This window comes from Planctomycetia bacterium, assembly GCA_021413845.1.
In the GTDB taxonomy this organism is placed as follows: Bacteria; Planctomycetota; Planctomycetia; order Pirellulales; family PNKZ01; genus PNKZ01.
Genome location: JAIOPP010000012.1, coordinates 1 through 53362 on the forward strand (window position 1 = coordinate 1; position 53362 = coordinate 53362).

The window sequence follows — 53362 nt, forward strand, 5'->3', positions numbered from 1 at the left end:
CGCGGGCAAGATCATGATGTACACGGCCGGGTGCGAGTAGAACCAGAACAAGTGCTGCCAGAGGAGCGGCTGTCCGCCGCCGGCGCCGGCCGCGGTGCCGTTGACGATCAACCCTTCCGGGATGAAGAAGCCGGTGCCGAGCGTCCGGTCGAGCACTTGCATAAACAGAGCGGCCGTGAGCACCGGCAGCGCGAAGGCTTGCAACACGGCGGTGATGAACATGGCCCAGATGGTCATCGGCATCCGGAACATCGTCATGCCCGGCGCACGCATCTGAATGATCGTGGTCATGTAGTTCACGGAGCCCATCATCGACGACACGCCGACGAAGAGCACGGCCGCGAGCCAAAGGGTTTGGCCGTTGTGGCTGCCCGGCGCGGCGCTGGCAACGGATGAGAGGGGCGTGTATGAAGTCCAGCCGGCGGACGAGGCGCCTCCTTCGACGAAGAAGCTGGCGATCATCAGCATGAACGACGGCCACATGAACCAGTAGCTCAACATGTTGAGCACCGGCACGGCCATGTCGTCGGCCCCGATCATGAGCGGAATCAAGAAGTTGCCGAAGGCCCCGGCGAGGATCGGGATGATGACGAAGAAGATCATCACCGAGGCGTGCATCGTGACGAGCATCGTGTAGAACTCGGGCGAGATCTGGCCCCCTTCGCCGGAGAAGAGCATCTTGCCGATCACCGGCATCTCGGTCCACGGCCAAGCCAATTGCCAACGGACGGCCAGCGCCAATAACCCGCCGACGAGCATCCAGAGCAACGTCGAAAAGAGAAACTGAATCCCGATGACCTTATGGTCGAGCGAGAAGACGTAGGTCTTAATGAAGCTCGGGTGCGCGTGAGCGGCGGCATGCGCGTCGTCGTGGGCGTGCGATCCGGCGACTGTAGTGCTCATATTCTTCTTTCGGAAACTTCTAGTGGAGTCTGATTCTTGCGGTGCGGAAACGAAATGGAGGAACGAGTACGTGCCCGACTATTCCGCATCTTCTTTTTTCGACGGCGGCATCGCCGTCGTGTTTTGCGTCTTCTCGAGTTCGGCGAGCCATTGATCGTATTCGGCGCGCGACTCGATCTTGAGCCGCCCCTTCATCTTGTAGTGGCCCCAGCCGCAAAGCTCGGCGCACACCAAGTCGTATTCTCCGACCCGTGTGCCCGTGAACCAAACGGGAATCGTCGTGCCGGGCACCGCGTCTTGCTTGACGCGCAAGTGCGGTAGGAAGAAGTCGTGCAGCACGTCGGCGCTTTCGAGCTTCACCATCACCAACTCATCGACCGGCAAGTGCAGCTCGTTGACGTGGTACAGGTCGTCGCGCGTGCCGATGATGCCGTCTTTGCCCGGGTAGCGGAGCCGCCACTCGAACTGCCGGCCGGTTACTTCGACCGTATACGGCATGTTGGGCTTATTGAGCTTCACGGCGGCCCACGCGTTCATCTGATAAATCGCGATGAAGAGCAACGTGGCGGCGGGCAGGATCGTCCAGATGATTTCCAGATTGTGGCTGCCGTGCGTGAACTTCACCGGCGAGGTGTTGGTCGCGCGATCGTAGCGCCAGAGAAACCAGAACAACAACACTTCGGTGACGAGGAACACGACGCCCGTCAGGCCGAGAATGAAGTTGAATAAGTGATCGATCTGGTAACCGTGCGCGGAAACGTCGCGCGGCAGCCAGTAATTATTGAACGGTGCCCAAACGAATAGGCCGATGCCGAAGATCGGGACCGTCAAAAACAGCAAACTCCAAAATTTACCCACCGTCGTCCTCCGCGAACCGCGAGGTTCGCCGCTATCGCTCTGATTTAAATCGTTGTCTTGTGTGTGCGTCGTGTCGTGTCGCTATTCGCCGCCGGCCAGTTTCGCATTCCCGGCCGACGCGTTTGCCGTAGCCGGCGTCGGCGGAAGGTGCGAAGCGTGACCATGCCCGTCCGCTGCATGTGCCTTGTGTCCGTCGCTTCCGTGCGGCGGGTTGCCGTTTTCGTCGTAGAACGGCAACGTCAGCACGTAGTCGACGAGTTGCCAGATTTCTTGGTCGGTCAGTTTCGCAGGTTGCCCCGGCGACGGCGGACCGGCTCCCGGCATTTCCGTGCCGTTGATTCCTACGAAGATGCGGCGATAGATGTCGAGCGGCGCACGGCCGAAGCGAATTCGATTGAGCCGCAAGTTGCGCGGGAACTGTTGCATCTCCGGCAAGAGCCAGCTGTTGCGAATGTTCGTCAGCGATTGCGCCTCGACCTTGTTTCCCTTGGCAAGCGCCGCCGCAATTTCCTCGCTCTTCAACTTGAACTTTTTGTCTTTGTTCCAGAAGTCGTAGAGAGGCTCCGATCGCTTTCGGCCGTCGCCGATGCCGGTCGTGCCGTGGCAGGTAAAGCATTGGCCTTTCTGGCCGGCGAACAGCGCTTCTCCCGCCTTCAGCCAAGCGTCTTGATCGGTGCCCGGCGTGTAGGCACCACCGGGAGCGACGATCTTCGTTTCCGCTTCCGCCCAGGTGTCGACGACATCCTTCAGCGCGGTCTTCACGAGCACCGCGCGATTCGGCGGCAAGAGCTTCTCGTCGCCGAAGATCTTATCCTTCAAGGCTTGCTCCGCTTCGCCGCGGATCGAAAGGTATTTCACGTATTCGATCAGCGCGTCGATTTCGTCCGGCGCGAGCAACCGGAAGCTCGGCATCGCCGTATCGGGAATGCCGTCGACGAGAATACGGGTCAGGTCCGCGTGCGTCGGCTTGGCCGAGCGTTCCGTCGCTTTGAACTTAAAGATCCCTTGGCGGTAATCGCGCGGGTAGGGATTGAGGAAGAGCGCCGTCGGGCCGGCGCCGTCGCCGGTCGTGCCGTGGCAATGCACGCAGTGTTGACGGTAGAGCCCCTTCTGCAAGACCGAGTAAGACTCGATCTGCATGTTCAAGTCTTCGAGCGATCCCTTGGCAGCTCCGACTTCCGCCTCGGCTTTAAGCTTCGCTTCGTCCGTTGCCGGAGCGGCCGCAAACTTCTTCGCAGCGGGCTCGAGCGTATCGGTGAGCTTCTTTTGCAGCTCCGTCCGATTCTTGACGAGTGCTTCGAGATCGGCCGCTTGGACGTCGGCTCGCAAGCCGCCGACCGGGCCCGACGCCAGCCGGATCTTCTTCAAGTTGAGTCCGCTCTCGCGAAACACGAACGGCCGATCGGGAGTGCCGAAAATCGCATCGAGCGCCGAGGCGATGTAATCGCGTCCCGGAATCATCAACGTCTCTTTCCGCTTCTTCTGTTCTTCATCGTCGGTCGAGAGGACGATGAATTGATCGCGGTCGGAGTTTTGATTATTGAGATGGAAGCTCGGCGAACTATTGCCGGGCTTCTCGCAGCCGACCAGCAACGACAACCCCAAGGCCGAGAAGCCGAGGCTGAGGCGAAGTAGGCAGGCACCGCTGAATGAAAAGTTACGCATTACGAATACCGTGTTATCAGGGGCAGTTGCGGTCGGAAACTCACCGTCGCAACACGCCGTTCGAACTCACCGCAAAACTTCCGACCAACGTCCGATCCATTATTTATTTGCCGAACATCTCGCACTGACGACCAATGCTGCGATTACTGCAACGCCCCTTGCGGAACCTCGACGTCCATCGCCACCGTTTCGCCGTCTTTCGGGATCGTGACCTTGAATCGGCCCCGATTCGACCACTCGGGCTTGGCTTTCAAGCCGTTGCCGGTGGCCGTCCCCTTTTCATGCCACACTTGAAACTCAAGCTCGACGCCGGCCGGTAGCTTCTCGATCGCGAACGTGCCGTCTTTGCCGGTCACGGCGAAGTAGGGATCTGGCCGAACGACGTGATAGGCCTTCATCCAGGGATGAATGGCGCAGGATACCTCGTAAGGAGTCGTGAGCGGATTCTTAAAGCCGGCGTATTCATAGCGGCCGGTCTTGGCCGCGAGCAACACGTTGTACGAAGGATTGCCGCGACCCGGCGAGCCGTTTGAGTTGTGTCCCGTCGTGTCCGAGTTGAGGATCACGAACTTATCTTTGATCGATGACGCGAAGACATGGTGAATGAACCGGCATTCCGTTTGATCGAAGACGGCTTCCTTCTGCGGAGCCGAATCGTAGTCGGGAGTAACGCGCGGCGCTTCAACCAAGAAGATCAAAACGTCGGCCAAACCTTTGGTTGCAGGGTCGACGCGAATCGATTCGTCTTTCACCTGAATTTTACACATCGGATCTTTTCCGCCCATGGCGATGTCAGCCATGTTTGGAGCCGCCGCTGCGAACTTAAACGAACCCTTGAGCGTTCCCCAGCCCGAGCCTCCTCCTCCGCCTGCCGCCGCCCCGCCGCCGGCCGCTTCGCTTTTGCGCATCAGCGCGACCGTCTCCAGGTTCGGCGACGGATCGCTGCTGGTGCTTTTATTGCAGCCGCCGCAGAATACCGCGACGAGCCCGAGGGCTGCGAGAAGCGAAAGAGGTTGAGTCTTCTTCATGATTCGGCGTCTGGATTCGCTGAGGGTTCGGAAACTGTGCGTTTGGCACGACGAGCTCGCGGCGGCGTTCGCCGAGAACCGATCGTGGTGAGTATTACTTAAAAAGCTTCGGGTCGACCGAGATCTCGCCGAGGTCTTGATCGGCGCTGAGCGTGACGGTGAATCGCCCCTTCGCCCATTCAGGCTTGGCAACTAAGAAGCCGGCTCGTTCGTGCCAAACTTGGATCTCAAGCTCGGTGCCGGTCGGCAAGTCTTTCAGTGCGAAGCTGCCGTCGGCACCGCTCACGGCGACATACGGATTGTCGCGGACGATGACGAACGCCTTCATCCAAGGATGGATGCTGCACGACAGTTCTTGCGGCAGAAGCTTCACGCCGGAAACCGGAATTTCTTGTTCGCTGTTGGGAGTCAGCAAAGGGTTGACCCCTGCAAAAGCGAAGTTGCTGTTATGGCTGACCGGGTCGGAGTTCTTGAAGACGAGCTTTTGCTTCCCGGACCAGAGCCCGACCATGTGAGGGTGAAACTGGCCCCCTTTGTTGTCGATCGCGACCGTCGGGGCGAGCGCTTTCTCGGCCGCGGGCGTGGCGGCGACATCGGCCGTGCGGACGTAGACGGCGATGTTCGCAATTCCCTTCGAGGTCGGATCGACGACGAGGTTTTGCAGCGTGAGCTTCTGGCCGGGGAAGTCGCTCTCGGCCTTGCCGTCGGTGATCGGAGTCGGAGCAGGCACATCGCCCGTCAGAACGAACTTCCCTTTCAGATCGGCGGCGTCGACCGAGGTCGCAGCGAAAGCGAACGAAGCGAGCAGGGCGAAACGGAGCGTGCGAAGCATCGTGATTCTCCAAACTTTCGACACGCCGGTCGTGGCGTTCGAATAGCGATTAACGGAAATGGACGGGCAATCCATGCCGAACGGTGTGGCGGAGCGAGGCGAGCCGCAACTACGAGCCACGGCCATGCAACGGCGTTCGTCGACAGCCGAGCGGCTGCAAGCGAAGTCGTCGGCGAGGCTGTGACGTTGATTGCGGAGTGAGCGATTCATCTTAAAACGGACCTGCGATTCATCGATCTTCGTAACGAAACGAAAAACTACGGCTTCGGACTCGAACTTCCACCGGGAATGCCGGAGCTAGGCGGAGTGGGAGTCGAGGGAGTAGGTGTTGCTGGAGACGGTGTCGATGGGGTCGACGGCGTTGGAGCCGGCGACGAACCGGATGGTGTTCCCGGCGACGACGTTCCCGGGGATGGTGTCGAACCAGTGCCCGGCGGCGTCGGAGTAGACGGTACCGGAGTCGATGGTTTCGACGGAGTCGGCGTCGGTGTCGTCGGCGTGCTTGGTGTCGACGGAGTTGGTGTCGTGCTCGGCGTAGCAGGCGTGGTCGACGGGCCGGTGCTCGGTGTCGTACCGGTCGGTGTAGCGCCGGTCGGTGTTGGTGTACCAGGAGTTGTTGCGGCACCTGGAGTCGTCGGGCTTCCCGGCGGCGGGGTCGAGGCTTTCACCATAGCCGCGACCGACGTCTTCTTCTTCATCACGTTATCGTAGTTGAGCAACAGATCGACGACGGCGTTGACCTGCTCTTCGCTCGTACCCTTATACAGGTGCTGAGCGACCGTCTGCCCATACGGGAAGTTCACCGGCATACCGGTGTACGGCAGGATGCGGCCCGGGTTGGCGATCCAATCGCGCAGGAATTCCGGACGGAGCCGGGCGTTGACCACGGCCAAGTTCGGCGCTTGAGCGGCCAGCGCACCGAGCGGCGCGAAGTCTCCCACGCGATGGCACTTGATGCAGAAACCCTGATCGGTAATCAATTTGAACGCGTCGTTCAAACGCTTGTCGTCGGCTGCGCCGGCCGTCGAAGCGTCGGTCGCTCCGCCGCCGTTGGCGCCTGAAACCGTCTTTTGGTATTCGGCATCTTTAGCGGCGACGTAATCGGTCCGGGTCCGCTCGTCGAACTCGTACGGGAACTCGACGTTGTCGAGAGCCGCGAAGTGGTTCACGATCGCTTCCGACTCGGCACTCGTCAGATGGAACTTCGGCATGCGCAGAATCGCCGATGGTCGGATCAGGTGCGGATCGAGGAGGAAGTCGTGCAACCAGCGAGGTTGTACCTTCTTCCCTTCGCCCATCAACGGCGGCGGCCCGAAGCCCCAGACGTCGGATGCTTTGACGTTCGGGTTCGCTTTCTTTTCCAGTGCCAGCGCGACCGGATGCAGATAGTTGGCGAAGATGCCGCCCCGTTGCGGGAGTCGCTTGTCGGCGCTAGGCGGATTCAGTTTCTCATCAATCGCGATATCGGTGCCGCCGGAGAGCCACGTCTGCCCGTCGACCAACGTCGGCGACCAGAGCTTGAAGTACATTGTCGGCTCTTCTTCGTCTTCCTTCGGTTGCGGCAAGCCTTGGATATGGGCATGGCCCAAGCCGCGACGATCGACTTCCTTCGACTTGCGGATCTGATCCGGAGTGTAGTGCGGAATCAAGAACGGATATTCGGCCGCGAGCGGCGGAGCGGTGATCTTGCCCGGCTTATACTCGATCTCCCAACGCTCTTGTTGCAGCGTATGGCAACCGGCGCAGTTGAACTTCTCCAGCACGCTTACCCCTTCGAGCACCGCTTGCTGCCGCGGGCTCGGACGGTAAACGTATTTCGCCGGCGGCGGCTCGGCGACGAGCCCGAGCACGAACGTCATGATCGATTCGCGCTGCGCGTCGTCGAGGTTGAACTGCGGCATGCGCAGCCGATCGATGTACGATTTGTTTTCGGTCTTCTTGTAGTCGTAGCTGCGCGGCTCGCGGAGCTTCTGCCAGATAAACCCTTCGCGCTGGTGATGGCCGAGGGCTTCCATGTAGAAACCCTTGTCCAGGCGTTGCTCGGCGGTGAGCCCGTCTTTCGGCGGGCCGCTCGGCGCTGCGCCGTGGCCTCCATGACCGTGGCCGCCGTCTTTTTCGCTCAGATAAGCGAGGATCTGCTCGAAGGCCAGCTTCGATGGTTCTTTGCGACCCCAATCGGCGAGGCCCGTTCCGATCGACTTCGCATCTTCGAAGCCCGGGATGTCGTGACAGCCGGCGCAACCGAGCCGGCCGATCGACTTCTTACCGAGATAGTTCAGTTTCTTGTCGTTGCTCCAAGCTTCGCCGGCTTCGACGATCAACAGGCGCTCGTCCCCCTTGATCTGCGACTTACGCTCGGCCGGGATGCCGGTTTTGAGATACGCTTCCGTGTCCGACTTTGTGAACGCGCCGCCCAAATAGAGGCGGAGCAAATCATCGATGTCCTTCTCTTTGCCGTTGAGCGAGGGAACGGCTTCCGGCTTCCACGGTGCCTTGTCCGACGGGCGGTTCTTATCGGCGAGCAAGAACGCGGCGATATCGGCGGCCGGATCGGTCGTCGAAGTCGTCGGTGCGGCGGCCCCGGCAACGGTCGTACTGGTCGTGATCGGGTCGAGCAGCAAGTTCGGCATCACGGTGCGGGCATGGTACAGGTTCGGCTGCTTAAGCCACGAGTAGAGCCACTTCGCGCCGCGCTCGTCGGTGAGCTTCGCACCGATGCCGCTCAGGTCGGGACCTTGCGTCTGGTGGATGCCCGGGAATTCCGCATGGCTATGGCAAGCCAAGCAGCCGCGCGTTTGGAAAGTCTGCTTGCCGCGCTCGGCGCTGGCGGCTTCGATCGTCTTACCGTCGGCGGCGGTTTTCGGCGCGTCGACGTACTTGAACGGCTGGCTCTCGTCGAGCAGGTAGCGGCTCACGGCCAACACTTCGATCGGCTCGAAGCGCTCGGCATCGACAAGGCCCGGGCTCTTCTCCATCACCGGATGTCCGGACTTATCCAGAACCGGTTCTCCCTTTTCATTCAGCTTCTCGACGTCGGTCAAGTGGCTATAGAGCCCGAAGAACTTCGGCATCTTCGTCGATGGCCGGAAGTTTCGCGGATCTTTGATCCAGCTGTTGAGGAAGGCGAGATCGTTTTTCGCGGCGACATACCGCAAGCTCGGCCCGACCTTCGGGTACTTGCCCGGCATTTCATCGTCGGCCCCGAGGATGCCCGCTACGGAATACGTTTCCGGGCCGAGCGTCGGCGGCGTCTTGCCGTCGGCCCCGCCTTTCGCATCGGCGACGATCAACTCGGCCAGCAGCTTGCGTTCCGACGTCAGATCCGGATTCTGCATCACGCGGGTAGCCAGAGCCGCGATGCGACTCAAGCTGCCCGGTCCCGGCGCCACTTGTAGTTTCGGATCGGCCAACACTTGCGCGGCGGCTGCGAAGTAGTTCGGCTCGGCCCGTAGGTCCGGCCCGCGGCGCTTCTTCGGGCCGTCGTAGCCGTTGATTTCGTGGCAGCCGAAGCAGCCGACGTTTTCGATTGTCTCATAACCGGCAATGAGCTTCGGAGCCGGCGGCTGCGGGAACTTCTCGCTCGGCTTGAGCTCCGTCACGTCGTGATGGCACTTCAAACAGTTGGCTTCTTGAAACCGCGTCGGCAACATCGGGTAAATCCAGTGATGGTTGTTGAACCATCCCTGTTCACGTTGCCATTGGGCCGCTTGGTTCGGATCGTTCGGCGTGTGCGAGGCCCACTTGAAGGCGGTCGCATTCCCCTGCCCTTCGTGGCAGATCGAGCAACCGAAGTCGCCGATCTTGTGCGGGCTCATCGAACCGACGAACAGATCCAACCGAGGATGGCTGGCATAAGGGTGCGGCAGCCCGCGCCGAATCGTCAGCTCCAGCGGCTTGCCCCATTCGGGAACCGACTTCAAGAGATAGTTTTCAGCCATCTCTTGGTCGAGGATTTTCACCGTGCCGACTCTCGTAATAACGTCGCCACCCTTAAGCCCTGCTCGAATCGCAGCGCCGCCGGGAAACACCGCTTCGACGGTCACATCGTCGGCAGTGAGCAAACCGGCCGACGAGAGTTGCATGCCGTAAATGCTTTGCAACCGATCGTTGAGAGGCTTCGCATAGTCGGCGGAGTCTAAGCCTGCTTTCGGCGTTTCGAGCGCGACCTTCTCCTCATGTGCGGTTTCATATGCCGGGTCGACGGCCGAGCCCGGGGCCGTCTTCTCGATCCCTTGATGGCAGGTCACGCAGCGGTCGAAGCGGGCGACGTTGCGGAAGTTGTTGTTCCAGGTCAGATCCGGCAACCAAACTTGCGCCGGCTTCAACGGGCCGCCGAACGCATCGACGACCGGCATTTCCAAGAACGTTCGGCCGAGGTTCGGAGCCTTTTCTTTGATCGCGGTGTTCAAACGCTCGACGTCGCCGTTGTGCTTGTCGAGTTCCTTCTTCGCATCGACTTCCCGAGCCTTGAGCGCGGTAAGTTGGTTGAAGAGCGCGAGGCGGTGCGTCTTGTTCGCTTGATAGGTGGGAGTGAGTTTTTCTTCGACTCCCGTGCGGGCCGCGTCGACTTTCTTCTGAATCTTGTCCAGCTCTTCCGGCGATTTCCCTTCGTCGACGCCGATCGCGAGCATGCTCATGTCGACGTCGAGATCTGCCTTCGTGAATTTCAACTGCCGTTGCGATTCGTTTTCGACGAAGCTCGCCTTGTCGATCAACCGCTGCATCGAGGCGAGCAGCACGTTGCGTTTGTCGGCGACCTTCTCCATCGCGGCGCCGAGCTTCTCTTCGAAGGCCTTGCGATCGGCGGCCGTTTCCGGCGTCGGCTTAGGTGCGACGGCGATCGCCTTTGCTTCCTGTTCCGCTTCGAGCAGCTTCGCGTAGTCGGCTTCGATCGCGGCGGTGTCGTACTTGTTTTCGGGGCGCTTGTTCGCTTCGGCGAGGAAGGCGTCGATGTCCTTGCGCGACGGCACGGACGAGCGGGCGAGCGAGTACTCCGCTTCGAGGTCGACTTTCTTCTTCGTGTAGTCCGAGGTGAGTTGCTCTTTCGAGCGCCATTCGAGGAACTTCGTTTCGATGGCGCCAAACTGCTTTTGCAGTCCCTTGGCTTCGCGATTGTGGTCGGAGGCCAACATCCACACCGAGATCAGCAACATGGCCGCAGCCGAGATGCCGAAAACCACGTGGAGTGATTTGAGGTTACGCCAAGTTTGTTCTGTTGCCGGCATGCCAGGAGGCCTTCCAGGATCTGCGTTGCATCGAAATTCTTGTCAGTCGGTGCGGCTTCGTCGAGTCGCCCGAAAACGATCCGTCGTCTTAAAAGCGTCTTAAAAGTTCAGGAAGTATTCGGGAATGCTGATGATGTACTTCAAGTTCACGGTCCAGCGCAGCACCATCTTCAAAGGGAGCGAGGCCATGAGCAGCAGCAGGTTCGCCATCAGCATGTATCGCACCAAGCCCATCTTCGCGTAGAAACTGCGGAACACGGTCACGGCCATGATCGGCGGCAGCAACAGCAAGTAGCCGAGCGTTAGGATGATGCCCGGGCTTTCGCGCCAGAGAATGTAGAGGATCTCGGTTCCGGCGCTACTGCCGGCCGGAGCCTTCGGCATTCCCCGTTCGAGCAAGCCGCCCCAGAAGTATTGCGAAAGGTCGACGTTGTTCTGTGCGAGTACTTTGTGCGCGTCCCAATACTCGAACGGTCCGAAGAAGTTCCAGTTGGGCCCGCGCAGAAACGTTCCCAAGATAATGAGCACGATCCACAACTCGAAGAAGCCGATCTGAAACACGATGTAGCTGAACTTGCGTTCTTCGATCGTGTAGTAGCCGTTGCCCCCCTTGTTGAAGTCGAGGAACGGAATCGCCATTAGCCCGAACACGACGATGCTCGGCAGCACCACGCCGGCGTACCACGGATCGTAGTACACGAGCATTTCCTGCAAGCCGAGGAAGTACCAAGGGGCCTTCGACGGGTTCGGCGTCTTCACGCTGCTTGCCGGCTCTTCGAGCGGCGCGGGAAGCGCCAGCGCCCAGACGAGCATCAGCGCCGTCACCGCGACCATGCAGATCATTTCGGTGTAGACCAAGTCGGGCCACACGAGCACCTTCTCGTCGTCGACCTTCTCCATCGGCGGCAAGCCTTGTCGCCGGCGATCGTCGTTGATGACGGCGCGATACGTGGCTACCCAGGTAAAGAACCCGAGCAAGAACACGAGGCCGACGATCGGCACGTTGTCCGGCTTGCCGACGATCTCGAAGAAGTTCGCATCGGTCACGGCGAGGCCCATGCCGAACATCGCAAGATTCAAAAGCACCCAGGCCACGGCCGGCTTCGTCCACCAGTTGCGGAACAGAAACAGAAACGCCATGCCGGCGAGCGAGCCGACGGTGAGCGTCACCGGGCCGGAAAGAGAGTTGATCAGGTGCTTTACCGCTTCGGGAAGTTCCGGCGGGCTCCCCATCATCGCGATCGGAGCGAGAATCAAAAACCAAGCACCGAGCAGCATCCACAGCGCAAGGTTCGAGACCGTGAGGCCGCCGAGCTTAAACAGCGGACGGATGCCGCTGCGCCAAGCCATGAGTGCGGCGCTCCAATTCAGAATGCAAAGGATCAGGTAGTAAAAACCCAATCCCATCTGAATCCGAGAGAGAAAGACTTCGTGATTGCCGTGCATGGTTGTTCAATGAATTCGTATTCGGGATGACGACCGCCTCGTACGGCCGCACATAACTCTTCGCTCTTCTCTGCCTCAAATCACTATCTCAAGCGGCTTTACAGCGGCCCACTGATACCGCCGTCTTTGCGAACTCGCCAGAAGTGGATCGCCAACAACAGCGAAGCCGCCAACGGAATCGCAACGCAATGCAACACGTAGAACCGGTTCAGCGTCTCTTCGCCGACGAAGCGGGCACCCAAAAGTGCGAACCGCGCGTCGGATGCGTTCGTAATCATGTCGAGACCGCCGACATGCAGAATTTGCTGGCCGGGACCTTCGTGGCCGAGGAACGGCGTAGCGCGAGCCATGTTCGATCCGACCGTGATAGCCCAGATCGCCAACTGATCCCACGGCAACAAATAGCCGGTGAAAGAGAGCAGGAGCGTCAGCAGTAGCAAGATCACGCCGACGACCCAATTGAACTCCCGCGGAGGCTTATAGCTACCTGTGAGAAACACACGATACATGTGCAGCCAAGTCGTGATGACCATCGCGTGCGCACCCCAGCGATGCAACTCGCGGAACACGCCGAGGCTTACGACGTCGCGCAGATCTTGGATGTCTTTGAAGGCCCACTCCAGCGTCGGCCGGTAGTAGAACATCAAGAGCACGCCGGTCAGCGTCTCGATCAGGAAGAGGAAGAACGTCACCCCGCCCATACACCAGGTATAGCTGAGCGCGATCCCTTGCTTCTTCACCGAAACCGGATGGAGATGCAGGAAGAAGTTGGTGAGCATCACCACGATCCGATTGCGCCGATCCAGCGGCATCGGATGACGGAAGACGCTCTTCCAAACTTGCGAATTACGAATGTTCTCGCCGATGGACATGTGCGGTTCGATTCAAGTCGGGTCGGTGAAACGGAAATTCAAACAACGCGGAAATTCAAAGCTGAGCGGACGGCGAACAAGCGGAGAGAGCGACGCCTCGGCGAATGCCGAGCGCCGCTGCTTCGCGCTTATCCCGTATAGAACGATTGCGGATCGACCCACTGTCCCATCTCTTCGAAGAACAGTTTGCTCTTGTCGACTTCGAGTTGGCCGTCGTCGGCGAGCGAGATCGCATAGCGTTCCAAAGGCCGCGGGGCCGGGCCTTCGAAATTGATGCCGTCTTTGTAGAAGCCGCTACCGTGGCAGGGGCATTTGAATTTCTGTTCCGCTTCGAGCCAGTTCGGCGTGCAGCCGAGATGCGTACACACGGTCCGGATCGCGCAAATTTCCGGCTGGCCGTTGTATTCCGTGTTCACGATCCAAACGCCGAACTGCGCTTTGAACTTCTCTTCGACCTTGCCGAGCGCGAAATCGCTTGGGAAGCCGACTTTGAATCGGCTAGGCGGCTCGGTAAGAATGTTGGGGAACATGAAGCGTGCGAGGCCCAACGTCCACAAGCCGCCGGCTGCGGCGAGGCACGTGTAGCCGAGCCCGAGCATCGAGCCGAACATCACGCTTAGGAACCCGCGGCGATCTTCGGCCGCGGCTCCCTTGGCACCGGCCTTGGCTGCGGGCTTCGGTTGCGCGAAGTCGGGCTTCACCGGCATCGTCGGCGCGATCTTGGCCGGCTTCTCGGGTGCGAGAACCGGGCTTTCCTTCGCGGCCGCTTCGGCTTTCGTCATCGGTCCCGGCTTCGCGCTTTTACGCGCGGCGGCCAAGATGCTCGACGTATCCTTCGGCCCAGCTGCGACGACTGCCCCGGGGGCTTCTTTCTTTTCGGCGGCCGGCTTCGGGGCCGGAGCTTGTTTCGCTTCCACGGGCTTCGGCGGAGCCTTGGGCGATTCCGCTGCGGCACCGCCGGCTTTCGCGGCGCCTTGAGCACGCGCCGCGGCGAGCATCTCGGCCACGCTCAGCTTGCCGCCGGCCGGCTTCGGAGCGGCGGGCTTGGGCGCCGGAGCGGCGGCAGGTGCTTCCGCGGGTGTCTCAGGTGCGGCCTGCGCTGCGGGACCTTGAGCGGCTGGTTCCGCCGCGGGCGCGGCGTCCGCCGGAGGATCGGCAGCGGGCCCTGCCGCAGCCGCCGCAGCGTCTGCTTTGTTTTTACGCGCTAGTGCCAGAATTTCCTGTACGGAAAGTTTCTTCTGCTCGGCCATGTCTTTTGTTTTCAACCCCGCGTTGTTCAGCCGTCGTCACGGCGAAATTCAACGACCCGTCGCACTGCAAAATCTCGGCGACCTACTCGATCGATGAGCGACTCACTTCTGCGACTCTCTCGGCCCGCCCGCAATCCCTGCACGGACTAACCGCTGCGATCGATCCCAACCCATCCAACCCTTCGACCCCCCAACCCCTCGACGGCATTGCCGATCGCTCCGGCGAGAGACCTCGCAGCGCGACCGGAAATCGCCGCAAAGCGTTTCCAAGACAGCGTTGCCGGCCTGCGGCAATCATCGTAAGTAGGGCAGTAAAGTGGGTGTTGTACCACAAGTCGGGAACTTTGACATAGCCGCGCTTGTGATTTATTTCACGATCCTGTGGAAATTGTTATTGTGCCCCTCCCGATTGTCAACCGCTACCCAGCCTCGCCTCCCGCCCATCGAGGGGAGAAAAGCGAGAGAATCGGGTCGACGGAATTCTCGCCGCCGGCGAAGATCGTCCTTCATCGGCGAATTCTCCACGCGGCTGAACGCCGTTGTCGCACCTAACGAAATTTTTTCGCAGTTGTCGACGAGTTCTTACGAGACAGATATGTAAAGCGACGCCGGCGAATCGAAAAAGATCAGAGCCGACAAAATGATGCGCGATGCAACGATCGATTGGCGACGGCTCGACGGACTCGTGCGACGCGACCCTTCCGCGCGCGGCCTCGCAGCCTATCGCGATGCGGAAGGCCGGCCGATTCCCAGCGATCTCGCAGCGGCCGCGCACGATCTGCAACACGCGACCAAGGTCTTGCTCGTCACCGGCTTCGGCATTGCGACTTCCGCCGGCCTGCGCGCCGAGACCGATGGTCCGCCCGGCGCGGTTTTTCTCGCCAGCATGTTGCGCGCGTGCGCGATCGACGTCGACATCGCGACCGACGAACTCGGCGCGCCGCTCGTTCGTGCCGGTCTCCGCGCAGCCGATCTTGCCGACGTTGGGCTCATCGAAGTCTCGGCTTCTTTTTCGTACGACGATTGCGACGGAATCTTGAGCGACGGCTATTCGCATCTCGTCGCGATCGAGCGCGTGGGCCCGAACCACACGCAAGAATCGATCGCACGGCAAGACGCTCGCGCAGCCGATGACTTCGAGCGACTTGTCGCTCCCGAAGATCGAGATACCTGCCGCAACATGCGCGGAGAATCGATCGACGATCGAACTCCGCCGCTGCATTTGCTCTTCGAGCAAGAGACCGACGACGAAGATGATCCTTCGTCCGAAGTTTCGCGCCCCGTCACGATCGGCATCGCCGACGGCGGCAACGAGATCGGCTGCGGTCGCATCGCGTGGAGCACGCTGCGCAAGGCGGTCGCGCAAGGCCCCGCAGAACTGATCGCGTGTCGCATTGCCACCGATTATCTCATCATCGCGGGCATCAGCAATTGGGGCGCGTACGCCCTCGGTGCCGCGGTCGCAGTGCTTTGCGAGCGGCAAGCCGAGGTCCGCGATTGGTCGCGCGACCGCCAGCGCGCGATCCTCGTGGCGATGGTCGAGGAAGCCGGTGCCGTCGATGGGATGACGAAGCGCGCCGAACCGACCGTCGACGGCGTCGCACTCGCACCGTACCTCGACACGTTCGATAAGATTCGCTCGCTGTTTTAAGCCAGAATAAACGCGGTTCGTCAACGCTCGAACGCGAACACCGCTTCGTCGTCGTTCGGTCGGCCGGTAATGAGATCGGCGATGAGTTTCGCGGCGATCATGCTGAAAGTGATGCCGTTTCCGCCGTAGCCGAGCGCTGCGAAACTGTTCGGCCGTTGAGGAATTCGGCCGATGTAGGCGAGGCCGTCTTTCGTTTCGGCGAAAGTTCCGGCCCAAGTACAGGCCGCCTCGAAAGGGATCTTCGGGAACAGCTTCGCGAACCGCTTGTGCAAGCGTTCGGTCTTTCGCGCGATCCGTGTAGGGCTCACATGATCTTGGCTGAACGAGGTGTCTTCGCCGCCGATGACGATTCGGCCGTCGCTGGTTTGTCGCGCATAGAAGTAAGGGCGGGCCGTCTCCCACAAGAGCCAGCCGTCGGGCCAGCCGGGAAAGTTCGTCGCCGGCGCGCTTGCGGCGGCATAGGTCGAACGCAACCGGCCCGGCATCTTCGGCAGCGACTCGCCGACTTCGTAACCGGTCGCCCATACGATCTGTTTCGCCGAGATCGTCGCGCCATCGGTCGTGGCGACGATTCCCGCCTCGCTTTCATCGAACGTCTCGACGTTCGTCTCGCCGAAGATGCGCATGCCGTGGCGCTCGGCTCCACGCAAGAGCGATTGCGTGAATCGAAAAGGATCGATTTGCGCATCGCCTTTTGAGTGCAGCGCAGCCGCGGCGGAGAGGGAAGTTTCGTCGGCAAGTTCTGCGCGGGAGAGTAGTCGCACATCGAAGCCGGCCTCTTGGCGGCAAGCGAACTCCCGCTTCAAGCGAGCCCGATGCCACCAAGAACTCGCGAAGTACAAGCTCTCGCGGCGTAGGAACTCCGAACGGTCGTCGAGTTCGTCGAGCAATGTTTCGATGTCGTCGATCGCCGTCAGCCCGCGTAGATAAGCATGTACGGCATGCTCGCGCCCGACGATGCCGATCAGATCCGAAAGCGGCGTGTCGACTTCGTATTGCAACAGCCCGGTGCTGGCGAACGTACTGCCGACTCCCGGCGTGCGCCGATCGACGACGATCACATCGACTCCGCGCTTGGTCAACGTGTAACCAACCAGCGCCCCACTAATACCACCGCCGACCACGACGACTTCGCAATGAAGCTCGCCGTGCGCCGCAGCATATTCGCGCGGCTTCGCCCGCTCGTCGGTAACCGCCCAAACCGGTCGACCTGTATGAAGATTCATCGTGATGCCGTCTCGCCTGAGTCGCGGGCCTGTGGGCTAGCGCGCAAGCGGCTAAGCGACCGCGGCGCTGAAGTGCCCTATGATGAGCACTTACCGTGCCTGGCGAGATTCAAATCGTGGCGATTTAGCTCTGTCAACGTAGCAGGCACGTTCCACGTGCCGTCCGCCGCTTGCATCGTTCGGCGATGGAGTCGTGCCGCGATGCCCGAAGTCTTCCGTGGTCACGGCACGTGGAACGTGCCTACTACTTTGTAGTAGACGTGCTCCAAAGGAAACGGCCGGTTAACACCGGCCGCTCGCCTCGGATATTCGTATGCGCCGTGGCCGATTAGCCCGGCGGGGCGTTGGGGTTGAGGGTCGTCGAGGCTTGGCCGTCGTTGTCGAGGCCCGAGTAGCGCGACTCTTCGGCGATCGCTTCGATGAAGTGGCGGGCCGCGAAGAACTCGTTCGTCGGGTACTGCGCGATTAACGTGTCGAGGTAGTCGCGCATCGCGCCGGTGATCGGCGAGACGTTGTAGTACGACACGGCCCCGGGGTCTTTCACGCGTTGCGTGAACAACGCTTGTAGTTTTTCGCGATACGATTTGAACTCATCGGCCAGCAGCAGCGGATTCCAATTGATCTCGCCGGTGACCGGATCGAGTTGCGAGATCGTCAGACGCGGGCGCTTCGGCGGCGGAACGTTCTTCGCCCAGATCTCCGACTCGCGCTGCTTTTTCTCGGCGGCTCGTTGCCGATTCAAGCGTTGCAACTCATCCTTCGCTTGCGCCGCCTTCACGCGATTGTCGAGCGCCATCGAGTAAGCTTGTTCGGATGCCTGCGCCGCTTGCGCCGTCATCACGTTATATTCCCCTTGGGCGCGGACGAGGTTGCCCATGCCGGTCGCCATCGACCCATAAGCGGTTCCCCCGCCGTAACCGCCGCCGTAGTAACCGTTGTAGCCGCCGTAGCCGACCGGAGCGGTATAGCGAAACGGCGTATAGGGAGCATACTGTGCCGCGGCGCTGGAAAGGCCCAAGCAGCAAAGGGCGACCAAGAGCCAGGCCGCTTTGAGGGATGCCGTGGTAGGCATGATGGGAACTCCGGAGAATTTTTCAAAGGTGCTGATTTCGGCGCAACCGTAAGTTACGATAATGGCACGCGAGCGCGCAGGCTACAAGTCTTCGGAATCCCAAACCGGGCTGATTTCGTCGAGACCCCACGGTAGCCGTGCGACGCGTTATGCACCCGCAAAGAATTACATCCTGGAGTTTTCGGACATGCGCGGCACGTTCAGAATGGCGCTTTTCGCTTCCGTATTCGGTTTTGGAACGGGCTCGGCTTTCGCACAACCGCCGCTTCCTCCGGCCCCTCCTGTGCCGCCGCTCCCTTCCGCCGCAGCCGTGGCCGAGCAATTGAAGCTGCTTGCCGAAGCGACCGGCAAAGAGCGACTCGCGTTGATCGACAAATGGGCCGATCAAGGTCCGGCCGCGGCGCTCGTCAGCGGTGCGCTCGCGAAGCTCTTGGCCGATTCCGATGAAGCGACCCGCATCCATGCCGCGAAGGCGCTCGGCGCAATCGGCCTGGGTGCCGCGCCGGTCGTCGAGGCGTTGACCGCTGCGATCGATCCGGCGAATCCGCGCGTGAGCGCGTATGTCATCTACGCTCTCGGCCGGATCGGCGAGAAGGCGCAAGCGGCGTTTCCGAAAATCGCCGAGCAGTTGACGAGCCCTGACCAGCAAGTGCGCCGCGAAGCGGTGAAGGCGATTCGCGGGATGAAGCTTCCGCTCGAGACCGCCGTGCCGGTGTTGGTGAACGTGTTGCAAACGGCGAAGTCGCCGGAAGTGGTGTTGCCTGCGTTGCACGCGATGTCGGAAGTCGGCAAGCCGGGGGTGCCACGCTTGGTCGAGGCGATGCAAAAGCAACCGGCGGCGCGCTTCTGGGTCTGCCGTATTCTGGCCGAGATCGGGCCCGACGCAGCCGAGGCCGTGCCTGCCGTGATCGAAGCGCTCGGCGATGAACGCGCCGATGTTCGTCAAGAAGCGGTGCTCTGCCTTGGGCACATCGGGAAGCCCGCCGCTCCGGCTGCGAAGAAGATTCTCGCGTTGCTCTCCGATACCGACGCGGGCATTCGAGGCGCGGCGGTTTGGGCGTTGATGATGGTCGGTGCTCCGTCGGCGGAAGTGGTCGCCGGGGTGAAGCCGCTCCTTTCCGATTCGGATGAGATGGTCCGCTTGGTCTCCGCCTGGAGCATTGCCAAGCTGGAACCCGAAAACGCCGAGCAACGTCGGGCCTCGCTCGATCTTTTCATCGCTGCGTTGAAGCAAAAGAATCCTCGCTTGCGAGCCGCCGCGGCGCGGGCGATCGTCGACTTGAAGGCCGGCGACCCTGCCGCACGAGAAGCGTTGATCGAAACGTTGGCGGATGGAGACGAAGCGGTGAGTGGGATCGTCAGCCATGCGCTGGTCGAAGCGGGCGAAGAAGGGGTGCCGTTGCTTGTGAAAGGTTTGGAACGACCGGAGATTCGCGGCTTCGCGGCGCAAACCCTCGGGCAAGTCGGCCCGAAGGCGAAGGCCGCCGTTGGTCCATTGACCGCGGCCTTGGCGGACGAGAACCCGCACGTTCGTGCGGCGATTTTGTTCGCGCTCGGGAACATTGCTCCCGACGATGCCGACGTCGCCGAGCGGTTGATCGCGGCACTGAGCGACAAGAGTTCCGATATCCGCTTGGCCGCCGTCCACGCGTTGGCAAGGAACAAAGCCGCAGCGCCGATCGCAAAGCCGGTTTTGGAAAAACTGCTGACCGATCCGAACCCTGCGGTGAGTGCCGCGGCGCAGTTCGCGCTCGACGTCGGCAAGGCGAAGTAGGCTCTCTCGCGCGAGGCGAGAAATAAGTTGATCAGCCTAATTCGGTGCTGATATGAAGTGTTGGCGATACGTCTAGGCGAATTCGAGCACTGAAAAAAGCGAAACGGTAGTTTTTGCCTTAAGGCGATTCGGGAACCTCGCGCGCTCGAGGGGTGCCGCAAGCGCCGCGTCCTTGTGAGACGACAAGTGCCTCCCTACAATTGCAAGGCTGTGTAAGATCGCATCCGTTGGCAATTCGGGCTGGGCTTGGTTTCTATGAACGTGTTGATTATCGGTGCCGGCGGTCGCGAACATGCCTTGGCTTGGAAGATCGCGCAGAGTCCGCGAGCCGGCCGCGTGTTCTGCGCTCCCGGCAATACCGGAACGGCGCTCGTCGCTCAGAACGTGAATATCGCGGCGACCGACTTTCCGAAGTTGATCAAGTTCGCCAAGGACAACGATGTCGGACTCACGGTCGTCGGACCGGAGATACCGCTTGTGCTCGGCATCACCGATGCCTTTCTCAAAGCCGGATTGAAGGTTTTCGGCCCTTCGATGGCCGCGGCGGAGCTCGAAGGAAGCAAGGTCTTCTGCAAAGACTTGCTGCGCAACGCCGACGTTCCGACGGCCGACTACCGCGTGTTTCGCAGCGTCGATCGCGCAATCACCTTCTTGCGCGAACGGGAAGACGTGCCTGTCGTCGTGAAAGCCGATGGCCTGGCGGCCGGCAAAGGGGTCGTCGTTTGCTCGGGCCGGGCCGAGGCGTTGGACGCGGTCGAACGGATCGGCAAGAACATGGAGTTCGGCGACGCCGGAAAGCAGATCGTCATCGAAGAACGTCTGGATGGTCGCGAGGTGAGCGTGCTCGCGCTGACCGACGGACAGACGATCGTTACGCTGCCGCCGGCGCAAGATCATAAACGAGCTTACGACGGCGACACGGGCCCGAACACCGGCGGCATGGGGGCCTACTCCCCTGCCCCGATCGTCGACGATGCGATGATGCGCTGGATCGAAGCGCATGTGCTCGTCCCGACCGTGCATGCGATGAAGCGTGCGCGCAGGCCGTTTCGCGGAGTGCTCTACGCCGGGCTGATGATTACGAACCAAGGCCCGAAGGTCTTGGAGTACAACGTCCGCTTCGGCGATCCGGAATGTCAGCCGTTGATGCTGCGGCTGAAGAGCGATCTGTTGGAGTTGTTGCTGGCCGTGGCCGAAGGAAAGCTCGACGAAATCGAACCGCCCCAATGGGACGAACGGCCGGCCGTGTGCGTCGTGATGGCGGCGGAAGGTTATCCCGGAAATTATGCTAAGGGGAAGCCGATTCGCGGCCTCGAAGAAGCGGCGAAAGTTTCGGAGTGCCAAGTGTTCCACGCCGGAACGGCTGCCGGACCCGATGGGCAAGTCGTGACCGACGGCGGCCGCGTGCTCGGCGTTACCGCGCTGGGCAACTCGATCCAAACCGCGAAGCTGCAAGCCTACACGGCGGTGAAAGCGATTCGCTGGGACGGCGCTTGGTGCCGCAAAGACATCTCGGACAAGGCGATGGGCTAGGAAAAGTTAGAAGTAAGAAGGCAGAAGTAAGAAGTCCGGCCTCCGCCGTTTTACGTTTTGCATTCTGACTTTTTACTTTTCTTCCTCGTCTTCCGCGTAGCCCGGCGGAAAGATGCTCCCCCATTTTTCTTCTTCGGCGATGTCATCGTCGTCGACGATTCGATGGAGCCAGAACTGAAGTTCGGCATCCTCGATCGGCAGGACGTCGCGCTCCGGTGTTTCGTCGGGTCGAATGCGATGCGCCGGCGGGTGCGCGACCGGCGGGAGCTTCGCCTTCGAAGGCGGATCGATCGCAGGCTTCTGCGGCGACGACTTCGCCCGCGAATCTTTTTTCGACGTACCTTTGTTAGATAGGCCTTGGTTTCGTTTTCGATCGGACAGGCTTAGTGGCTTTTCGGCTCCTTCGTACTTCGCCGAGTTCGTCTCTTCGTCGGTGTGCGACGTGCCGCGGCTTCGTTTCCGCAGCACCGATTCGTACCAGACGTCGCTGTCGACGGCCGTTGCGCGCCGCCGCCGCGCGGCTCGTTGAATTCGATGATCGCTCGAAACCACGGTTAGTCGTCGCGGCGTATGATCGGCGGCGATGAGTTCTTCCAGGAGTTCGTCGGCGTCGTTGTAGCCCTTGGCGAAACGCACCGCCACGCCGTGCATGAACATCGAACTCGGCAGGCCCGGCGGTGCTCCCGCTGCATCGAATACGACGATGGTCCGTCCGCGTTCCGCCGGGTCGAGCGTTTCGCCGACGAAGCGAATCAGCGCGGCCCGCGAACGCTCGAGCCCGCCCGCGCCGCGCCCCAAGCCGACGATGCCGGCGGCGTACATCAAGTTGTAGCCGTCGATGAGAAGCGGCATGCGGTCGGCGTCCCGGCTCGATGTGGACAATCTGCAACAGTGGTTGTCGGAATGACTCATACTAGCGCAGGAAAGGCTTCTACGTCGCCCCCAACTTACGCTTTTCATGCAGCTTCGTGGGCGGCGATCGAGCGGGCCGAGCGTTCTTTGCGCTAGCTTGTTGAACTCGTGCTCGACTAAGATATAGTTGCACGAAGAGGGAATTCTCCGTTTTTCCGAGGTCGCTAGCTATGAAGACTTTCATTATCACGCTCGGCGCAGCCATCGCCCTGGCGACGACCGTGAGCTTAGAAACCGTCGCGGCGTCCGACTTGGTGTTGTCGCCTTCGCCGTACGTGCAACAGCGAGCCGTTTACTACGCTCCGCCGGCAATCGTTCAGCCGACGACGTCGTATTACGCTCCGAGCACCTTCACTCCGACCACGACCTACTACGCACCGCAAGCCACGACGAGCTACTACGCTCCTTCGGTCACGGCAACTCCCGTGACTTCGTACTATGCACCCGCTCCGATCGCCGTGGCTCCGCAACCGACGACGACCTACTATGCTCCGTCTTATTATGCCCCGCGCCCGGTGACGACGTATTACGCACCGACCGCCGTCGCCGCGCCGGTCGCCGCATACTATGCACCGACGACCACGTACTACGCTCCGACCACGGCCTATTACGCTCCGACGGCCGTGATGGCTCCGGTCGCGGTTGCTCCCGTCGTTGTGGGGCAGCCGGCTATCGTGCGCACGAAAGTTTATTATCCCGGCGAGCCGGTGCGCAACTTCTTCCGAGCGATTACTCCGTAGCGAGCTGCGAGTTTTCTCATTCGATGAACTAGCGATGCCTCGGCGGTCTCCGGATCGCCGAGGCATTTTTGTTGCCTTGATTAAGAAGCGATCGTCGCGCGGTGAGGGACTTGCCGCGAGCCTGCGGCGACGAAGCTCTGGTATAATCTCGCTAGCTTGTTGCCTCTTCGTACGTCTCCAACCGTGAGTGTTTCGATGTCGTCTCCTTTGCATCCCGTCGCCATGCCGACGAACCCCATCGGTCCTAGCTCGCTGAGCTCGAGTCGACTTGCATACGGCTGTTGGCGGCTTGCCGAAACCGAGAGCCGGGCCGAAGAAGTCGGTCGTCCCGCGCTGATCGCGGCGGTCGAGGCAGGCTACACGTTGTTCGACCATGCCGATATCTATTGCGCGGGTCGTAGCGAATCGTTATTCGGGCGATTGCTTCGCGACATGCCGGGCCTGCGCGAGCGCATCACGATCGCGACGAAGTGCGGCATCCGTCCTGCCGGTATGCCGAATGCCGACGCTCCCTATCGCTACGACGCATCGGCCGAGCATATCGTGGGGTCGTGCGAAGGTTCGTTGCGGAGGCTCGGCATCGAGACGATCGACATCTATCAACTTCATCGGCCCGACTATCTGATGCATCCGGAAGAGGTCGCCGCGGCTTTCGATCGGCTACGCTCGGCTGGGAAGGTACGCGAGTTCGGCGTGAGCAATTTCCGGCCGTCGCAAGTCTCGGTGCTGAAGAAAGCGTTGCCGTTTCCGCTGATCGTGCAGCAGATCGAAATCAGCTTGGCCTGTCTCACGCCGCTCGAAGACGGAACGCTCGACCAATGTCTCGTCGAACGCCTGACGCCGCTCGCATGGAGCCCTCTCGGGGGAGGTTTGCTCGGCGGCGGATCGCATAAGTTGTTGCCTGCTCAAGAGGCCTACGAAGTCGAAGCGGTCAATATAGCGCTCGACGCAACCGCGCGCGAACTCGGTTGCTCGCGCGCCGTCGTCGCACTCGCGTGGCTGTTGAAGCATCCGGCCGGAATCGTGCCGATCGTCGGCAGTACGGATCCCGTCCGGATTCGTGAAGCGGCTTGGACGCCTAACGTCGAGCTCACGCGCGATCAATGGTATCGGCTGTTCGCGGCGGCTCGACCTTCGCGCTTGCCGTAAAAACGCTTAGCGCCGCAACTGCGCAAGCTTATCGCTGAGAAACGAAAACGCTTGCGCGGCGGCGTTCGGGCCGTCGTGGCTATGTCGACTCAACTCGACATACACCCCGCCGGCGTACCCGATCCGCAGCAGCGCTTTCAGCACCGGGAAGAAGTCGATCTCCCCTTCGCCGAACATGAGATGTTCGTGAACATCGGCCCGCATGTCTTCGATGTGGATGTTGACGATCTGTGCGCCGCGCGATTCGATCTGCGCGGCGATCGGCGTTTCCCCCTGACAATGCAAGTGGCCGATGTCGAGCGTCAGTCGTAGTCGTGGGTGGTCGACGTTGCGCAATAGTTCGTCGTACCGCGCCAGCGTATCGATGAACATGCCGGGTTCCGGCTCGAAGCCGATGGTTATTTGCTTCGCTTCGGCGTAGTCGAGTACTTCGCGGAGCCCGCCGGTTAAGCGCCGCATCGCCGTGGCATCGTCGACGCCGTCGCGCAGGATGCCCGACCAAAGCGAGACGCAATCGCTGCCGAGTTCCGCAGCCGCATCGATGCAATGTTTGTAGAATTCGACCCGTTCGGCTCGCCCGTCCGGCTCGCTGGTCATCAACGTCGGTTCGTGCTTCTTACGTGCATCGAGCAAGTAGCGTGCCCCGGTTTCGACCACCGAGCGCATGCCGAACTGCTCCAACGTGCGGCGCATTTGTTTGATGCGCGACTGCACATGTCCGCCGTAAGGGTTCAGCAGTCCATGATCGATGGTGAGCCCGACGCTCCGATAACCGAGTTCGGCGAGTAGCTCGACCGCCTGATACGGGTCGTGATGAGCAAGGCCGTTCGTGTTGTAGCCGAGGAGCATGGAGAAATTCGCAGAGCGCGAGGTTGTGCGACCGACGAATCAGGTCGAATAAATGACTTGCCCGAGCAGATGCATCGGCAGCAAAAAGGCGACGATGACGATTGCGAACGGCACCGGATGATGGGTCGCAGTGATGATCGCCGCGTCGAAGATGACGATCGCGAAGATCGCCTGCTTGACCGCAAACTGCACCAGCAGCGGTGATGGATCAACGATCGCCGGCACACAACGCCGCACCGTGAAGAAGCCGAAGAGGCCCCACATGATGGGCCAAAGCCAAGTCCCCAAGATTTGCGGCAACGGTTGTGCCGCTTCGGGCAAGTCGGCGGTCGCCCAACGCGGGAAGTAACCAAGCAAGCCGATGCCGCAAAGCATCAAGATCATGCCGCAAAGCAGCGCGAGGCGCCGGCTCGCATGCTGCGCTTCGGTGCGAGCGAAGAGCGTCACGCCAACGATGTAGATGCCTACTCCGGCCGCGACGAGCCAGTGCATCGGGTGCCATTGAAACGGCCCGATCGAGGCGAGACTCAGGCCGAGGAGAATGTTGAGGAAGCGGCAAAAGCCCATGCCGAGCGGCGCGAGCGGGGTGCGCTTGAGCGGGCCGTCGTACAGCACGACCGCCGCGCCGAGCATCGTGGCGACGATGCCGGGAGTGAGCGTGTGGCGCAATACCGAGACGAGCCATCCGAGGGCGATGCCGCCGACGAGAAGCGTGGCGCCGATGCGCTTGGCGGCCGTCAGTGAGATACGACCGGAAGGGATCGGCCGTTGCGGGCGTTCGCTCGTGTCTTGCGCGACGTCGAAGACGTCGTTGAGCACCATGCCCGCGAGATACAGCAGCGACGACGAACCGACGAGCAGCGCAAACGCGGGCCAATCGCCGAGGTCTTGATGCGTGAGCAAGTAGGCCGCGAAGATATTCGAGACGGCCGTGAAGACGTTCGGAAATCGCGTGAGTTGCAGCAGCGTCTTCAGATCGGGCATTGGATTTCGGGCGCAGAAGAATAGTGGAGGCCGAGATTCACGCTTACTTCTCGAACACGATGCCGATCTTCTTCGCTAGGGTTTGCAGGAAGTCGTAGGCCTCGCGCGCCGCCGAGTCGGGGTCTTCGATATAGGGATAGAGCTCGACCGTGATGTAGCCGTCGTAGCCGGTCGCTTGAATCGCGAGCAGAGTCGCTTCGAAGTCGATCGCACCGCGGCCGGGAACCAAGTGGGCATGGACGCGCGTCGGGGCGATGTCTTCGAAGTGGTAATGTTTGGTATGCGGCGCCATCCGCGCGACCCAGTCTTGTGGATCTTCGCCGACGCAGTAGGCGTGGCCGATATCGAAGTTCAGCCCGACGAACGGCGATTGAATCTTTTCCATGAACTTCAAATACTGGTCGAACTTTTCGATGAGCAGGCCCGGCTCCGGTTCGATCAACAGGCCGACTTGATACTTCTCCGCCACTTCGACGCAAGGCATGAACTCGTCGTAGAAGATCTTCGCGGCGTCTTCCCACGATTGACCGACTTCGAGCGGGCCACCCGGCTCGGTCTGCAAGTTCTTCGCGCCGATCTCGGCCGCGAGTTGCAACGCGCGCTTGGTGTGTTCGCGACGAATCGCTCGGTAGTTCGGATCGGGCTCGATCCACGACGGATGCCAATACGGCTGCCGCGGGTCGTTCACGGCGTTCATCATGAAGCCGTTGACGTTCGAGACGCGCAGCCCATGCTTCGCGAGGGAATCGGTAATCGATTTCCGTCGCTCCGGCAGTAGGTTCACCGGCCAAGCATGGGGAACATCGGCGAGAACTTCGAGGCCGGCATAGCCGATGCGGGCGATCCGATCGATCGTTTCTTCGATCGAGAACTTCATGTAGGCGTTGGAACTAAAGGCGAGTTTCATCGGCGGCATCTAGGCGAGGTGTTTGCGAGTGGAGGCAAGTCGCTTAGTATAATCCAGCTTCCGCCGAGACGAAACCACGCGCGCATACCGCTTTTGGGTCGAGGACCGCCGCTTGCTTAAGAACGAACGACGGATTCCGCCGTGGGTGAAGATCGTGTATTCGTCGTTCGTCGCGCTCTTGGTGCCGATCTATTGGATCGACTACGGCCCGACCAATTTCTTGTACTTTTGCGACGTCGCACTCTTGCTGACCGTGCATGCGCTGTGGGCCGAGAGCCGGCCGACGGCATCGATTGCGCTGGTCGGGATCTTGGTGCCGCAGACGGTCTGGATCGTCGACTTCCTCGCCCATTGCTTCGGGCTCACGTTAGTCGGCGCGACGGAATATATGTTCGATCGCGGCATTCCGCTCTTCACGCGGTTTCTATCGTTCTTCCACTTCTGGCTACCGCTGTTCTTGCTCTACGTCGTCGGGCGATTGGGCTACGATCGGCGAGCGCTCCGGTGGTGTACGCTCGGCGGCTGGCTGATCTTGCTGGTCAGCTACTTTCTTTTGCCGGCCCCTCCGGCACCAGTCGACAATCCGAACTTGCCGGTGAACGTCAACTATGTCTATGGGATGAGCGACAAGGCTTCGCAAACGGCGATGGCTCCGTCGGCGTACTTAGCACTGTTGATGTGTCTGCTGCCGATCGTCGCGTATGTGCCGGCGCATTTGATCTTGAAGCGATGGTTTGAAAAGCACACCGCTCCGATGGCTTGAGACCGCGAAATCGCAAGCGCTTGCGGTTTCGCGGAAGATTCATTCCGACGTTTTGCGCAATGACGCGAAAGCTTCCTACTCTTTGAATACGACGTCGATCGCGATGCCGGCCGCGAGCAAGAGGGCAGCCATCGCCGGATTCGTGCCGAGATCCTCGGCGATCTTGATGTGATAGGTGTCGGCCGAGGTGAACATTTCCTTCATCAGCCCTCCCCACTGTTTATCGACCGTGCCGAGTTCGCGACCCTCCGGCGTGAGGAACTTGAAGTTGAAGCCTTTCCAATTCCCCTTCACTTCGGAGATGAGATTGTCGCTCGCATCGTAAACGAAGAAGCCGCCGTTGAACGAAAACAGCTTGCCTCGGAAGTAGCCGATGTTGCGCCCGTCGGCATCGATGACCGATACTTTCGGGCGCAGGAACGAAAAGCCTCGCTTCAACGTGAGCAACACCGGCAAGTCGTCTTGCTCGCGGAACTCTACCGTAGTCGGCAAAAATCGCTTCTGCTTGTTCAGTAGAAATCGGAATGCGCGTGCGAGCCCACCGATGTTCTCCGTCGCCACGCCGACTTGTCGGCCGGTGTCGGCGTCGAAGATGTCGAAGTGATCGGTCAGCTTGAAAACGCCGACGTGTTCTTTCACGGCGTAAGAGCGGCAGTGGAACATGGGAGGAAGGAGTCGGGGGTCAGAGGGCGGGGATCAGTTAAGAGGCGTCGTTTAGATTAACACATCTCGATAGCCGCTGGTGAATACCTGCGGCCGTTTCGCTTTGCGTTCAGCTACTCGCACTACGATAGCTTGCAAGCGCCTTATAAAACAGCTTGCGCGATCCCCAAAGGCTCACCGCCGTCGCTAAGACGGCGAACGCCGCAAGTCGCCAATCTTGCTCGGCAAACGGCCGTGCCAGCAGCCGAGCCGGGACGTTCACGACCAGCAGAATCGGCACGGCGAACGTGAAGACTTGCCGGAGCGGAGTGCCGACCGGGCCGTTGTAGATCTCCATCGGGTAGCGCGAGAAGTTGGTGATGTAAAACCAAAAGTCGTACAAACTCTCGTTCCGCCCGAGCCACACGCTGATCGATCCGAGCGCGATCATGAGACTGTAAAACAACGCAGCGCCGCAGCCGATGAAGAGGACGTACAGTGCGAATTGCGCGACGTTCGGCCGGAAGTCGAGCTTCGCCAAGGCAACTCCCAGCAGAGCGAACGCGAACACGAAGTTCGCCAGCGACGACCATTCGATCTTGCGGAGCGAAATCAAAAACTGCGTGTCGATCGGTTTCAAAAGCGCGAAGTCGAGGTTGCCGGTGCGGATCAGCTCGCTGAACTCACTCATGTTCGGCATGAAGAATGCTTGCACTAAGCTATTGATGAACAGCGTCGTCGCGAGGAAGACGAAGAACGGCCACTTCGTCCAACCGGTTTGATCGCCGATCTGGCCGTTGTCGCCGACCTGATAAAAGATCAGCAGATAGAAGCCGAGTTGCATGAAGACCCAAGAGAGGGACGAAATGCAATCGATGATGAAGTTCCAGCGAAACGTCATATCGCGCACAAGGCTATTACGCGCAAACTCAAGCAACACGGCCCCATACCGCGGCCGTTCGGCCTTCGGCTGTCTCCCTTCTCCCCTCTGACCACTGACCACTGACCACCGACCACTGTCTTCCATCTTACCCTCCATATCCGCTATAGCGCCGCAAGCCGAGCTTGTAGCCGACGCGCGAGGTCGTGATGAAAAACAGAATCCAAAGCGCTTCGATGACGAGCCCGTACGCGAGCGCGGCTCCTTGCACCTTGCCGAGAAACACGGCCGCCGGGAAGTACGCCAAGTATTGCAACGGTTGCGCCGTCATGATCTGCCCCCAAATGCCGGGCATGATCGTCAGCGGAAACATATGACCGGAGAAGAAGAAGTTGAAGAGCATGTAGACGAACAGGATCGAGCTGACTTCGAGAAACCAAAAGCCGATCATGCCGAGCGTGGCTTCCAGGAAGAAGCCGAGCACGAACGCCATCAAGAGCGAAAGCGCGAACGCCGCTAAAGTCAAAGGATCGGGCCAGCCGGTGAAATAGCCGCGAAACACATAGAACATCAACGCAAACGGACCGGTTGCGACGGCGTAATAAACGAGCTTGTGCGCAATGCGCGAAAGCAAGAGAAATGTCAGCAAGTCGATCGGTTGGATCAGATACTTCTTGATCTCGCCGGTGCGGACTTGCGTGGCGATGTACGACGCCAGGCCCGGCATGCTGGAGAACGCGCGAGCGACGTACGTGAGCAAGTAGTACGCGATGAAGTCGTTGCGAGTGTAGTCGCCGATGCGCATCGGGTTGCCCGCCCCGGCGAAAACGGCGGTCCAAAGAAACGTCTGCGTGACGATCGGCAAGAAGCGCATGAGGGTGCCGAGCGCGAAGTCGCCCCGATAGACGAGCCGCTCTTCGATGCAGATGCGGAGGATCGTCCAGTAGGTGCCGAGCGCGTGCGGCAGCAATCCGCGCGTGCGGCCGGCATGTGGTAACGTCGAAGCTTCGTTAGCCATCTTCGCGCCCCGCATCTCCACCTTGGGCAGCCGCGGCGGCACGCACTTCCGGAGGCAGTTGCTCGGTGACTTGCGTAAACATCTCGGCGATCACTTCTTCCAGCGGCGGATCTTCGACCGAAACGTCGGTCACGACATGGTCGTTCAGCACTTCGGCCAGCATAGCGGCGACCCCCGGCCGATCGACTCGAATCTTCACCTTCGGCGCTTGCGCTTCGACGAGCGTGCCGAATCGCTCGAGCTGTGCGGGCACGATGTCGTCGGCGAAGGCGAGCGTCACCATCTTATGGCCGCTGAACTTGTCGACGATGCCGGCCAGCGAGCCGTCGTACATGATCGTGCCTTGCGCGATGACGACGACGCGCCGGCATAGCGCCGCGACGTCTTTCATGTAGTGGCTCGTCAGCAAGATCGTGATCTTGCGCACCTCTTGATAGTGTCGTAAGAACGCTTGAATGTTGTGCTGCGCAACGACATCGAGGCCGATCGTCGGTTCGTCGAGAAAGAGGACCTCGGGCGAATGCAACAGCGCCGCGATGAGCTCCATCTTCATTCGTTCGCCGAGCGAAAGTTCGCGCACGGGCCGGCCGAGCAGTTGCCGCACCGTGAGCAACTCGGTGAGCTCGTCGCGGCTCCGGTCGAACTCCGTCGGATCGATGCGGTAGATCTGCTGATGGAGCCGAAAAGATTCTTGCGCCGGCAGATCCCACCAGAGTTGATTCTTCTGGCCCATCACGAGCGCGAACCGCCGACGGTACGCATTCTCGCGCTTCCAGGGGACGTATCCCATCACGCGCGCCGTACCGGACGAAGGATGGATGACGCCGGAAAGGAGCTTGAGGGTCGTGGTCTTGCCGGCACCGTTGGGGCCGAGAAAAGCGACGAACTCACCGTGGTCGACCTTCAGGTCGATGCCGCGCACCGCTTCGACATTACGATACGTCCGGTTAAACAAACCTCGGATCGAAGCTCCGAGCCCTTCTTTCTTTTGGTAAACACGGTACGACTTCGTCAGACCTTCGATTTCGATGACGGACATCGGCCCCCCGCGGCGCGGCAGGAAAGAAACGAACGCGCGAACCCGACGTCCGCGAACCTGAAAGCGACCGGCCGGCGTCGTTATATCACAGCACCGGCCGCGCGGCCTATGCCCCGGCGATGGACGTGCCGGCGTTGTGGGATTCGGCAGGTTCCGTTAAAATTTCGCCGCCGGCAGTAGAAGTCGACGTCGCCACGGAGGAGTCGTCGAAGGCCGCCAGTCGATCGCGCACACGGAGGACTCGTACCACGCTCGCCGTCAGAATCGGGATCGGACACGATACCCATCGCCTAGCACCGGGTCTGCCGCTGAAGATCGGCGGCATCGAGATCCCGTTCGAGCTTGGATTGGTCGGACATAGCGACGCCGATGTGTTGCTGCATGCCGTCACCGATGCGTTGCTCGGCGCGGCTTCGCTCGGCGATATCGGCGAGATGTTCTCCGATCGGGCACCCGAGAACCGTGGGCGCGACTCGGGCGAGATGCTTCGCTTGGCCGTTGAGCGGGTCACCGCAGCCGGCTACCAAGTGGTCAACGTCGATTGCATCGTGTTTGCGCAGTTGCCGAAGTTGTCGCCATATAAAGATGCGATCCGGCGACGGATCGGCGAACTGATCGGAGTCGGGCCGGAGTGCGTCGGCGTGAAAGCGAAGACGGGCGAGCATGTCGGTCCGGTCGGTCGGCAAGAAGCGATCGTGGCCGAGTGCGTGGCGCTGATTGAAAAAACAAATTAGAAACTAGAAACCAGAACTCTGACCCCTGACCAATATGGCAACAACTTCGGCCGCGAAACCGTCGACTTCGTCTCCTGCCGCTCAATTTCCGATGCGCGTTTACAACACGTTGTCGAAGGTGAAAGAGCCGTTCGAGACGCTTGTGCCCGGCAAGGTGGGCATTTATCTCTGCGGGCCGACGGTTTATAAGCCGAGTCATATCGGCCACATGGTCGGGCCGATCATCTTCGACGCCATCAAACGCTACCTCACCTACGTCGGCTACGACGTCACCTGGGTCGTCAACATCACCGACGTCGATGACAAGCTCATCGTCGAGGCGGGGAAGCGGGGCCTGACGATGGCCGCGGTCGCCGAAGAGATGACGGCCGACTACAACCGCAACCTCGCCGCGATGGGGATCGACACGATCAATCATTTCCCCAAAGCGACGGCGCACATGAACGAGATCATCGACTTCACGAAGAAGTTGATCGAGCGCGGCTTCGCTTATGCTTCGGATGGCGATGTGTTTTTCGACGTCGGCAAGGATCGGGAATACGGCAAGCTCAGCGGCCGCTCGGTCGAAGCGATGCAAGGCGAAGGAGGAGGCGCGGCGGATCGAAAGAAGTCGAGCGCCGATTTTGCCTTATGGAAAGGTGCGAAGCCGGGCGAACCTTCGTGGGACAGTCCTTGGGGCAAAGGCCGGCCGGGCTGGCACATCGAGTGCTCGGCGATGGCCGGCAAGATCCTCGGGGAATCGTTCGACATCCACGGCGGCGGGCTCGACCTCGTGTTTCCGCATCACGAAAACGAAGTCGCACAGAGCGAATGCTGCCATGGCAAGCCGCTCGCGAAATACTGGCTTCACAACGGCCTGATGCAAGCCTCGGGCGAGGCGGATAAAGTCGGCGGCGGCGGACGCGATCGACTTACCGCGCCGACCGCGCAAGCCACGAGCGCGCCGGGCTCCGGAGTTCCGCTGACGGCCGAACAGGCCCAGCAAGAAGCCGGGAAGATCGGCAAGAGCAAGGGTGCGCAAGCCTTCTCCGAACTGCTTAAGAAATTCGCCGGCGAAACGATTCGGTTCTTCATCTTGTCGACCCACTATCGCCGACCGATCGAGTTCGGCGACGAGCGGATTCAAGAAGTCGAAAAGGGATTGGAGACGTTCTATCGGTTCTTCGATCGATATCAACGCATCACCGGCGACGACTTCTACACGCTCGCCGCACCGGCGAAGCGCACCGACGGCGAGTTTACGCCCGGCGTCGACGAGACGGAGAAAGCGATCCATGAGCATCGCCGCAAGTTCCTCGAATCGATGGACGACGACTTCAACACCGGCGGCGCGATCGGCGATTTGTACGAACTCGTGCGGCTGTTGAATCGCTACAGCGACGTCGAGAAGTTGGAGTCGACGGGCAAGACCGACGCCGCGAAGGTCGCCGTCTTGAAGCGCGGAGCCACGGTGATGCGCGAACTGGCGAACACCGTCGGTCTATTCCGCGAGAAGGTCGTGAAGCCGGGGAGCGAAGGGGCCAACGACGAACTCGTCGGCAAGCTCATGGCGCTCTTTATCGAAGTGCGCGCCGACGCGCGGAAGAACAAGAACTTCGCCACCGCAGACGGCATTCGCAAAGGCCTCACCGCGATCGGCGTCGTACTCGAAGATCGACCGGACGGAACCCTTTGGACGCTGCAGAAGTAAACGCGATGTTATCGTGTTGCCCCGGGGTATGCACCCCGGGCTATTGAACGGACTCTGAAACTGACCACCGACCACTGACTACCGACCACTGCTCATGCCTTCCGTGCTCGGTATCGATCCTGGTTTGAACATTACCGGTTATGCCGTGCTGGAAGCGGCGGCGGGTGGGCCGATCGTGCGGGAGGCCGGCGTCGTGCGCGGTAAGACGAAGGATTCGCTCACGGCTCGGCTGCATGAAATTCATACCGGCGTGGCCGAGGTCATCGAGGCGTTCAAGCCGTCGGTCGTCGCGATCGAGCAGTTGTACTCGCACTACGAACGGCCGCGCACCGCGATTTTGATGGGACACGCGCGAGGCGTGATTTGCCTTGCCGCGACGATGGTCGGAATTCCCGTCGTCCACTACAGCGCCACGCAAGTGAAGAAGTTGCTCACCGGCAATGGGCACGCATCGAAGGTGCAAGTGCAGCATGCCGTGAAGTTCGAACTCAAGCTCGCGACGCTGCCCGAGCCTTCGGACGTAAGCGATGCGCTGGCGATCGCCCTATGTCATTATTATTTGAACCGTGAATGGGCCGCCTTGGCCCGGCATGCTCCGCAAGTACGAAAGACTTCATGATCACGAAGATTACCGGCAAGATCGTCGCGTTGGCGCAAGATGAGCTGACCCTCGCCGTCGACTCGTATGAGCGTGAGATTCTCGTCTCCGAGTTCACGCGCCGCTCGTTGCAAAGTCGCCTCGGCGAGACGATCAGCCTGCATACGATCGAGTATCTCGACGGCAATCCGATGCAAGGCCGGCTCACGCCTCGCATGATTGGGTTTATCAACGTCGTCGAGCGCGAGTTCTTCGATCTGTTTTGCTCGGTCGACGGGGTCGGCGTGAAGAAGGCGCTCCGAGCGATGATCCGCCCGGTCAGCGAAGTCGCCGCGGCGATCGAAGATCAAGATGCGAAAGTCTTGTCGTCGCTGCCGGGCGTCGGGCCTGCGCTCGCCGAGCGCATCATTGCGAAACTCCGCCGCAAGGTTCCGAAGTTCGCGCTGCTCGTCGCGCGCGATGTGCCCGGCGAAATCGAAGGGAAGCGCGACGTCATCAGCGAGACGTTCGAAGTCCTCTGCGGCCTCGGACACTCCGAGAGCGAAGCCCGGCGCTTGGTCGACGGCGTCATCGGCACCAAAAAGAAGTTCACCGACGTGCAGGAACTGCTGCAGATTATTTACGACAAAAGCAAGTAAGAGGTCAGGGGTCGGAGGTCAGGGATCAGAGCAAACATTGCCTCCGTTCAATAGCCCCGCGTGGATACGCGGGGACCCTCAACGTAGCAGGCACGTTCCACGTGCCGTCCGCCACCTGCGTCGTTCTGCTAATTGCACAGTTCGGCGATGGAGTCGTGCCGCGATGCCCGAAGTCTTCCGTGGTTACGGCACGTGGAACGTGCCTACTACTTTGATGATCCTCGCTGGACGTTTGTGCACGTTCCGCGTAAAACTTACTTCGTTGTTTCATCACTCGTTCAGTCGTTTTCGCTATGGTTCGTGAACCGATCGTCAGTACGCCGTCGGAATTGCCCGAAGACGAAGATCGCGCGCTTCGACCGCAGCGGATTCGCGATATGGTCGGGCAAGGCGAAGTGACGGCTCGACTCGATATCGCTCTGGATGCCGCGCGGAAGCGCGAAGAGACGCTCGGCCACATGCTCTTCGACGGCCCTCCCGGCCTCGGCAAGACGACCCTCGCGATGGCGATTCCTCGCGAGATGGGGGTCAGCGTGCAGATCGCGAGCGGCGCGGCCTTGCAAGCGCCGAAGGATCTCATTCCCTATCTGACGAATGCCGAGGCGAATTCCGTGATCTTCATCGATGAGATTCATCGGCTGCCGAAGATCGTCGAGGAGTTTCTGTATCCGGCGATGGAAGACTTTCGGATCGATATCACGCTCGGCGACGGCGTGAATGCCCGCACGTTGAACATGCAACTGAAGCCGTTCACGTTGATCGGTGCCACGACCCGCGCCGGCATGATCTCGGCTCCGCTGCGCGACCGGTTCGTGATGCGCGAGCATCTGGAGTTTTACACGGTCGACGAACTCGCCGAGATCGTCCGCCGCAATGCCCGGAAGCTCGGCACCGAGATCGCCGATGAAGCGTGCCGCGAGATTGCGACCCGCAGCCGGAGCACTCCCCGGCTGGCGAACAATCGCCTCCGTTGGGTGCGCGACTATGCGACGAGCAAGTCCGACGGTCGCGTGACGTTGCCGCTGGCCGACGCTGCGCTGAAGATGCAAGGAATCGATGTACTTGGTCTCGATGGTCAAGATCGCAAATACTTAGAGACGATCATTCGCACCTTCAACGGCGGGCCGGTCGGCGTCGAGGCCGTAGCCCATACGATGAATCTGCCCCCGGATACGCTCGTCGACGAGGTCGAGCCGTTTCTATTACGGGCGGGCTTGGTAATCCGCACTCCGCGCGGCCGGCGCGTCACTTCGGCCTGTTACGACCATCTCGGCCTCGCGATGCCCGAGGATTTCGGGCAATCGCAGCTATTTTAAGCTGCGAATCGGCCGTGGATACGTTGTCGATAGGATTGTGAGCGTTCGCTACGGACTTGGTCAATTTTCGCTCATCATTGCCGGCATTCCTCGCAGTTTGTTGCCAACTTTGCCTGCGAGCGTATGATAATCGGCTGGCGAATCGGAGCACGCTGCTAGGCGGCGCGGGGCTTAACCGTGGAGGCGGATATGGTCGTTATGTCGGCAGGATGGGTTCTCGATGTCGAACGTGGGCCCGATTGGCTCATCGTCACGCTGCATTGCGACCACGACAACGAATGGGATTGTCCCCCGCTCGCGGAAACGATCTGGAGTTTGCTCCAGCAGCACTTCACCTATCGGGCCGTGCTCGATCTAAGCCAGATCCCGTTGTTGCATTCGGCGATCGTCGGGCAACTCGTCTATCTCCAGAAGCGCGTTTGCACGCATGACGGCGTACTGCGCATCTGCGGACTCAGCGAACGCAATCACGATGTACTCCGCAGTTGCCGCCTCGACGGCTTCTTGCCGCATTATCTAGATCGCAGCGATGCCGTGACGGGAAGTGCCGCACCGTCGAAGCCGCGGTAGGCGCAACAAAAACGGGGACATCACTGTCCCCGTTCATCTTCGGAAAATTCGTTTACGCGCGATCGAACTCTACTTCCAATGAACTTGGAGATGGTTCTCGATCGTCTCTACGCCGTCGACTTTGCGCAAGGCTTCCTGCGCCATTTGCTTTTGATAGTACGAGTCGACCGTGCCGCGCACGATCAGTTTGCCGGCTCGGGCTTCGAGCTTGAAATGGCGACGGCTTAGGTGAGGGCTCGTGGCGAGTGCCGACTGTGCGCGATCGACCAATTGGGAATCGACCATAGTGTCGAGACCTTCCGCAGAAAGGGGCGGGCCCGGGAGGTGCGACGCGGGGCGGCCGGGGACGGCGCCGAGGAGCGCGTCGCGCATCGGCCATAGGTATCTACACCACAATTACGCGCGCAGTCGACATTCTGTGGAACTACCCGTGAACGGCGCGGATGCGCCGGCGGAGCGAAGCGATCGTAGCGAATTTGCCGAATGCGCGCTCCGTCAAAGTAGCAGGCACGTTCCACGTGCCGTCCGCCACTTGGGCCGTTCGGCCGCATGCAAAGTTCGCCACTTGAATCGCTCGGCGATGGGCTCAGGCCGCGATGCCCGAAGTCTTCCGTGGTTACGGCACGTGGAACGTGCCTACTACTTTATTAGCCTGCGCTCGTTCCTTGCAGCCAGCTCGGCAGATGTCCGGCGGGAGGAAGTTGGATTACTCGGACGCTCGTAATGGCCGGCAGCGCGGCGACTTCCTTCAGCGCCGCTTCGTTCGGCGGGCTGTCGAGGTTGAGGATGCCGACCGCTTCCCCGCCCGGCGTTTCGCGACCGACCGTCATCTGGCCGATGTTCACGCCGTGGCGCCCGAACACCATGCCGACGGAGCCGATGATGCCCGGCAGATCTTTATGCTTGAAGATGAATAGCACGCCGTCGAGGTACGACTCGAGCCGGAAGTCGCCGAGTTGGACGAGTCGGGCCATTCCCTGGCCGAACACGGTGGCGGCGACTTTGGAAGTGCCGTCTTCGGTCGTCAGTTCCGCGATGATCACGGAGCTGAACGCTCCCATGTCGGTGCGGGTTTGTTCGAGGAGTTCGATGCCGCGCTCTTTGAGTAGCACGTCGGCATTGACGATGTTGGCTTGGTTGTCCATCGCATGCTCGAGCAAGCCGGCAGCGAAGGCCGACGTGATGAGCTTCGTTTCCTTCGCGGCGACGTCGCCCCGATAGGTGAGCTTGCAGGCTTTGGCCGGTTTATCGACCATTTGCGCGAGCAAGATGCCGAGCCGATAGCCGAGGTTCAGGTAATCGCGCACCGCGTCGAGCTTCGCCGGATCGATCGTCGACATATTCACCGCGCAGCGGATTGCGCCGGTCGTGAGATAGTCGATCAGCAAATGACAGCCTTCGACGGCAACTTGCGTTTGCGCCTCTTCGGTGCTTGCGCCGAGATGCGGCGTGCAGAGAACGCCCGGCATGCCGAACAGCGGATGTTGCTTGCACGGCTCGGTAACGAAGACGTCGAGCGCGACGCCGGCGATCTGCCCGCTCTTGAGCCCTTCGACGAGCGCATCTTCTTCATAGATGCCGCCGCGGGCACCATTAATAAGCCGCACCCCTTTCTTAAGCAGCGGAAGTTCCTTCTTGCCGATGATCCCCTTGGTTTCATTGCCGCCGGGGGTATGCACCGTGATGTAATCGCAATGGGGGAGCATGTCGGGGACGTTCGTATAGAGCTCGACGCCGAGCTCGGTGGCGCGCTCTTTCGTCATAAACGGATCGTAGCCGAGAATGCGCATCTCAAGGGCGCGGGCCCGCGCGGCGACCGTCAGCCCGATCCGCCCGAGGCCGATGATGCCGATCGTCTTGCCGGCGAGTTGCGTACCCATGTACTTGTTGCGGTCCCAGCGTCCTTCGATCAGGCTTTGGTAGGCGGGAGCGATGTTGCGCGAGAGGGCCAGCATCAGTGCGATCGCGTGCTCGGCCGTGCTGATCGTGTTGCCGGCCGGCGTGTTCATCACGACGATGCCGAGACGTTTCGCGGCGACGCTGTCGATGTTGTCCGTGCCGACTCCCGCTCGGACGATCGCTTTGAGCCGCGTATTGCCGGCGAGCGCTTCCGCTGTGATCTTCACGCCGCTCCGGATGATCGCGCCGTCGAACTCGTTGAGCGCTTTGCGGAGTTCCTCTCCCTTGAGCCCAGTGCCGTCGGCGGCGAAGCGAACTTCATATTCGATGCCGGGTGCGTTCTTGAGGATCTCAAGGCCTTCGTCGGCCAACTTGTCGAGGACGATAATGCGCGGCATAGCGTTTACGATTTTAGGAGTTAAAGGAAGACGCGACGAATGCCGGAAAGCGTTCGCAAGCGTGCGACCGACGAAGGGCTGTCGGCCATGTTAGGCGAAACCCGAAGGATAGAGACCCACCGGAAAAGGGTCAAGGACGGTGCGACTCGCCGGGCGGAAATAGGCCGTGATTTCGGTCTTTCCGTGGCGATGCGGCCTCGCCGTTCGCAGGGGACAATCGCTACTAACGGACCGGATTGACCGGAGTCGTTACCGTGCGAGTGCCGTCGGGCGTGAAGGTTTGCATGCTCGCGTTGACGCTCGTGCGGAGCGAAGCGACTCGGGCCGCGACCTCGGGCTGCGATGCATTACGGAACAACGAACGTTGATAGTTCGCCAGGGCTTGCGTCATGTTCCCTTCCGACTCTTGCAACCGGCCGAGCGCGGCCAGCGCACGTGGATCGTAGGCGTCGATCGCGAGCGCCTGCTGCAAGTAGTCTTTCGCCCCTTGCTTATCGCCGAATTCTTCGCGGAGGCGAGCTAGCTCTACCTTAGCGCCTGCGTTCGTCGGATTCTGCGCATACCAACCTTCGAGCAGCTTCTGCGCTTTATCAGGCTGATTTTTGTCGACGAGCAATACGGCCAGCGCGCGGTAAGCATCTTGGTTGTTCGGATCGTAGTCGAGCGCTTTATTGTAAAGCGCTTCGGCCTGATTGAATTCGGTAGGGCTACGATTGACTTTGCCGACCTGATGGTACGCCGCCGCGAGATTGTAATACGCGTCGGAGTTCGTCGGGCTCTGTTGAATCGCCTGCTGAAACATAACGGCCGATTGTTGATACTGGCCGTTCTGAAAGAGTTGCACACCCTTAGCGTTCTTCCCTTGCGCCGTGTACTGGCAGCCGCTCAGGGCGCCTGCGCAAAGCAATGCCCAGCAAAGGCCCGAAAGAGGATGTGCTGCGCCTTTCGACGCAACCGCGCGTGGCGGCCTTGCGCATGTGCGGCAAGCGGCGGATGGTGTGCCCGGGCGAGTCATGGCAAGCCGGCCTTGGAAGAAGAAAGGCGATATGAAATGAGAGAATGCGGTTTGGGGCGGGAGATTAGCGAGAACTCCCGACGCCGACAAGAGCATTCCGACTGCCGGCAGAGCGTGCGTCGGCCGATCGAAAAGAGGGGCGCGCATCAGCACGGTACGGCATGATGCGAGCGGGGCTTTCTGCGCAAAAAACCGAGCGGCGTCGGAAGAAAATCCGTCGCCGCTCGGTTCGTATTGTCGTTTGGATATCGATCGCCGGAAAGCTTCGGCGCGATTATTCGGCGTCGTCGTCGCTCGGGATGCCGGCGACGTCGGGAGCGGCTTCCGGATTCAAAACCGGCAGCGCCGAGAGAGGCTTCACGTAGCCGAGGCCGCGAATCACTTCCAAGATTTCGCTGCAGGTCGGGAACATCCGGCCGTTCTTCCGTTTGTATTGGTCAAGGGCGTTCATGAACGCCACTTCGTCGTCGGAGTAATCTCGTTCGCAGGTGGTCGGGTCGATCTGACGGCGGCGGCTCACTTTTTCGCGGCGCTCGCCGGTGCGGCGCTCTACGGCGACCGGAGCAGATTGCTTACGGCGGTCGGCGCTCTTGCGGCGGCCGTCTTCTTGGTGCTGGTCAAGTAGGGCAATCGATTCGACGTTTTTCTTAGCCACGGTTTTTTACCCTTTTGCGATGAATCTTTGGGGAGAAAGATCCGGTTGCGAGTGCCACCTAATGGAGAAGTAGGGGGCTGTGGTAAAATATACACGCCAGTTAAGAGTTGGCGGTCCGAGCGCGAATTATCCCTAGATAAACTTTGCGGGCAACGGATCGTGCAGGTCGTAACGCTTACGCAGGTAATTCCGTTTCCACAGCGCAACCAGCCGCGCAACTCGCTTGCGGTTTCGCCGACGCAGGAATCAAAAAGAAGTCGACGTCCGGCAACGAACGCTCACTCCTGAGCTTCATGCACGATATCGGCGACCTCGCGCGGCGAACAATCTTCGAGCCGCTTGCCGCGGCGCGTGAGTTCTTCATTGATCTTCACGGCCGTCTCTTGCATGCGACCGTGCGTTTCTTCCGAGCCGCCGTAAAGCGTGAAGTTGTCGCCACGGGTCAACCGGGTATGACCATCTTCGTTGTCGAGCCCGACGCCGAGAATTTTCGCCTTAGCAGCGGCGGCGTCTTTCTTTGCTTTCGGTTTCAAAAGAGACCTCGAAATCGTGACGGGCTACCGCGCTGAATCCTCGGCGGTCGATGAACCTTCCCTGATGAATTATTTCGGCAGCGAACGAACGGTCAACATGGGCAAAACTGCGAAAATTCGGACGCAGTCGTTCCCCGTCCCACAATACTTTGAGTCTGAGGCGAAGTCTAAGCGTTCGCGGCTTTCAATACGTCGCGGGCCGTTTGCCGGGCAATTTTAAAGGCCGACGTCAGAATCTGGGCTCGGGCCTCCATTTGATCGGTCGAAAAGCTCCGGGCAGCCGTGTTTTCCGACAAACCGGCGATCGCGATCGTCAGCGGCATGAGATCCAAAAACTCCTTATAGCGACGCTTCAAAGCGTCTTCTTCGGGGGAAGACATGAGATAGCTCCACAACCCCGGGCAGCGACAGCCGGCGGGGCGGCGTTAGAAGTGAACGGAACGGCTGGAAATCGACCACCGTCTATTAGGCGCAGAGTTTATCCGCGACGCAAGTGCCGTTTGAGGGCTTCGGTCGCCGCCGTGCGCGGATCGATCCTGCCTGGGCTGTCAGCTGCCTGTTCTTCCGTCTTGCCCGTCGTCGTAGTGTCGCCGAGCGACATGAAATCAGCCGCCGAGACGATCGTTCGTGCGCCCGGGGATTCTTCCTGAGTGTCGCCGAGCGAGAGGTCGACATCATCCGGGAGGAGCCACTGCGAGACATCGTCGTGATGAACGTCGGTCCTGGTCGCTTGGGCCGTGCGCGAGGCCGCCTCTTCTATGCTATCGACTTTCGGTTTTTTCTTCCCCCCTAAGCTATGCGTAAGCTGCACCTCGAATTCCAAAGGCCCGATCTTCAATCGATCGCCGGTCTGCAATTCGACGGCACGATCGGTGGGAATGCGAATGCCGTTGACCCAGGTGCCGGTCCGGCTATTGAGATCGCGAACCGTCGCTCGGGAATCGGCTTGGGAAATTTCACAATGCCTGCGACTGATGTGCGCGCTCTTCGGCCGCAAGTTGCATTCATCGGCGCGGCCGATAAGAAAAAGCGGCGCGGCAACCGAAAGCTTTTGGCCGGCGCTGCCGCCGACTAAGATTTGTAGTTTGACATCCATAGTTCAAGCCGCATGAAGGGAGCCGAACGATCAAGTTCATCGTAGTCGGCGATCGGGTATGGGTCAAAATACCATAATTCGATGAGGCTCCCATGAGCATCACCTTCGTTTTGTCCAAGCATCGGAGCCGTATTTGTCGGCGGTATGCCGCTCGACGGCCGTAAGCTGCTCGGGCGAATAAGGATCGCAAGCACGCAACGGATAGAGAGTTCGGTTCCAAACGTCGATCCATGCCTCACGCAGCGCAGCACTTGAAAGGGGGGCGTGCGCCAGCTCTGCAATGCCGGGGAGTTCCGGCGCGGCCGATGATCGAGCAAGCAGAATGCTGCCATGCTGCAGCACCGCCCCGCGCCGTCGACGCTGCGCGCTACCGCAGATCTTGGACCCCTCGAGCAGCACGTCTCCCACGGCGCGGCGCTCGAAACAGAGAAACGGCTCCCCGCCGAGTTGCACAAGTGCCTGTTTGTTCAAGACGGCGGAGATTCCGAACCCGGCGAGCGTCGTCAGCAGCGAGCCATGGATCCGGCGATAAAGCGTCTCGGCGTCGGCAGCCAACGGGTGCTTCGTCGGCAGGCTGATCGAGTAAGTGAGCTCCCGATCATGCAAGATCGCCCCGCCGCCGCTCGAGCGCCGCACCAATTGCGTATCCCGACTCGCGACGTGCCCCGTTCGGTCGGCGGCGTTTTGAAAGTAGCCGAGCGAGAGCGTAGCGGGGGACCATTCGTAGAAGCGAAGCGTCGCGATGTCTTGCTCCGCCGCGCGCTCCATAAGCATCTCGTCGATGCCCATGTTCCATGCCCCGGCGGCCGGCGGATCGACGATCAGCTCCAGCGGGTTTAACGTCGGATCGCGGGTCGTAGTCACAGCGGCCAAGAAGTGGTCGGTTGTCGAGCGGCTTTCACTTCATCCGGCCGGCTGATCGGGGTCGTGTGCGGAGCGGAGTGCAGAAGTTCGGCCGGCTCTTCCGTGATGCGCCGCAGCGCATCGGCGAAAGCGTCGAGCGTTTCCTTGCTTTCGGTTTCCGTCGGCTCGATCATCATCGATTCCTTCACCGTGATCGGGAAGTACACCGTCGGTGCGTGGAAACCGTAGTCGAGCAGACGCTTGGCGATATCCATTGCCGACACCCCCTTCTCTGCCTTCATCTTCGCCGCCGTGGCGACGAACTCGTGCATGCAACGATCTCCCTGCCCGACCGGAAAGAGATCCTTAACGCGACTCAACAAGTAGTTCGCATTGAGCACGGCGTTCTCGCTCACTTCGCGCAACCCCTTCGGTCCGTACGAGCGGATGTAGCAATACGCTCGGACGAGTACGCCCGTGTTCCCGAAGAAGCTTCGGACGCGGCCGATCGATTTCGGCCGATCGTAGTCGAGCCGATAGCGCACGCCGTCGAACGCGACGATCGGTGCGGGAAGGAACGGCGCGAGCATCGCCCGAACCGCGATTGGTCCGGCCCCCGGCCCGCCGCCGCCGTGCGGCCCGCTGAAAGTCTTGTGCGGATTGTAGTGCATCATGTCGGCGCCGAAGTCGCCGGGGCGCGCGATCCCGAGAATCGCGTTCATGTTCGCGCCGTCGAGATAGAGCAGCCCGCCGACGGCATGCACCATGTCGGCGATCCGCCGAATGTTCTTCTCGAACATCCCGAGCGTGTTCGGGTTCGTAATCATAAACACGGCCGTTTCGTCGTCGAGCTTCGCGCGCAAGTCTTCGAGGTCGACATAGCCGTCGGACGTGCTTTTCACCGTGACGGCATCGAAGCCCGCGACCGCGGCGCTGGCGGGGTTGGTACCGTGTGCGCTATCGGGCGCGAGCACCTTGCGACGCGGGCGACTCCCTTCACGAGCACTCTGCTCGCGGAAGTAGGCCGCGGCACACATCAGCGCCGTGAGTTCACCATGCGCTCCGGCCGCCGGCTGTAACGAGACGGCGTCGAGGCCTGCGATCTCGGCGAGCATGTGCTGCAACTCGAAGAGCAACTGCAACATCCCTTGCAACGACGATTCCGATTGATACGGATGCAGTTCGAGCATGCCCGGCAACGACGCTAGTCGCTCGTTGCGTTTCGGGTTGTACTTCATCGTACAACTGCCGAGCGGATAGAAGTGCGTGTCGACCGACATATTCAATTGCGAAAGGCAAGTGAAATGACGCACGACATCCGGCTCGGCGACTTCCGGCAATGCCGGAGAGGATGTCGCACGCGCCGGACCAGGCAAGATCTCGTCGAGCGAAACGTAAGGAACGTCGCTCGGCGGCAGCAACGCTCCGCGACGTCCCGGCTGCGAGAGTTCGAACAACGGCATTACGGCGCGGGCATTACGCATGGTCGGCAGTCGTCCCGATCGGAGCGGAGGAACGGTTTACGTCGGTCTTCGACGGGAGGGAGTTGAGCAAGGCGACAAGCCCGTCGATCTCTTCCTTCGTCCGTTTCTCGGTGACGCAAACCAAAAAGCAATCGGCAAGTTCCGGATACCAACGACCGAGCGCGATCCCCGCGAAATAACCTCGCGCTTCGGCCTGAGCTAAGAGAGCTTCGACGTCGTCGGCGACATCGCGGACGACGAACTCCTTGAACGTCGGCGAAGCGAACGGAACGGAGAACCGCGAACCGACGCCGAACGCGCTGCGTGCGTAATGCGCTTTCCGCGCGCAAAGCTCGGCCGTTTCATGCAGCCCTTGCGGACCGAGCAGAGCGAGATAGATCGTCGCACGGAGCGCGAAGAGCCCTTGGTTGGTGCAGATGTTGCTCGTCGCTTTCTCGCGGCGAATGTGTTGCTCGCGCGTTTGCAACGTAAGCACCCAGCAGCGTTTCCCATGGCGATCGACGGTTTGCCCCGCGATTCGGCCCGGCATTCGACGAACGAATTCGTTCTTACAAGCGATGATGCCGAGATAGGGGCCGCCGTAATGGAGCGGATTTCCGAGCGATTGTCCTTCGGCCGTGACGATGTCGGCACCGTAGTCGCCCGGCCGCTTCAACATGCCGAGGCTGATCGGATCGACCGAGACGGCGAACATCGCGCCGGCCGCATGCGCTACGCGTCCGATCGCTTCGACATCTTCCAGGCAGCCGAAGAAGTTCGGCTGCTGCACGAACACGCAGGCGGTCTCGTCGTTGCATGCCGCGGCGACTTCGTCCGCCGATACCGTTCCGCCGGCGGCTCCGACGGTGACGAGTTGTACGTTGAGGCATGCCAAGTACGTTTGCAATGTTTGACGATATTCCGGATGCACGCTTCCGGCGATGACGACGCGCCCTCGCCGGCCGGTCGCTTCGAGGCACATGAGCGCCGCTTCCGTCGCGGCGGTGCCGCCGTCGTAGAGGCTCGCGTTGGCGACATCCATGCCCGTGAGCCGTGTGACGAACGATTGATACTCGAAGGTGACGGTCAGATTTCCCTGGCTCACCTCGGGCTGGTACGGCGTATACGAAGTGAAGAATTCACCGCGTCCGGCGATCGCATCGACCGCGGCCGGGATGAAGTGGTCGTAGCTGCCGCCGCCGAGAAAACAGGGCTTCGCCGAACAAGGAGTGTTCAGCGCCGCGAGCTTCGAGATGTGGGCCGTCAACTCGATCTCGCTCAAGGCCGGCGGAATATCGAGCTCGCGCCCGAGTTGCAGTTCGCGCGGCACCAGTTGATCGAAGAGTTCTTCGAGCGACCCGGCGCCGATCGCAGCCAGCATCGCTCGCCGGTCTTCATCAGTATTGAACAAATAACTCATGCAAGCTCGCTCGAATTTCCCGACCCCCGACGCCCGACCCCCGCCCCCTTCTTCTAGTGCCCTTCTTCGGCACATTGCTTCCGGTACTCGTCGTAACTCATCAAGCCGGCGAAGTGCTGCGACTCGACGTAGGTGATCTTCAACAGCCATCCTTCGCCGTACGGATCGCTCTTTAGCAAGTCGAGATGATCGGAGAGTTCCGCATGCACGGCGGTCACCTCGCCGTCGACAGGGCTATAGAGATCGCTCACCGCTTTGACGGATTCGATCTCGCCGAACGGGCTGCCGAGCTTCAGCTTCGTTCCCACTTTCGGCAACTCGACGTAAACCAAATCGGTGAGGGCTTCGAGCGCGAACGCCGAGATTCCCACGGTCGCCGTTTGCGTCGTGCCGTCGAGATGGACCCACTCGTGAGTCTTGCTGAATTTGAGATCTTCGGGTCGCATAAAGGTCCGTCGTGTTTGCGAGAGGAGATGGAAGAGTTCACATCGAAACGTGCAAGAGATTAACGCATAGAAGATTATTGTCCGCGCCGATAAAACGGCAGCGGCACGACGCGGCAAGGCTCTCCTTTGCCCCGAATGTCGACGGTGAGTTCCGTGCCGATATGCGCCTGTTCGTGTGCGATGTAAGCCATCGCGATCGGCTGATTGAACGTCGGCGAGAAAGTGCCGCTCGTCACTCGGCCGACGACATCCGCACCGCTGAGCACATGGAACCCTTCGCGCGGCACTCGCTTTCCATCGAATGAGAGCCCGACGCGCCGCGGCAGCGACGTATCGCCGGCGAGAGGCAGCAGGGCTTTATGTCCGGGAAAGTCGCGATGTTGCGCTTCGACGATCAACTCCCAGCCGTCTTCGCCGGTGTAGCCCGTGCGGCTGACGATCGCCGCCGCTCCAGGTCCGTCGTTGCCGCTCCGAATGCGCGCCTCGACGCATTGATAGTAGCGCATCATTTCCAGCGGAGTCGCCATCCGATGCAGCGTGATCAGCGGTTGCACCAGCTTTAAGGCACGCGGACCTTGCACGGCGATCATCGCCCACTCGTGGGTCGCATCCGTCATCCGAATGCGGTCGTTGCCGTGCAGGCGGGGCTCGATCCAGTCGACGATCTTCCGCCGATTGCTCGCATTGACGACGAGCAAGTGATAGGTCCTGCCGCTTTCGTTTTGCAAGCGATAGACAAGTATGTCGTCGAGAATGCCGCCGGAGTCGTTCGTGACGAGCGAGTAGCGAACTTGGCCCGTCTTCATATCGCCGACGCGGCGCGTGAGCAACGAATCGAGAAACTCCGTGGTGTCGGTTCCGTCGTCGGCCGCACCCTCGAAGCGGAGTCGGCCCATGTGCGAGACGTCGAACAGGCCGGCGGCTTGACGAACGGCCGTATGCTCGGCGGCGATCGAGGCGTATTGCACCGGCATCGACCAACCGGCGAAGTCGACCATCCGGCCGCCATGCGCGGCATGCCAAGCGTGAAGCGGCGTCCCTGCTAACGATTCGGTCATCGAAGCCTTCCGTATGCGACAGTCGGCGGCAAAGTGCTATGGGGGCGTGCCGCCTGCCGGCCGTGTGGCTATTCTATCGCTCGTCGTCCAGGATTCCAGTCGTTCCCCGATTGCGTGGAATAGGCGCACTCGAATCTCGCAATTTTCCGATCGACTACCGCTTGCGACGTTTGCTTTCCTTGCTTGCGGGGCGAATCGAGTTCTTTCGCTCGGCTCCCTTCTCGAAGCGGTTTTTTTCCAGTCCGTGTTTGCCGACGACCCCTTCGCCGTGCTTCGCGACTTTCGCGCGCCCGAGTCGATCGACGATGCGAAAATCGAGTTCGCGGCGATCGACGTCGATATGCGCGATCGTCACGCGGATGCGATCGCCGAGCCGAAACGCGTTGCCCGCGCGCCGGCCGGTGAGGCTGTGCGTCGGACGATCGTAATGATAGATGTCGTCGGCGAGCGTGCTCGCATGGATCATCCCCTCGGCCGGAATCTCACGACCTTGCGCGAAGAGCCCGAATTCTTCGACGCCGGTCACGACCGCTTCCATCTCTTCGCCGATCTTGTCGCTCAGGTAAGTGAGCAGTTTCACTTTCGTCAGCTCGCGCTCGGCCGACTCTGCGCGTCGTTCGCGGTCGCTGCAATGTTCGCCGAGCGAAGCGAGTTCGTCGAAGTCGTTGCGCGGTTTATGGCCGTTGACGAGGCAATCGAACAAGCGGTGAATCGTCAGGTCGGGATACCGGCGGATCGGCGACGTAAAGTGGCAGTAGCAATCGCTTGCAAGCGCGTAGTGTCCTTCTTCGTTCGGTGCGTAGACGGCCCGTTGCAAGCTGCGGAGCAAGGCGTAATTGACCGCTTGTTCCGTCGGTTGACCGTGGGCGTCGGCCAGGAGTTGTTGCAGCGCGAAGCGACTTTCGAGCCCTTCGGCGGTCAGGCCTAGCGAGTTGACGAAACCTTCGAGTAGCTTGAGCTTGCGAGGATCCGGGGCTTCATGGATGCGACGCAGGAAGTGCCAGCCGGCCTCTTCGATCGTTTCGGCCACGGCCATGTTGGCGGCGAGCATAAACTCTTCGATGAGCTGATGGCTCTCGGTGTTGACCACGCGATGCGCACCCACGACCTTGCCGTTTTTATCGAGATCGATCTTCACTTCCGACATCGAAAGCTCGAGCGCCCCCTTCGCCATCCGGCGCTGACGCAACAACATGCCGAGCTCATGCATCCGCGCGAGAAGTTCATGCACTTCGGGCGTCAGCTTGCTGTTCCAGGCCGTGCGGTCGGCCAAATAGTCGTCGACCTCTTCGTAGCTGAAGCGGCGACAACTCTTGATCGCGGCGTTGCGAAGCTCGACGTTGCAACGAATACCCTCCGGCGTGATCTCCATAAAGGCCGTCTTCACGTACCGTACCCGATCGGGCTGCAAACTGGCGAGGCCGTTCGAGATGACTTCGGGGATCATCGGAATCACGCGGTCGGGCAGGTAGACGCTCGTGCCGCGCTCGCGCGCTTCACGATCGAGCGGCGACTTCGGCCGCACGAAGTGCGCGACATCGGCAATATGGACTCCGAGCAGCCAGTGGCCGTTTTCCAGTTTTTCGAGCGAGATCGCGTCGTCGAAGTCGCGAGCATCGACCGGATCGATCGTAATGACGGTCTTCCCGGTAAGATCCATTCGGTCGCCGAGATTCGTTTCGTCGAACGCATCGGCTTGTCGACGCGCGTCTTCGACGACATCGTCGGGAAACGCTTCGGGCAGGTCGAATTCACGAATGACCGAGAGCGTGTCGATGCCGGGCTCGCCACGCGCGCCGAGCACTTCGACGATCACCCCGTCGCCCGACTGCCAGTAGGTCGGAACGCGGACCATCTCGAACACGACCTTGTCATCGGGCCGAGCGTTCTTCGCGCCGGGATCGCCGACCGAGATCGGTTGCTTGAAGATCGTGCCGTCGACTTGCACGAACGCCCCGCCGCCGGTCTCCAGGTAGGTGCCGACGAACTGATGCGTCTTCCGCTCCATGATCTCGATGATCCGCCCCTGGGCGTTTCGATTGCGATGCTTCTCGCTCGAGACTTTGACGCGCACGGTGTCGCCGGTCGCGGCGTCGCTCGCATCGTCGGCGAGGACGAAAATGTCGCCGGCGCGATCGTTGCCTTGCGTATTCAAAGGGCGGACGAAACCGAAGCCGGCTTGATGGCGACGAAACGTGCCGACGAGTCCGGATTTCGATTTACCGGGGAGCTTCGTCCGATGGAGCGGGCGCTCTCGCGATTGCACCTCTTCGGTAGCCTCGTCGCTTTCGACTTCGGGCGTCATGTCGAGCTCGTCGTCGATGTCGTCCGCGAGTAGCTCGTCATCCCCGCTAGCCGCAACGGGTTTCGCTTGCGGTTTCGCGAAAGGAGCATTAGCCGTATTGTCGCCGACGGTTTTCGCTGCGATTTCCGCACTTAATTTGTTTTGCTTTTTCGTCGTCTTCAGCGGCGGAGCATGGATCGGGCCGACGAGATGCTGCGCCCCGAAGACGGCTAGCCCTCGTTTGACGAGCTTCTTGATCACGCGACGGACTTCGTGCCGCTCGTCTTCGGAGACCTTGAGTTGCTTGGCGATGACGCGCGGCTTGACGGGCCGATAGTTCGGCGCATTCAAATGCGCCAACACACGCTCCGACAAGGTGAGCGTTTCCGTCGGCGGTTTCGCCGTCGTATCCGGAGCACCTGCGCTCACGGCATCTTCACGGCCTTCCGTTTCATTCATTTCTGATTCAGACATTCGAACTGTATTCCTAACGATATTTCTTGCGGAGCTGAGTTTAGTGCAGCGGCAACATGCCGCGCGAAGCTTCGCTGAATTCTTTGTTTTCTAAGGTTTGTATATTGCGAGTTGTTTTTCGTCGCACGTTATGGCGAGCGGAAATCGAACACGGTGGGGTCGACCTCGAAGTAGGCTGCGAGTTTGCCGATCTGGCCCCGATTCAAGCGGCGTTTGCCGTGCAGCACGTTGGACAGTACGGAACTGGGAATCCCGGTCTCGCGGGCAACGACGCTTTGAGTGACTTTCTTAAGTCGCAGCAGAAACGTAATCATCTCGCCGTCGGAAACCGGCTCGACCGTGACCTCGCGATCTTCGTATTTCTCGATGATGTCGCCGAGGACCTCGAGATAGTCGCGCTCGTCACGCGACAGTTTCTCTTTCGCTTCGAGCGACTCGGCCACCTGATGAGCGCGACGGAGTTGCGCGTCGCCGGTCAGCGGTCGTAGCGGAAAGGTGCCGACGAGCTCCAGGTAGCGATCTCCGTTCGCATTCTTCTTCGCAGATTTGATCATCACCGGCATGATTTCAGGCCTGTTGCGCTATGGTTCATGAATAGTTTCGGGAGGCAAACACGAATGAGCATGGCTCTCGGTGGAAGGGGCGGCACTGCCGACGAATGAGGGGCCGCGAGGCATAGCTGAGCCCTGCGGAACTTCCCAACAGAAGCGAGGCACTCCTGAATAAGAGCTTGAGCCTCGAAGCGTTCGCGGGCCGCAATGCGTGCAGGCCCAGCCAATAAATCGGTTTCACTACAAGTATCTTAGCAGAATGCTAAGGATTGTCAAAAGGGGGCGGAAATCGCCCTTAAGTAGCAGGCACGTTCCACGTGCCGTTCGCCACATGCGTCGTTCCCAATCGTGTCGTTCGGCGATGGTGGCGTGTCGGAATGTCCGAAGTCGTCCGTGGCTACGGCACGTAGAACGTGCCTGCTACTTTCTACTCCCCCGGTCCGGCTCCCTTAAAGAACTTCCGTCCGAGGTTCGCGTGGTACGTCGTCCACGAGCTATCCACGTTCGGGTCGTCGCGGATCAACAAATTGAAGCTGTGCATCTTCGCATCGAGATTGTCGAGCAAGTGCAGCGCCACGGCTTCGAGGGTCATCGGAAGTTTCGGGCTGCCGTATTCGTATTCGCCGTGATGGCTGACGATCATGTGCTTCAATCGCAGGATGAGCTCCACCGGGAACGGTTCGCCCGAAAGTTTCTCCGCTTCACGGGCTTTGTAATCCAGCGCGGCGACGGCCATGACCAAGTGCCCGATGAGTTGCCCTTCGTCGGTGTAGGCGAAGCCACGGTCGTAACTCAGTTCGTCGATCTTTCCCATGTCGTGTACGAATGCGCCCATCAAGAGAAGGTCGCCGTCGACTTGCGGATAGAGCGGGCGCACGGCCGAGACGAGATCCATCATCTGCACGACATGGTGCAGTAAGCCGCCGACGTAGGCATGATGGTTCTTCACGCCGGCCGGAGCGCGTGAGAACTTCTTCATGAACGCGGTGTCGAGCAGGAAGCAATCGGCGAGGTTGCGCAGGTGCGGATTCTTCATGCCGCGTAGGTGGGCGGACAAACGGCCGGCGAGCTTGTCGATATCGGCCGGCGTGAGGGGCATGAAGTCCCCTTCGTCGATCTCTTCCGGTCGGGCTCGATGGATGCTGGAAATAATGAGCTGCATCGCGCCTTGAAAGAGTTGCGTCGAGCCTTCGATGCGGACGAAATCGCCGTCTTCGAAGCCGCGGTATTCGACATCGCTCGCGTTCCACATGCGGCCGGAGATCGTGCCGCTGCGGTCGGAAAGCTCGACCTGGAGGTAGAGGTTGCCGTTGCGATTGGCCCGAAGTTGCTTCATGGAAGCCAAGAAGACTTGGCTGATGTGATCTTGCTGACCGAACTGATTGATGAACTTGCGAGCCATCCGACACGACTTTCCGAAGCGAAGCGAGCCGCTCTATGGAGAGCGCTCGGGAACGGGACAAACCGTGATTCTAGAAACGGACGTCCGGAGCGACAAGGAGCGGAACGGGTTGCGCGAGAGCGACCCGCGAAGTTCTCATTACGAAAGCCTGCGGAATCGGGCCGGGGGCCAAAAGATCCACTGAGCAACACCAAGAATGTCGTCGCGAAGAATCGGCCCGAGTGAAGCCGAATCGACCGCAGCCCTCGCATCGTCCGCTAGTACGCAGTATTCATTTTCGAGAAGCGATTCGTTGAAACCTCCAGGCAGCGACGCACGTTCTTCGTCGGCGTCGAAGGAGGCGTCCGTCTGCTTCTTCTTGCGATAAGTGGAGGCGATCGCGGTGGGCACGGCGATTGGTTTTCGATCGACTAATAGATTTTCTTCATCGAACTCGATCTTCTCTCCGGGTAATCCGACGACGCGCCCAGCAAAGGTCTCTTCGGGAAACTGAGGAGATCGAAATGCGACGATGTCCCATCGAGCGATTCGCTGTCTAGGAGCAACGAGTAGACGGTCACCCAATCGCTCTAGGCGACCTTGTCGGCTTTGCTCGACGAAGTTATCGCACGTCAAACAACGCCCCATCGCAGGTGGGAGTGTTTCCCCCGACTTTGCTGGACGCTCCTTGATGTCCATTTCGGAAAGCACCAGCCCGAGGCAGGTGGGGCAACGGCTTTCGCGTCTGTTGCTGCGGATCAGCGGCGCCATACCGTTGTTCGCGATTCCATTCGTTGTGTCGACGACCAATTTGAATAGGAATCGTATGCCATCCATGAGCTTCTCAAACACCAGAGTGCTTACGAACATGATCGCTGTTTGGGCAGGCGTTCCATGGAAGCCTTTGTGGAGAATCAGAAACATCAAAGCGAGGGACACGACTAGAAGCAGTTACAAAACTTCGTGTTGCTAGCTAAACGCTCTTCGATCGGGCTTCGTATCAGTGGAAAAGGAGTCCGCTGATGCCGAATCGATCCCGCTGTGATGCGGGGTCCAGGATGGAACCCGAGAGTTGTCCGACG

The 53362-nt window shown here is 60.5% G+C and carries 46 protein-coding genes and 1 pseudogene; 12 read left to right on the forward strand and 35 right to left on the reverse strand.

Going from position 1 to position 53362, the window contains the following annotated elements; all coding sequences use genetic code 11:
• The 9 genes from K8U03_02575 to K8U03_02615 form a co-directional block, all read right to left on the reverse strand.
• The coding region (locus K8U03_02575; GenBank protein MCE9603768.1) for a cbb3-type cytochrome c oxidase subunit I at positions 1-903 on the reverse strand (903 nt) is incomplete at its 3' end.
• Between the two features lie 78 nt (positions 904-981).
• The gene (coxB, locus tag K8U03_02580) at positions 982-1761 is read right to left on the reverse strand and encodes a cytochrome c oxidase subunit II (protein ID MCE9603769.1); all 780 of its coding nucleotides are present in this window, start codon (positions 1759-1761) and stop codon (positions 982-984) included.
• Positions 1762-1842: 81 nt separating this feature from the next.
• Positions 1843-3426 carry a cytochrome c gene (locus tag K8U03_02585; GenBank protein MCE9603770.1) on the reverse strand — a complete coding sequence of 528 codons (1584 nt, stop codon included), beginning with the start codon at positions 3424-3426 and terminating at the stop codon, positions 1843-1845.
• Between the two features lie 143 nt (positions 3427-3569).
• Entirely contained in the window at positions 3570-4454 is an 885-nt protein-coding gene (locus K8U03_02590; protein ID MCE9603771.1) for a hypothetical protein, read from the reverse strand.
• 94 nt (positions 4455-4548) lie between these two features.
• A complete protein-coding gene (locus K8U03_02595; GenBank protein ID MCE9603772.1) occupies positions 4549-5496 on the reverse strand; it encodes a hypothetical protein in 948 nt (315 codons plus the stop codon).
• Between the two features lie 47 nt (positions 5497-5543).
• The gene (locus K8U03_02600) at positions 5544-10511 is read right to left on the reverse strand and encodes a c-type cytochrome (protein MCE9603773.1); all 4968 of its coding nucleotides are present in this window, start codon (positions 10509-10511) and stop codon (positions 5544-5546) included.
• A 99-nt stretch (positions 10512-10610) separates the two neighbouring features.
• Positions 10611-11957 carry a hypothetical protein gene (locus K8U03_02605; protein ID MCE9603774.1) on the reverse strand — a complete coding sequence of 449 codons (1347 nt, stop codon included), beginning with the start codon at positions 11955-11957 and terminating at the stop codon, positions 10611-10613.
• A 98-nt stretch (positions 11958-12055) separates the two neighbouring features.
• Positions 12056-12829 (reverse strand): cytochrome b N-terminal domain-containing protein, encoded by a 774-nt coding sequence (locus K8U03_02610; protein ID MCE9603775.1) that lies wholly within the window; start codon positions 12827-12829, stop codon positions 12056-12058.
• Positions 12830-12957: 128 nt separating this feature from the next.
• Positions 12958-13440, reverse strand: a complete 483-nt coding sequence (locus K8U03_02615; GenBank protein MCE9603776.1) for a ubiquinol-cytochrome c reductase iron-sulfur subunit — start codon at positions 13438-13440, stop codon at positions 12958-12960.
• Positions 13441-14719: 1279 nt separating this feature from the next.
• Between K8U03_02615 and K8U03_02620 the strand changes: the two genes are divergently transcribed.
• Entirely contained in the window at positions 14720-15730 is a 1011-nt protein-coding gene (locus tag K8U03_02620) for a DUF4392 domain-containing protein (protein ID MCE9603777.1), read from the forward strand.
• Positions 15731-15750: 20 nt separating this feature from the next.
• On the opposite strand, the gene K8U03_02625 is transcribed toward K8U03_02620, so the two are convergent.
• Entirely contained in the window at positions 15751-16956 is a 1206-nt protein-coding gene (locus K8U03_02625; protein MCE9603778.1) for an FAD-binding oxidoreductase, read from the reverse strand.
• A 328-nt stretch (positions 16957-17284) separates the two neighbouring features.
• A complete protein-coding gene (locus K8U03_02630; GenBank protein MCE9603779.1) occupies positions 17285-18028 on the reverse strand; it encodes a hypothetical protein in 744 nt (247 codons plus the stop codon).
• A 283-nt stretch (positions 18029-18311) separates the two neighbouring features.
• On the opposite strand from K8U03_02630, the gene K8U03_02635 reads away from it, so the two are divergent.
• Positions 18312-19802 (forward strand): HEAT repeat domain-containing protein, encoded by a 1491-nt coding sequence (locus tag K8U03_02635; protein ID MCE9603780.1) that lies wholly within the window; start codon positions 18312-18314, stop codon positions 19800-19802.
• A 246-nt stretch (positions 19803-20048) separates the two neighbouring features.
• On the forward strand, positions 20049-21335 hold the full coding sequence (purD, locus tag K8U03_02640) for a phosphoribosylamine--glycine ligase (protein ID MCE9603781.1): 1287 nt from the start codon (positions 20049-20051) through the stop codon (positions 21333-21335).
• 72 nt (positions 21336-21407) lie between these two features.
• Here purD and K8U03_02645 read toward each other — a convergent pair whose 3' ends face one another.
• Complete coding sequence (locus tag K8U03_02645) at positions 21408-22187, reverse strand: NYN domain-containing protein (protein MCE9603782.1); 780 nt, start codon at positions 22185-22187, stop codon at positions 21408-21410.
• Positions 22188-22417: 230 nt separating this feature from the next.
• On the opposite strand from K8U03_02645, the gene K8U03_02650 reads away from it, so the two are divergent.
• Both K8U03_02650 and K8U03_02655 read left to right on the forward strand, forming a co-directional pair.
• A complete protein-coding gene (locus K8U03_02650; protein ID MCE9603783.1) occupies positions 22418-22987 on the forward strand; it encodes a hypothetical protein in 570 nt (189 codons plus the stop codon).
• Between the two features lie 222 nt (positions 22988-23209).
• The gene (locus tag K8U03_02655; protein MCE9603784.1) at positions 23210-24136 is read left to right on the forward strand and encodes an aldo/keto reductase; all 927 of its coding nucleotides are present in this window, start codon (positions 23210-23212) and stop codon (positions 24134-24136) included.
• A 6-nt stretch (positions 24137-24142) separates the two neighbouring features.
• Here K8U03_02655 and K8U03_02660 read toward each other — a convergent pair whose 3' ends face one another.
• From K8U03_02660 to K8U03_02670, 3 genes are read right to left on the reverse strand one after another with little or no spacing between them, the layout of a single operon-like run.
• Positions 24143-24985 (reverse strand): sugar phosphate isomerase/epimerase, encoded by an 843-nt coding sequence (locus K8U03_02660; GenBank protein MCE9603785.1) that lies wholly within the window; start codon positions 24983-24985, stop codon positions 24143-24145.
• A 39-nt stretch (positions 24986-25024) separates the two neighbouring features.
• Complete coding sequence (locus K8U03_02665) at positions 25025-25969, reverse strand: UbiA family prenyltransferase (protein ID MCE9603786.1); 945 nt, start codon at positions 25967-25969, stop codon at positions 25025-25027.
• Between the two features lie 43 nt (positions 25970-26012).
• Positions 26013-26876 carry a sugar phosphate isomerase/epimerase gene (locus K8U03_02670; GenBank protein ID MCE9603787.1) on the reverse strand — a complete coding sequence of 288 codons (864 nt, stop codon included), beginning with the start codon at positions 26874-26876 and terminating at the stop codon, positions 26013-26015.
• Positions 26877-26988: 112 nt separating this feature from the next.
• On the opposite strand from K8U03_02670, the gene K8U03_02675 reads away from it, so the two are divergent.
• The gene (locus K8U03_02675; protein ID MCE9603788.1) at positions 26989-27639 is read left to right on the forward strand and encodes a hypothetical protein; all 651 of its coding nucleotides are present in this window, start codon (positions 26989-26991) and stop codon (positions 27637-27639) included.
• A 75-nt stretch (positions 27640-27714) separates the two neighbouring features.
• Here the strand turns inward: K8U03_02675 and K8U03_02680 are convergent, their stop codons facing one another.
• The 4 genes from K8U03_02680 to K8U03_02695 all read right to left on the reverse strand — a co-directional run bounded on the left by K8U03_02680 (position 27715) and on the right by K8U03_02695 (position 31218).
• The gene (locus tag K8U03_02680; protein ID MCE9603789.1) at positions 27715-28302 is read right to left on the reverse strand and encodes an oxidoreductase; all 588 of its coding nucleotides are present in this window, start codon (positions 28300-28302) and stop codon (positions 27715-27717) included.
• A gap of 109 nt (positions 28303-28411) precedes the next feature.
• Entirely contained in the window at positions 28412-29320 is a 909-nt protein-coding gene (locus K8U03_02685; protein ID MCE9603790.1) for an ABC-2 family transporter protein, read from the reverse strand.
• Positions 29310-30179 carry an ABC-2 family transporter protein gene (locus K8U03_02690; GenBank protein ID MCE9603791.1) on the reverse strand — a complete coding sequence of 290 codons (870 nt, stop codon included), beginning with the start codon at positions 30177-30179 and terminating at the stop codon, positions 29310-29312. The genes K8U03_02685 and K8U03_02690 overlap by 11 nt, the downstream gene beginning before the upstream one ends.
• Positions 30172-31218 carry an ABC transporter ATP-binding protein gene (locus K8U03_02695; GenBank protein ID MCE9603792.1) on the reverse strand — a complete coding sequence of 349 codons (1047 nt, stop codon included), beginning with the start codon at positions 31216-31218 and terminating at the stop codon, positions 30172-30174. The genes K8U03_02690 and K8U03_02695 overlap by 8 nt, the downstream gene beginning before the upstream one ends.
• Before the next feature lie 119 nt (positions 31219-31337).
• On the opposite strand from K8U03_02695, the gene ispF reads away from it, so the two are divergent.
• The 6 genes from ispF (at position 31338) to K8U03_02725 (ending at position 36764) form a co-directional block, all read left to right on the forward strand.
• Positions 31338-31952, forward strand: coding sequence for a 2-C-methyl-D-erythritol 2,4-cyclodiphosphate synthase (gene ispF / locus K8U03_02700; GenBank protein ID MCE9603793.1), 615 nt, complete (start codon positions 31338-31340; stop codon positions 31950-31952).
• Between the two features lie 34 nt (positions 31953-31986).
• On the forward strand, positions 31987-33642 hold the full coding sequence (gene cysS, locus K8U03_02705; GenBank protein ID MCE9603794.1) for a cysteine--tRNA ligase: 1656 nt from the start codon (positions 31987-31989) through the stop codon (positions 33640-33642).
• Between the two features lie 94 nt (positions 33643-33736).
• Entirely contained in the window at positions 33737-34261 is a 525-nt protein-coding gene (gene ruvC, locus K8U03_02710) for a crossover junction endodeoxyribonuclease RuvC (GenBank protein MCE9603795.1), read from the forward strand.
• Positions 34258-34878, forward strand: coding sequence for a Holliday junction DNA helicase RuvA (locus K8U03_02715; GenBank protein MCE9603796.1), 621 nt, complete (start codon positions 34258-34260; stop codon positions 34876-34878). Before ruvC ends, K8U03_02715 begins: the two co-directional genes overlap by 4 nt.
• Positions 34879-35171: 293 nt before the next feature.
• A complete protein-coding gene (gene ruvB, locus K8U03_02720) occupies positions 35172-36194 on the forward strand; it encodes a Holliday junction branch migration DNA helicase RuvB (GenBank protein MCE9603797.1) in 1023 nt (340 codons plus the stop codon).
• Positions 36195-36392: 198 nt separating this feature from the next.
• On the forward strand, positions 36393-36764 hold the full coding sequence (locus tag K8U03_02725; protein ID MCE9603798.1) for an STAS domain-containing protein: 372 nt from the start codon (positions 36393-36395) through the stop codon (positions 36762-36764).
• Positions 36765-36833: 69 nt separating this feature from the next.
• Here the strand turns inward: K8U03_02725 and K8U03_02730 are convergent, their stop codons facing one another.
• The 16 genes and pseudogenes from K8U03_02730 to lepB all read right to left on the reverse strand — a co-directional run bounded on the left by K8U03_02730 (position 36834) and on the right by lepB (position 53219).
• A complete protein-coding gene (locus K8U03_02730) occupies positions 36834-37049 on the reverse strand; it encodes a BON domain-containing protein (protein ID MCE9603799.1) in 216 nt (71 codons plus the stop codon).
• A 362-nt stretch (positions 37050-37411) separates the two neighbouring features.
• Positions 37412-39061, reverse strand: a complete 1650-nt coding sequence (gene serA, locus K8U03_02735) for a phosphoglycerate dehydrogenase (protein ID MCE9603800.1) — start codon at positions 39059-39061, stop codon at positions 37412-37414.
• Between the two features lie 223 nt (positions 39062-39284).
• Positions 39285-39905: a tetratricopeptide repeat protein gene (locus K8U03_02740; GenBank protein MCE9603801.1), complete on the reverse strand. Its 621-nt coding sequence runs from the start codon at positions 39903-39905 to the stop codon at positions 39285-39287.
• Positions 39906-40431: 526 nt separating this feature from the next.
• Positions 40432-40707: pseudogene (locus K8U03_02745) on the reverse strand (hypothetical protein).
• 302 nt (positions 40708-41009) lie between these two features.
• On the reverse strand, positions 41010-41264 hold the full coding sequence (locus tag K8U03_02750) for a hypothetical protein (protein ID MCE9603802.1): 255 nt from the start codon (positions 41262-41264) through the stop codon (positions 41010-41012).
• A 167-nt stretch (positions 41265-41431) separates the two neighbouring features.
• Positions 41432-41644 (reverse strand): hypothetical protein, encoded by a 213-nt coding sequence (locus K8U03_02755; protein MCE9603803.1) that lies wholly within the window; start codon positions 41642-41644, stop codon positions 41432-41434.
• A gap of 98 nt (positions 41645-41742) precedes the next feature.
• Entirely contained in the window at positions 41743-42360 is a 618-nt protein-coding gene (locus K8U03_02760; protein ID MCE9603804.1) for an FHA domain-containing protein, read from the reverse strand.
• A 99-nt stretch (positions 42361-42459) separates the two neighbouring features.
• Entirely contained in the window at positions 42460-43233 is a 774-nt protein-coding gene (locus K8U03_02765; GenBank protein MCE9603805.1) for a lipoate--protein ligase, read from the reverse strand.
• The gene (gene gcvPB, locus K8U03_02770; protein ID MCE9603806.1) at positions 43221-44687 is read right to left on the reverse strand and encodes an aminomethyl-transferring glycine dehydrogenase subunit GcvPB; all 1467 of its coding nucleotides are present in this window, start codon (positions 44685-44687) and stop codon (positions 43221-43223) included. Before gcvPB ends, K8U03_02765 begins: the two co-directional genes overlap by 13 nt.
• Positions 44680-46086, reverse strand: a complete 1407-nt coding sequence (gcvPA, locus tag K8U03_02775) for an aminomethyl-transferring glycine dehydrogenase subunit GcvPA (protein ID MCE9603807.1) — start codon at positions 46084-46086, stop codon at positions 44680-44682. The genes gcvPB and gcvPA overlap by 8 nt, the downstream gene beginning before the upstream one ends.
• Positions 46087-46139: 53 nt before the next feature.
• On the reverse strand, positions 46140-46532 hold the full coding sequence (gene gcvH / locus K8U03_02780; protein MCE9603808.1) for a glycine cleavage system protein GcvH: 393 nt from the start codon (positions 46530-46532) through the stop codon (positions 46140-46142).
• Positions 46533-46606: 74 nt separating this feature from the next.
• Positions 46607-47590, reverse strand: coding sequence for a glycine cleavage system protein T (locus tag K8U03_02785; GenBank protein ID MCE9603809.1), 984 nt, complete (start codon positions 47588-47590; stop codon positions 46607-46609).
• Positions 47591-47744: 154 nt separating this feature from the next.
• Complete coding sequence (rnr, locus tag K8U03_02790; protein MCE9603810.1) at positions 47745-50348, reverse strand: ribonuclease R; 2604 nt, start codon at positions 50346-50348, stop codon at positions 47745-47747.
• Positions 50349-50476: 128 nt separating this feature from the next.
• Entirely contained in the window at positions 50477-50902 is a 426-nt protein-coding gene (locus tag K8U03_02795) for a helix-turn-helix domain-containing protein (GenBank protein ID MCE9603811.1), read from the reverse strand.
• A 424-nt stretch (positions 50903-51326) separates the two neighbouring features.
• Positions 51327-52301 (reverse strand): HD domain-containing protein, encoded by a 975-nt coding sequence (locus K8U03_02800; GenBank protein MCE9603812.1) that lies wholly within the window; start codon positions 52299-52301, stop codon positions 51327-51329.
• A gap of 138 nt (positions 52302-52439) precedes the next feature.
• Positions 52440-53219 (reverse strand): signal peptidase I, encoded by a 780-nt coding sequence (gene lepB / locus K8U03_02805; protein ID MCE9603813.1) that lies wholly within the window; start codon positions 53217-53219, stop codon positions 52440-52442.
• Positions 53220-53362 lie beyond the last annotated feature (143 nt).

What these genes read in the sequence shown, in the direction of transcription:
- K8U03_02585 (MCE9603770.1), bottom strand. Translation starts at nt 3,426, where the DNA reads ATGCGTAACTTTTCATTCAGCGGTGCCTGCCTACTTCGCCTCAGCCTC.
- K8U03_02590 (MCE9603771.1), bottom strand. Translation starts at nt 4,454, where the DNA reads ATGAAGAAGACTCAACCTCTTTCGCTTCTCGCAGCCCTCGGGCTCGTC.
- K8U03_02595 (MCE9603772.1), bottom strand. Translation starts at nt 5,496, where the DNA reads ATGAATCGCTCACTCCGCAATCAACGTCACAGCCTCGCCGACGACTTC.
- K8U03_02600 (MCE9603773.1), bottom strand. Translation starts at nt 10,511, where the DNA reads ATGCCGGCAACAGAACAAACTTGGCGTAACCTCAAATCACTCCACGTG.
- K8U03_02605 (MCE9603774.1), bottom strand. Translation starts at nt 11,957, where the DNA reads ATGCACGGCAATCACGAAGTCTTTCTCTCTCGGATTCAGATGGGATTG.
- K8U03_02610 (MCE9603775.1), bottom strand. Translation starts at nt 12,829, where the DNA reads ATGTCCATCGGCGAGAACATTCGTAATTCGCAAGTTTGGAAGAGCGTC.
- K8U03_02615 (MCE9603776.1), bottom strand. Translation starts at nt 13,440, where the DNA reads ATGTTCGGCTCGATGCTCGGGCTCGGCTACACGTGCCTCGCCGCAGCC.
- K8U03_02620 (MCE9603777.1), top strand. Translation starts at nt 14,720, where the DNA reads ATGATGCGCGATGCAACGATCGATTGGCGACGGCTCGACGGACTCGTG.
- K8U03_02625 (MCE9603778.1), bottom strand. Translation starts at nt 16,956, where the DNA reads ATGAATCTTCATACAGGTCGACCGGTTTGGGCGGTTACCGACGAGCGG.
- K8U03_02630 (MCE9603779.1), bottom strand. Translation starts at nt 18,028, where the DNA reads ATGCCTACCACGGCATCCCTCAAAGCGGCCTGGCTCTTGGTCGCCCTT.
- K8U03_02645 (MCE9603782.1), bottom strand. Translation starts at nt 22,187, where the DNA reads ATGCCGCTTCTCATCGACGGCTACAACTTGATGTACGCCGCCGGCATC.
- K8U03_02650 (MCE9603783.1), top strand. Translation starts at nt 22,418, where the DNA reads ATGAAGACTTTCATTATCACGCTCGGCGCAGCCATCGCCCTGGCGACG.
- K8U03_02655 (MCE9603784.1), top strand. Translation starts at nt 23,210, where the DNA reads ATGCCGACGAACCCCATCGGTCCTAGCTCGCTGAGCTCGAGTCGACTT.
- K8U03_02660 (MCE9603785.1), bottom strand. Translation starts at nt 24,985, where the DNA reads ATGCTCCTCGGCTACAACACGAACGGCCTTGCTCATCACGACCCGTAT.
- K8U03_02665 (MCE9603786.1), bottom strand. Translation starts at nt 25,969, where the DNA reads ATGCCCGATCTGAAGACGCTGCTGCAACTCACGCGATTTCCGAACGTC.
- K8U03_02670 (MCE9603787.1), bottom strand. Translation starts at nt 26,876, where the DNA reads ATGAAACTCGCCTTTAGTTCCAACGCCTACATGAAGTTCTCGATCGAA.
- K8U03_02680 (MCE9603789.1), bottom strand. Translation starts at nt 28,302, where the DNA reads ATGTTCCACTGCCGCTCTTACGCCGTGAAAGAACACGTCGGCGTTTTC.
- K8U03_02685 (MCE9603790.1), bottom strand. Translation starts at nt 29,320, where the DNA reads ATGGAGGGTAAGATGGAAGACAGTGGTCGGTGGTCAGTGGTCAGTGGT.
- K8U03_02690 (MCE9603791.1), bottom strand. Translation starts at nt 30,179, where the DNA reads ATGGCTAACGAAGCTTCGACGTTACCACATGCCGGCCGCACGCGCGGA.
- K8U03_02695 (MCE9603792.1), bottom strand. Translation starts at nt 31,218, where the DNA reads ATGTCCGTCATCGAAATCGAAGGTCTGACGAAGTCGTACCGTGTTTAC.
- ispF (MCE9603793.1), top strand. Translation starts at nt 31,338, where the DNA reads ATGGACGTGCCGGCGTTGTGGGATTCGGCAGGTTCCGTTAAAATTTCG.
- cysS (MCE9603794.1), top strand. Translation starts at nt 31,987, where the DNA reads ATGGCAACAACTTCGGCCGCGAAACCGTCGACTTCGTCTCCTGCCGCT.
- ruvC (MCE9603795.1), top strand. Translation starts at nt 33,737, where the DNA reads ATGCCTTCCGTGCTCGGTATCGATCCTGGTTTGAACATTACCGGTTAT.
- K8U03_02715 (MCE9603796.1), top strand. Translation starts at nt 34,258, where the DNA reads ATGATCACGAAGATTACCGGCAAGATCGTCGCGTTGGCGCAAGATGAG.
- ruvB (MCE9603797.1), top strand. Translation starts at nt 35,172, where the DNA reads ATGGTTCGTGAACCGATCGTCAGTACGCCGTCGGAATTGCCCGAAGAC.
- K8U03_02725 (MCE9603798.1), top strand. Translation starts at nt 36,393, where the DNA reads ATGTCGGCAGGATGGGTTCTCGATGTCGAACGTGGGCCCGATTGGCTC.
- K8U03_02730 (MCE9603799.1), bottom strand. Translation starts at nt 37,049, where the DNA reads ATGGTCGATTCCCAATTGGTCGATCGCGCACAGTCGGCACTCGCCACG.
- serA (MCE9603800.1), bottom strand. Translation starts at nt 39,061, where the DNA reads ATGCCGCGCATTATCGTCCTCGACAAGTTGGCCGACGAAGGCCTTGAG.
- K8U03_02755 (MCE9603803.1), bottom strand. Translation starts at nt 41,644, where the DNA reads ATGTCTTCCCCCGAAGAAGACGCTTTGAAGCGTCGCTATAAGGAGTTT.
- K8U03_02760 (MCE9603804.1), bottom strand. Translation starts at nt 42,360, where the DNA reads ATGGATGTCAAACTACAAATCTTAGTCGGCGGCAGCGCCGGCCAAAAG.
- gcvPB (MCE9603806.1), bottom strand. Translation starts at nt 44,687, where the DNA reads ATGCGTAATGCCCGCGCCGTAATGCCGTTGTTCGAACTCTCGCAGCCG.
- gcvPA (MCE9603807.1), bottom strand. Translation starts at nt 46,086, where the DNA reads ATGAGTTATTTGTTCAATACTGATGAAGACCGGCGAGCGATGCTGGCT.
- gcvH (MCE9603808.1), bottom strand. Translation starts at nt 46,532, where the DNA reads ATGCGACCCGAAGATCTCAAATTCAGCAAGACTCACGAGTGGGTCCAT.
- K8U03_02785 (MCE9603809.1), bottom strand. Translation starts at nt 47,590, where the DNA reads ATGACCGAATCGTTAGCAGGGACGCCGCTTCACGCTTGGCATGCCGCG.
- rnr (MCE9603810.1), bottom strand. Translation starts at nt 50,348, where the DNA reads ATGTCTGAATCAGAAATGAATGAAACGGAAGGCCGTGAAGATGCCGTG.
- K8U03_02795 (MCE9603811.1), bottom strand. Translation starts at nt 50,902, where the DNA reads ATGATCAAATCTGCGAAGAAGAATGCGAACGGAGATCGCTACCTGGAG.
- K8U03_02800 (MCE9603812.1), bottom strand. Translation starts at nt 52,301, where the DNA reads ATGGCTCGCAAGTTCATCAATCAGTTCGGTCAGCAAGATCACATCAGC.